Origin of the sequence: Clostridium sp. HCP1S3_C6 (assembly GCF_052066735.1) — a bacterium.
Taxonomy (GTDB): domain Bacteria; phylum Bacillota; class Clostridia; order Clostridiales; family Clostridiaceae; genus Clostridium.
The window spans coordinates 1-57,671 of the sequence record NZ_JBQHRN010000005.1; the positions used below are offsets into that span (position 1 = coordinate 1).

Below are 57,671 nucleotides of genomic sequence, written 5' to 3' on the forward strand. Positions count from 1 at the left end.
CGCTTACACTAAATCCTATATAAAACCTAATTATGCTAATGCTTTGGGTTTAGCTATATCAATTCTTAATTATCTCCTATGGAGATTGGCTTTTAAGCATAGCAAAAAAGCCACTTAATTATTAATTCTTAATTTCAGAGCTAGATTTGCAGCTTAATTAAAACTTCAACGCTTACACTAAATCCTATATAAAACCTAATTATGCTAATGCTTTGGGTTTAGCTATATCAATTCTTAATTATCTCCTATGGAGATTGGCTTTTAAGCATAGCAAAAAAGCTACTTAATTATTAATTCTTAATTTCGTAGCTAAAATTGCAGCTTAATTAAAACTTTAACGCTTACACTAAATCCTATGTAAAACCTAATTATGCTAATGCTTTGGGTTTAGCTATAGCAATTCTTAATTATCTCCTATGGAGATTGGCTTTTAAGCATAGCAAAAAAGCCACTTAATTATTAATTCTTAATTTCAGAGCTAAATTTGTAGTCTAATTAAAATATCAAAGCCAAGAATTTAATAAAAAAAGTAAAGTAAATTAAAATTAAGCCGATAATAAAATATCAAAATAATAAATAAATAATATAATTGTGGGGGATTATTGAAAATATGGAATATAAATTCCAATATTGTTAATAGTTCTTTATTTTTTGTTCAAAAAAACAAAATATTTTTTAAAAGGAGGTAATTAAGTAATAGAGCTAAAGTAAAGGTTGTCAATACAATAAGTGTTAACAAATTTTAAAAAAATATATTAAAAAACTATAAACTTTTTTAAAATGCTTCCGATAATATAAGTAAGATAGTAGAATGGAGGTAATTAATATGAAAATAAACGGTATAAATTCAATTAATGTTATAAATAATTATAAAGGAAATACAGAAAAAATAAGAAAGGCTAATAATGCAGCTGATATTAAAGATGTTATAGAAATATCAGAAGCAGGAAAAACTTTAAATACTTATGGAAGTGATCCAATTAGAGATAATTCAAAGAGAATTGAAGAATTAAAAGAACAAATAAAAAATGGCACATACAATGTAGATCCAATGGAAACTGCAAGAAGTATGGTTAAATTTATGGGAGATAATGAATTTTAATGATGACAATAAAGGAAATTATTATTAAAGAGAAAGAAGAACTTAATAATTTATTAGGACTTTTAGAGAAACAACATGCCATGGTTTTAGCAAAGGATGTTTTTGGATTAGAGGCTTTAGTAGATGAAATTAAAGCAGCTAATAAAGGTGTTGCATCCATGGAAATGGAAAGAAGAAAAATAGCAGGAACTAAAAGTATGTCTTTATTAGTTAAAGAGAGCGGTGATGAAGAAACTGATAGGGAGTTTAGAGAGGTAAAAAAACTTTTAGAAGCTATAAAGTTACAGAAGGAAACAAACGAATTATTAATTAAGCAGAGAATGAGTTATAATAACCAAATTTTAAGTATAATTAATCCTAGCAGAGAAGTAAAAACATATAATTCATATGGCAATTTAAGAAAATAAGGATTATTTAAGGTATAAAGGAGAGAGAATTATGACAGGGTTATTTGGTACATTTAATATATCAAAAAGAGGATTAAATGTTTCACAAGCAAATATCAATGTAACAGCACATAATATTTCAAATGCAAGTACAGATGGATATTCAAGACAAAGAACCAATGTAGTTGCATCAAGAGCACAAACAGTAATAGGATCTGCAGGTCAGGTTGGAACTGGTGCAGAAGTTGAAACAATATCAAGAATAAGAGATACATTTATAGATTATCAATATAGAAATGAAAATAGTGCTCTTGCTAGAAATCAGGTTAGGAGCAATTTTTTATATGAAGTAGAATCAGTATTTAATGAACCATCAGATACTGGTCTTTCTACTATGATGGGAAGTTTTTTTGACTCATTTCAAGAACTTTCAAAATATGCAAATAGTTCAAATACAAGAACTGTAGCTATTCAAAGGGCATCAACTCTTGCAGATGCTATTAATGCAACATACAAGAGCTTGAATGAATTAAAAGAAAATGCTCAAAATGAACTTCAAAGTAATGTAAAAACAATAAATACTTATTTAGATCAAATAAATGAACTTAATAAGCAAATTAGGCAAATATCAGTACAAGGGCAGGAACCTAATGATTTACTTGATAAAAGAGATTCCATTATAGATAAGTTAAGTAATCAATTTAATCTTATAGTAACAAATGATTCTTATAATGGTATAAGTATTGCACCAGCTGATTCATCTGGTATGGTATATCCTAATATGATAAATTCAGATCCAAATGATCAGGGAGCAAGACTTTCATATATATCAAGTGTTACTCAAAATGACGATGGAACATACAAGGTAACATATTATAAATATGGTGATTCTGTAGATGCAAAAAATACAACTTTTGTAAACGTAAATATGACTGCAGAACAAGCAAAAACATTAGAAGCTAATAAAGTTATATGGGCAGATGGAAATGGACAGCTTGTTGGAGCTGATGGATATCCTATAAGAGAAGGAGAAACTATTAAATTTAATCATCTTAAAACATTTGTACCAACAAAGGGTGAAATATCAGGAAATATTTCAATTCAGGCAGATATAAATAATTATATTGATCAATTAAATCAAATGGCAAGGGCTTTAGCTTATTCTGTTAACTCAGTTCACAAAGGTAGCATAGATGCTATAAATGATGAACAACCATTATTTGTAAACAAAGATTATGCTCATTATGATAATAATGATAATTTGCAACAAGAATATTGGAAAACCAAAAAAGATGTTACAAGAAAAGATAATAGTGGTAATGACATTACAGTTAAAGTTAATTTAGCAGAATCAGAAATTAATGCATCCAACATATCTGTAAATAAAGAACTTATAAAAGATCCTATGAAGCTTAATGCAAGTACAATAATAACAGATGAAAATGTACCAAATTCTGCAGCTAGTGATCCTAATTCTGGTGAAGGTGATGGTAAGAGAGCATTAGCTATAGCACAGCTTAGAGATGCACTTATGAATATTCAACTTTGTGGTGATTACACATCTAGGGAGCAGCTTATTGAGGGATTTACAGATAACACTAATTTAAGTATAAAGCAAAGCTCATCAGGTATGACAGTTACAGATTATTATAAAGATATAATTGATAAATTAGGAATACAGGCACAGGAAGCCAATAGACTTACAGCTAATCAAAAAAGTATGGTTTCTGAATATGAAAACAGCAGAGCTGGAGTATCTGGTGTATCAATAGATGAAGAAATGACCAATTTAATAGCTGCACAACATGCATATGCTGCCAATGCAAAGGTAGTATCAACAGTAGATGAACTTTTAGATGTAGTTGTAAATGGACTTAAGAAATAATTTATGAGAATAAGGAAGTGGTATAAAAATGGGATCATTTATTAGTGGAAGAGTTACAACATCAATGCTTACTAATAATTATTTAGATGGTATGAATAAGAACTTATCAAATTTGCAGACTATAAATAATCAACTAACAACAGGTAAGGAAATATCAAGACCTTCTGATAATCCTTATAAAGTTGCAAGAACTATGCAGCTTTATTCTAGTATTGATGCAAATAAACAATATAATGAAAATATAAAAGATACATTAAACTGGCTTGATACTACTGATACAGCATTAGGACAAGTTACTACAGTTTTTCAAAGAATAAGAGAACTTATGGTATCTGCAGGTAATGCGGCTTATGGAACTCAGGAAAGAGAAAGTATTAATAATGAAGTTAAGGAAAGAGTAGGGGAACTTGGTCAGATACTTAATACTACATTTGATGGAAGATACATATTTGGAGGTACAAAAGTAGCTTCAAAACCTATAAATGTTGATAAAGAGGCAGCAGATGGACAAATTTTAAAGTATTCAGATAAAAATGGTAATCCAGTAAAATATGATGATTTAAATAAGGAATTAAAATCTCAACTTGGTGCAAATCTTACAACAGAAGTATCTCAGGGAGTTACTATAGATTACAATGTTACTGCACAAGCATTAATGCAATTTCAAGACGGTAATGAAAGTATTGATGCAATGAAACTTTTAAGTAATATAGTTTCAAACTTAGGGGCTGATGAATCAACTGCAGATGGAAAGAAAAAAGTTGATGAAGTTACTACAAACAATTTATCTGATATAGATAAAGTAATTAATAATTTATTAAAAATAAGATCAGAAGTTGGTGCAAAGCAGAATAGAATGGAATCTGCCCAAAGCCAAAATGAAGATTCAAATTATAATATGACAGATATTTTGTCAAAAACAGAAGATATAGACTGGACACAAAAGACAATAGAATATTATATGGCAAGAACAGTATATCAGGCGTCACTTCAAGTAAGTGCACAAATTCTTCCAGCAACTCTTCTTGATTATTTATAAAAAATTCTAATTAATTGGGAGAAATGAAAATGAAGATATGTTTTAAAAAGGGAATTTTAGGATTTGATTATTGTAAAAATTTTGAACTTATAGATATAGATAAAGAAAGTATATTTAAATTATTAAAATCACAAGAGGAAAAGGAATTTCAATTGGTAGTTGTATCTCCTTTTGATATAGAAGAAGATTATGAAGTAGATATTCCAGATAGTGTAACTAAAGAGCTTAATATAAAATCTCATGAAGATGTACTTATATTAACTACTGTTACAGTTAATTCTGATCCTAAAAAAATAACAACAAATCTTAGGGCACCTATTATAATAAACTTGAAAAATAACAACGCAGAGCAGATAATATTATCTAGTGAGAAATATAAAATAAAACATCCAATTATGAAGGAGAGAAATTAAATGCTTGTTATTGCTAGAAAAGAAGGTCAATCATTTTTAATAGGTGATGATATAGAAGTTACAGTTATTAAACAGCTTGATGGTACAGTTAAGCTTGGAATTAATGCACCAAAAGATAAAGTTATTTTAAGAAAAGAATTAATTGATGAAGTAAAAAATGAAAATAAAATGGCACAAACTCAAACTACAGATTTAAGTGCATTAAAGGCTTTCAATGGGTTAAAAAAACATAAAAATTCATAAAAATTTACAAATTAAATATATTTTATAGAAAGTTTTAGCATTATAATAAAATTGTAAAAAATTATTATGTAGTATTAAGAGGTGATTTGTATGAAGGTTATGAGTCAGGGAGGACAGGTTAACCTAAATAATCCTGTTAAAACTTCAGAATTATTTAAAGAATCAGATAGTGTAAAAAATGTAAAAACAAATGATAACAATTTATCTGTAGACATACAAAACAAGGATGTAGAAAATGAAAAATGTAAAAGTGATGGCAATAGTATCAATAAGAAGGAACTAGAAAAAGCACTGCAAAAATTAAATGGTTTTCTTTCTGATGAAAAGGCACATGCTTCTTTATCATATCATGATAAAACCAATAGACTTATGGTAACAGTATATGATAAAGATGATAATGTTGTTATGGAAATTCCATCAAAAAAGGTACTTGACATGATAGCAAAAATGTCTGACCTTTTAGGAGTATCAGTAGATAAGAAGGCATAATATGTATAAGCTTAATTTAACAGAAGTTGAACTTAGAAAGAAAACTGTTGATGAAACTAAAGATCATGTGGTTCACACAAAAAACAATGTAGTTATTGACAATAATACAAAGGACAATAGTAAAAAAGAAAGTTATGAAAAAAGTAAAGTAGTAGAAAAGAAAAGCCAAAGATATATAACAGTTGATGCAGTGAAATCAGAAAAGATGCAAATTAAAGCTAAAAGAGACAGTGATTTTGCAGGAGAAGAAATAATAGGTACCTTCATTGATAAGCTAAAGTAGGAGGTAAATAGAATGCAAAATGGTTATAATGTATATAAAAATAATACAGTAAATTATGCTTCAAAGGAGCAGCTTTTATTAATGCTTGTAGATGGAGCAGTAAAATATGCAAAAAGAGCAGAACTTGCTATAGAAAAAAAAGATGTTAAAACAGCTCATGACAATTTAATAAGAACACAGGATATATTTACAGAGCTTATGGTAACATTAAACCAGGATGCTGGACTTTGGGCAAAACAGCTTTATAAAGTATATGATTTTATAAAAGCAAAATTAGTAGAAGCAAATTTAAAAAAAGATATAAATGTACTAAGAGAGGTATTACCACTTATAGAAAATGTAAGAGATTTATGGCATGAAACATATGATAAGGCAAAGGCGTCAGGGCATTTGAAATAAATTGTTTATAAAATTATATTAGAATTTAAGGAGAGTGATTATTATGGCAACTAGTGCAAATAGAATTACAGGTATTGCAACAGGTCTTGATATTGATTCTATAGTAAAATCATCAATGCAAGCTTATCAAAATAAAATTGATAAGCAAAAAAAACAAAAATCATTAGCTGAAATAAAACAACAACTTTATAGAGATGTAATAACAGAAGGAAGAGATTTTTATGATAAATATTGTGATTTAGCTAAATCAGGTAACCTTTTATCATCTTCATCTTATTCAACTGTTAAATTTACATCAAGTGATGAATTTTCAATTACTGCAACAGGTGGAGCTGATGCTGTTAAGGGAAATTATAAAGTCACTGTAAAGGAAGCTGGTTCTAAAGCAAAAACATCTATAAGTGATTTATCTGGAGATATTAAAATAACAGTTGGTGGTAAGGAAGTATTTATTCAAGGTAGCGAACTTACTGGTAGTAATAAAGAAAAGGCAAAGGTATTGTCAAATAAATTAAGTGCTTATGGCTTAAAAGCATATGTATCTGATTTTGATTCCAAGGAAGGTACAAAGGATGCTGGCAATATTATAATTGAAGCTAATGAAGTAGGAGCAGAATATGATTTTACAATAGAAAAAGGAACATATAAACCTGAAAAAAATCCAGAAAAATTTACTTTAGATAATTCAACTAAAAAAAGTGTTAAGGATGAATCTTTCGGTATAGATGATTTGTTGAATGATGATTCAAAATACTTGCAATTTACAAATTTTGAAAATAAAGATAGAATAATAGAATCAAGAACATTAAAGTCTTCTATAAAATCAATAGAAGATAAAATTGCAAAAGCAAATGAAGAATTAGGGAAATTAACTGATGATAGTGAAAAAGAAGCCAAAAAACAAGAAATTGAACAATTAGAAAAGGAAAAGGTTAATGAACTATCATCTACAATAAATTCATCATTAAAAGAAATTGGATTAAAAGCTGAAATATCAACAGATTCTGATGGTAAGACTAGTATTAAAATTTCAGATAAAAATAGTGTTGGAAATGACTTTAGTTATTGCTATGGAAAAATTGGACCTAATTTTGAAACAGATGATACAATAAAAAATACTGTTGATGGTAAAAAAGCAAAAGTAATAATAGAAGGTCCACATGGGACAAAAACAATTGAGGATGCAAGAAATAAAATTACATTAGATGGTGTTACCTTTGATATATCATCAGCAAAAACTGGCGATTCAGTTACTGTTTCTGGTAAAACAGACACTAAAGAAATAAAAGACAAAATTGTTAACATGGTTAATGATTACAATAAATATATGACAAAGCTTAATACACTTCTTACTGAAAAGAAATATAGAGATTACGAACCTCTTACAGATGAACAAAAGAAGGAAATGAAAGATACTGAAATTGAAGCATGGGAAAAGAAGGTTAAATCTGGTCAGTTAAGAGGTGATAGTGACCTTAGAAGAATTCAAAATAGTATGAAATTAGCTATGACAAGCTTTGTATCTGGAGCTGGAATAACTTTAAGTGATATTGGAATAACACAAGTATCAGATTATGGTTCAACAAAAGATGGTTTAATGACAATTGATGAAGATAAATTAACATCTGCTCTTGAAAATAATTCTGAAGAAGTTATGAAATTATTTACCCAAAAAGGTGATACAGATGGAACTACTGGAATTATGTACAGAATGAAGGATGTTCTTAATACAGAAGTTGTATCTACTACAAAATCAGCTCTTATTAATAAAGCTGGTATAGAAGGAACTACATCATTTACTCAAAGTACATTATCTAAGCTTATATCAGAATATGAAAAGAAAATTGATGAACTTCAAGACTGGTATGATGATAAAGAACAAGCTCTTTATACTAAATGGGCAAATATAGAAACTTTAATGAATAATTATAATTCTCAATCTTCTTACTTAACTTCAATGTTTAGTAGTGGTTCATGATTATGAATGATATAAATTTATTAAAAGAATCATTTGAAAAATATAAACAAATGACAAAAAATATGATTGAAAGTTTTAATAAGGATGTTGATATTGATGATATGTTTAAAGAAAGACAAGTTTTACTTGAAAAGATAAATAATATAAATATTCCAGGTAGTGAAAAGAAAAAAATATATGAAACTATGGAGATAGATAAATTAGACAAAAAACTTGGTGAAACTATTAAAACATCTTTAAATAAGGTAAAAGAAGATATAAAAATTAATAGGTTAAGAAGAAGTACAACTAATGCATATAATAATGTATTAAGACAACAAAATTTATTTTCAAGAAGAGTTTAATAAAAAAGCTGGCAAGTATAAAAATATATTTGCTGGCTTTTTATAATTAAAAATGTATAATATATTAATAATTTTACTAATATTAAATAAAATGAAAAGATTTTTATAATGTATTAACATATAGTTAAAAGAAAGTTAACAAATGTTATTTGGTGTTAATTTATAATATTATTATATGATAGAATAATAGAAAATGATTATATGCAATTTAGAAAGTATATGTTAGGAAAAGAAAAATGAGAATAAAAAAAATATTATTATTAGGTGGCAGTGGTTTTATAGGAAGAAATTTAAATGAATATTTAAATAAAAAATATGAAATAGATATGCCAAGTAGCAAAGAATTAGATTTAACAGATGAAAAAGAAGTTGATTTATATTTTAAAGATAAATATTATGATGTTGTAGTAAATTGTGCTGTATTTAATTATGGTAAACATAAAAATTTAGATGCAAAAAATACATTAGAAAATTCATTAAAAATGTATTTTAATGTGGAAAAAAATAATAGTCATTATGGAAAAATGCTTTATACAGGTTCTGGAGCTGAATATGATAAAAGATATGATATAAAAGGCGTTACAGAAGAACAATTTGGAATGTCTATTCCTAATGATCAATATGGTTTTGCTAAATATATAATAAATAGTCATATTGAAAAAAGTGATAAAAATTATAATTTAAGATTATTTGGTATATATGGTAAGTATGAACAATGGGAAACTAAGTTTATATCAAATGTTTGTTGCAAAGTTATAAAAGATTTGCCTATTTCAATAAGGCAAAATGTTTATTTTGATTATTTGTATATAGATGATTTTTGTAGGATTATTGAATGGTTTATTAATAATACTCCTAAGTATAAATCATATAATGTAGTCTCAGGGGAAAAGGTATCATTACAAGAAATTGCAAATAATATAGTTAAAATAGCTCATAAGAATTTACCTATTATTGTATGTAAAGAAGGTTTAGCAAAGGAATATACTGCAAGTAATGAAAGATTACTTAAAGAATTAAATCATTTTGAATTTACTGATAAATTAGAGGCTTATAGCAAATTATATAAGTGGTATAAAAACAATGAAAATATTATTGATATGTATTCTTTGTTATATCAATAAGCAAGATATGAGAAGGTGTTAAAAATGGATATGGAGGAATTCTTGATTGGCGAGGATGTGGCAATAAAAGATGTTCTATTACATATTAAGAATTGTGAAGAAAAAATGTTATTTGTTGTTAAGGATAGAAAGCTATTAGCAAGTATTGAATATAATAACGTAAAAGAATATTTAATTAATGGTGGAGATATTAATAAATCCATTTTCAATATTGCTAATTACAATCCTATATTTATAAATGAAAGAGATATAAAAAATGCTCAAAATATTATGAAAAAAGAAAAAATTAGATTATTACCTGTAATTAACTTTAATAATGAAATTACTTTGTTAATATCAAATAACCAAAAAATATATTCTTCTGGTGAAAAAATATCTATTCCAGTTGTTATAATGTCAGGTGGCTTAGGAACTAGATTATATCCATATACTAAAATTCTTCCAAAGCCATTAATACCAATTAATGATAAACCAATAATAGAGCATATTATGAATAGATTTTATAATGCTGGATGTATTCAACATTATTTAATAGTAAATCATAAAAAGAATATGATTAAAGCATATCTTGATTGTGTAGATAGAAAATATAGTGTTAATTACATTGAAGAAGAATTACCCTTAGGAACAGGTGGAGGGTTATCTTTACTTAAAAATAAAATTGAAGGAGATTTCTTTTTTAGCAATTGTGATATTATAATAGATTCTAACTATATTGATATGTACAAGTATCATAAGGAAAATAAAAATATTATTACAATAATTGCATCAAAGAAAAAAGTAACTATTCCATATGGTGTTGTTAAAACTAATAATTCTAATAATTATATAGAAATGGAGGAAAAACCTAGTTATAATTTTTTAATAAATACAGGATTGTATATAGTTAATAGTAAAGTATTAGGAGGGCTTAATGATAATGAAAAAATAGACTTTCCTACTATAATTGAAAAATGTAAAATCAATGGTGATAAAATTGGAGTATATATAATTGAAGAAAAAGCATTTTTAGATATGGGACAAATTAATGAATTAGAAAATATGAAAAAAATATTTGAGATGTAAGAAGGTAAGAAATGGAAGATATTGTTTTGTTTGGTGCAGGAGGTCATTGTATAAGTGTAATTGATACATTAAAAGAAAATGGCAAGTATAATATTAGAGGAATTATAGATAATAATATAACTAAAAATGTTAATATTGATTTTCCTATAATAGGAAGTGATAAGGATGCAAAAAAAATATTTGACATGAATATTAAATATGCATTTATATGTATAGCTGATTATAAAATAAGAATTAAATTAGCAAAGTATTTAAAAAATATAGGATTTTTATTTCCCAAAGTTATAGATAAAACAGCAGTCGTTTCTAAGGATTCTATTGTTATGGATGGAACATTTATAGGAAAATATGCAGTTATTAATAGTAAATCTATAGTAAAAAGCCAAAGTATTATTAATACATGTGCAGTAGTAGAACATGAATGTAAAATTGATGAATATGTTCATATTGCACCAGGAAGTATCATTTGTGGTGGAGTTAGTATTGGAAAGGGTACATTTGTTGGAGCAGGAACAACAATTTTACCAAATATAAATATAGGATGTAATTCTATAATAGGTGCAGGAAGTGTTGTAAATAAGAATATATTGGATAACAGGAAAGGTTATGGTATCCCATATAAGGAGGTGAATTAAAAAATGAATAAAACATTAATTATAGCTGAAGCTGGAGTAAATCATAATGGAAACATTGAAATAGCAAAAAAACTAGTTGATGTAGCAAAGGATTCAGGAGCTGATATAGTTAAATTTCAAACATTTAAGACTAATGATGTAGTTTGTAAAAATATGAAGAAAGCAGATTATCAAAAAGAAACTTCAGGAAGCAAAGAATCCCAATATGAGATGTTAAAAAAATTAGAATTAAGCTATGATATGCATATAGAACTTATTGAATATTGTAAGAAAAAAAATATTGAGCTTTTATCAACTCCTTTTGATATAAAAAGCATAGAATTTTTAGATAAATTAGGATTTAATACATTAAAAATTCCATCAGGAGAAATAACTAATTATCCATATTTGAAAAAAATAGGGGAATCACATAAGAATGTAATATTATCTACAGGTATGAGTACTTTAGAAGAAATAAGACAAGCTGTAAATATATTAAAGAAATATGGAACTAAAAATATATCAATACTTCATTGTAATACAGAATATCCTACTCCTATGAAAGATGTAAATTTAAAAGCTATAAATACTATAAAAAATGAATTTAAAGTTAAAGTAGGTTATTCTGATCATACAGAAGGAATAGAAGTACCTATAGCTGCAGTAGCAATGGGAGCTGAAATAATAGAGAAACATTTTACATTAGATAAGAATATGGAGGGACCAGATCACAAAGCGAGTTTAGAACCTTATGAATTAAAGTCAATGGTAAAATCTATAAGAAATATAGAATTAGCTATGGGAAATGGAATAAAAGAACCTTCATCTTCTGAAAAAAAGAATATTAATATTGTAAGAAAGTTTATAGTAGCCAATAAAAACATAAAAAAAGGTCAAGTATTTACAGAAGAAAATTTAACAACTAAAAGATCAGGATTTGGTATTTCACCTATGGAATGGGTAAATGTAATTGGGAAAAAAGCTAATAAAGATTATGTAGAAGATGAGGTAATTACTTTATGAAGAAAAAGATATGCGTAGTAACAGGAACAAGAGCAGAATATGGAATACTCAAACCACTTCTTAGAAAAATAAAATTAGATGATGAATTACAATTGCAATTAGTTGTTACAGGTATGCATTTATCACCAGAATTTGGTTTGACATACAAACAAATTGAAAAAGATGGATTTTATATTGATGATAAAGTGGAAATGTTGTTAAGTTCTGATACATCAGTAGGTATATCAAAATCAATGGGATTAGCAATGATAAGTTTTTCAGAAGTATTAAATAGATTAAAGCCTGATTTGTTAGTTATATTAGGTGATAGATATGAGATGTTATCTGTTGCAGCAACTGCAATGGTAGCAAGGATACCAATTGCTCATATTCATGGTGGTGAAAAAACAGAAGGATTAATAGATGAAGCTATAAGACATTCTATTACCAAAATGAGTTATCTTCATTTTACTAGTACGGAAGAATATAAAAATAGAGTTATACAGTTAGGAGAAAATCCTAATAGAGTATTTAATGTTGGTGCCATGGGAGTTGAAGAAATCCTTAATACTGATTTTTTAACTAAAGAAGAATTAGAAAAAGAATTAGATTTTAAACTTGATAAGAAAACTGCTTTAGTTACATTTCATCCTGTTACGTTGGAAGAAAATACATCTAAAAAAGAATTTGAAAATATATTAGATGCTTTAGATTATTTTGAAAATTTAAAAGTTATTTTTACAAAAGCAAATTCTGATACTGATGGAAGAATAATAAACAAGATGATTGATGAATATGTTATAAAAAATCCTAAAAAGGCTAAGGCGTTTACATCTCTTGGTCAACTTAAATATTATAGTGCTATTAAATATTCAGATTTTGTATTAGGTAATTCATCTAGTGGTATTTTAGAAGTGCCTACATTTAAAAAGCCAACTATAAATATAGGAGATAGACAAAAAGGGAGGATACAAGCTAAAACAGTTATTAATTGTAATCCACAAAAAGAAGAAATTATTAAAAGCATTAACATTGTGCTGTCTGAAAATTTCAAAAAAGAAGTTTATAATGTTATAAACCCATATGGTAATGGTGAAACTTCTAATAAAATATTAGTTGAAATTAAAAAATATTTTAACAACACAATTTTTCAAAATATAAAAAAGGAATTTTATGACTTACTATAAGGTGGTGTTTTAAATTAAAATTTTATTTATTGGATGCACTGAATCATCAAAAATATTATTAAATTCTTTGTTGAAAAAAAACAAAAATATAATAGCAGTTATTACAAAAAGAAATTCAAGTTTTAATTCTGATTTTTATGATTTAAATAATATTTGTATAAAAAAAAATATTAAATGCTTTTATACTAATGATGTTAATAATTTTGATACTATTTCATTTATAAGGGATAATAGACCTGATTTAATATATTGTTTTGGTTGGTCTCAGTTAATAAAAAAGGAACTTCTTAATATTCCTAAAATTGCTACAGTTGGATTTCATCCAGCTAAATTGCCTAGTAATAGAGGAAGGCATCCTTTAATTTGGGCACTTGTTCTTGGATTGAAAAAAACAGCTTCTACATTTTTTATAATGGATGAAGGCGCAGATAGTGGAGATATTATATCTCAGGAAGATATTGATATTGAATATGAAGATAACGCAAGAACATTATATGATAAAGTGATGAATATAGCTAAAAGACAAGTTATAGATATAACTAATAGATTTGAAACTAACAATTTAGTAAAAATTAGGCAAAGTAATAAAAAATATAATGTATGGAGAAAGAGAAATAAAATTGATGGCCAAATTGATTGGAGGATGAGTAGTTGCTCTATTTATAATTTAGTTAGGGCATTGTATAAACCATATGTTGGAGCTCATTTTGTGTATAAAGGCAAAGAATATAAAGTGTGGAAGTGTAGGATAATCGATGGAAGTAAATATAAAAATATAGAATATGGAAAGGTAATCAAAAATGATAAAGGTAGAATTATAGTAAAAACGAGCGATGATTTAATACAAATTGTTGAAGGGGATAAGATAAAAGTTAAAGAAGGTGAGTATTTATTATGAATGTATTAGTTGTTTCGCCTCATCCAGATGATGAAACTCTAGGAGCTGGTGGTACTTTATTAAAATATAAAGCTCAAAGAAAAAATATATATTGGCTTATTATTAGTAATATTGAGGAAAAATATGGTTATAGTAAGGAACAGGTAGAAAGAAGAAATAATGAAATAAAGAAAGTAAGCGAATTGTATGATTTTACTAAAGTATATAATTTAAAATTATTTCCTGCTAAATTAGATAGTTATGATGATAATGAAATAATAAGTAAGGTTTCTAATGTTATAAAAGAAGTAAAACCTGAAGAAATAATTTTGCCTTATAGAAATGATGTACATTCTGATCATAAAAAGGTCTTTGATTGTGTTTACTCGTGTACTAAGGTTTTTAGATATAACTTTATAAAAAAAATATTGGAAATGGAAATACTATCAGAAACTGATTTTGCCAATACACAATATGGATATGTTCCTGATTATTTTGTAGATATAAGCAATTATTTTGATAAAAAAGTACAAATAATTAAGGAATATAAATCTGAAATTGGCAAGCATCCTTATCCAAGAAGTGTTGAAGGCATAGAAGCATTGGCAAAAATTAGAGGAATTGCAGCTGGAGTAAAATATGCAGAAGCTTTTAAGGTGGTAAAAATAATAGAGTAGTAAGAGGAACAAAAAATGAAGAAGAGAGTTGCAGATATTATATTTAATATATTGGTAGATAATGGAATTTACGATTGTTTTGGTGTTGTAGGTGGAGGAGCAATGCATTTAGATAATGCATTAGCTTTAAACAATAAAATAAATAAATATTTTAATCATCATGAGCAAGCATCTGCTATGGCAGCAGAGAGTTATGCAAGATTAAATGGTAGAATGGCAGCAGTATGTGTTACAGCAGGACCTGGTGGTACCAATACTTTAACAGGAGTTATGGGGGCATGGCAAGATAGTATACCCATGATAGTAATATCTGGGCAAGTTAGATATGAAACAACAATAGAAAATAGTGGCTTAAAGTTAAGGTATAGGGGGTTGCAAGAATTTGACATAATAAACTCAGTTAAAAATATGACTAAATATGCTGTTATGATAAATGATCCATTAAGCATAAAAAGAGAAGTGCAAAAGGCAATTGATATTGCAATGGATGGTAGAAGAGGACCTGTTTGGATAGATGTACCTCTTGATGTACAAAGTGCAATAGTAGAAGAAAGTGAATTATATTCTACTGTAAAAATTAAGAGTTTGGAAGTTGTTCCAAACGATAATGAAATAGATGAAATAAATAATATTATAAAAAAAGCTAAGAGACCATGTATATTGGCAGGATCAGGGATAAGAAGTAGCAATTCTATGAGTGAATTTTTGAAATTCTTAGAAATTGTTAAGATTCCTATAGTAGGTGGCTCATGGGTTGCTGATATTTTATATCATGAACATGATTTATATTATGGATTATGTGGTAATGTTGGACCTAGAACAGGAAATTTTATAATACAAAATGCAGATGTAATATTAGTTCTTGGTAATAGCCTTGGATTTAGACAAACAGGATTTAATCAAAAAGCTTTTGCACCAAAGTCAAAGATTATTATGGTTGATATTGATGAAAACGAATCAAAAAAACCTGGACTTAATATTTATAGATATGTAAAATGTGATTTGAAAAAATTCTTTAAAAAGTATGAATATAGTCAATTAATAGAAGCACCTAATAAATGGATTAGTTATTGTGAAAATTTAAATAAAAGATTTTCTAGATTTGAAGGGGCAGAAGGAATTAATATGAATGATAGAGTATCATCATATTATTTTTGGAAGAAATTTATGAAATATGAACCAGATGATAGTATTTTAGCTTTAGGAAATAATACAGCTAATACAGCAAAACTTCAAATAGGAACTAATAAAAAAAATCAAAGAGTATTAACTAATTATACATGTGGATCAATGGGATATGATTTACCAGCAGCTATAGGTGCTGCAGTAGCATCTAATAAAGAAGTTTTTTGTATTACAGGTGATGGAAGTATTATGATGAATTTACAAGAACTTCAGACAATTAAATATTATGATTTGAAAATAAAAATAATAGTCTTTTCAAATGATGGATATGGAGCAATAAGACAAACATGTAAAAATTTCTTTAATGGAAAATATATAGGATGTACTAAAGATACAGGAGTTAGTTTCCCTAATTTAGAAAAAGTAGCAGATACATTTGATTTTAAATATTTAAGTTGCAATACTAATAATGAAGTTGAAGAAAGCATAAGAAAATTAATGGAAATTAATGAAAGATGTATTTTAGAAATAAAACAAAGATATGATGATCCTGTTACACCTAAAGTTATGTCAAGAATAAAAGAGGATGGAACTTTTGAAACACCTTCTTTAGAAGATATGTATCCGTTTTTAGATAAAGAAGAATTAGATAAATTAATGATAAGTAACTAGAAGGGTGAAGAGAATGAAAACTATAAATTATCCAATAAAATTTGATAAAAATAAGAAAGTTGTATGTATACAAGGACTAGGTTTTGTAGGGGCAGCTATGGCTTTAGCAGTGGCAAATGCAAAAGATTCTAATAATAATAATTTATACAATGTAATTGGTATAGATATTGATAATAAAAGTGGAAATAATAAGGTGAACTCATTAAATAGTGGCAGATTTCCTTTTGAAAATTCTGATAAAAAAATAGAAAGTGTACAGAAAGAGGTTTATAAGAGAGGTAATTTATTTGCTACTACAAATGAAAAATATTTTAATTTAGCTGATATTGTAATAATAGATATAAATTTAGATATTAATTATGATATTAATGATGAACCATTTTTAAATTTATCAGCATTTAAAGATGCTATAAAAACTATTGGAAAAAATATAAAAAATGATACATTAGTAATAGTAGAAACAACAGTACCACCTGGTACATGCGAAAAAATAGTAAAGCCTATATTAAGTAAAGAATTAAAAAAAAGAGGTATGAGTGATAATGTGTTAATTGCACATTCATATGAAAGAATTATGCCAGGAGATAAATATTTTGATTCTATTGTAAATTATTGGAGAGTATTTTCTGCAACATCAAAAGTAGCAGAAGATATGTGTGAAAATTTTTTAAAAACAATAATTAATACAGATAAATATCCTTTAACTAAATTAAAGAGCACAACTGCTTCAGAGACTGCTAAGGTATTGGAAAATTCTTATAGAGCTATGAATATTGCATTTATGGAAGAATGGGGAAGATTTGCAGAAAATGTTGGTATTGATATGTTTGAAATAGTTGAGGCCATAAGAAAAAGACCTACTCATAGCAATATAATGCAGCCAGGATTTGGAGTAGGGGGATATTGTTTGACTAAGGATCCTTATTTTGCTAAGTTAGCAAGTAAAGATATATTTAAAATAGATGGAATGGAATTTCCTTTTTGTACTGAAGCGGTAAAAGTTAATAATAATATGCCTTTAGTTACATTAGATAAAATAAAAAAGTATTTTAATGGTAATATAAAAGACAAAAAGATTTTGTTGTTAGGTGTTAGTTATAGGCAAGATGTTGGAGATACAAGACATTCACCATCTGAAATATTTGTTAGAAATGCAATAAAGCAAGGTGCAAAAGTTGAATATCAAGATCCATTAGTAAGTTATTGGAGTGAAATGGAATGTGATGTGATGCAGGAAATACCAGATGCGGACAAGTATGATGTTGTTGTTTTTGCTGTACAACATAAGATATATAAGAATTTAAATATTAGTAAGTGGTTAAAAAATAAAAACATATTAATTTTAGATTCTAATAATGTACTAACTGAAAAACAAATTGATGATATAAAAAATAATAATTTTAAATTAATGTGTATAGGTAGAGGATAAAGGAGTAAGTTATGAAGAAAAAAATATTAATAACAGGTGGAGCTGGTTTTATAGGTTATCATTTAGCAAAAAAATTAGCAAATGATGATTACAATGTTACAATATTAGATAATTTTCAAAGAGGAGTTAAAGATGAATTCTTAATTAATTTAAATCAAAAGAACAATGTAAAAATAATTAATGTTGACTTATGTAATGAAATAAATATTAAGGAAATAGGATTAGATTATGATTTAATATTTCATTTTGCAGCAATAATTGGTGTCCAAAATGTATTAAAAGTGCCATGTGAAGTTTTAACTAAAAATATAGTTATGTTAATTAATATGATTAATTTTGCTAAACATCAAAAAGCATTAAGAAGATTTGTATTTACATCAACAAGTGAGGTATATTCTGGAACATTAAAATATTTTGGAATGAAAATACCTACACCAGAATATACTCCTCTTACAGTAAATGATTTAAAGCATCCAAGAACATCATATATGCTTTCAAAGATATATGGAGAAGCAATTTTAAGACAATCTAAAATACCATTTACAATAGTAAGACCTCATAATATATATGGACCTAGAATGGGGATGTCTCATGTAATACCTGAGTTGTTAAATAAGGCTAGAAAATTAAATGATGGAGAAAATTTGGAGGTATTTTCTGTTAATCATAAAAGAACTTTTTGTTATATAGATGATGCAATAAATATGATAAAGTTATTATCAGAAAGTGATGGCGCGATTAATGAAGAATTTAATGTTGGAAATGAATATCCGGAAATAACAATTAAGGAATTGGCAGAAAATATTATAAATATTGTTGGAAAAAAACTTATAATAACACCGTTAGAAGATACAGTTAATTCCCCTAAAAGAAGATGTCCAGATATGAAAAAAACAACTGATTGTATTAACTATAAAGGAAAAATATCATTACAAGAAGGAGTTAAAAAAACTTATGAATGGTATAAGAAAAATATTTTTTTAGGAAATAAGGTGTGTGAAAAATGATTAATTTAGCTATACCCAACTTATCTGGAAATGAAAAAAAATATTTAGATGAATGTATTGATTCAACATTTGTATCTTCTGTAGGACCATTTGTAAATAAATTTGAAGAACTTGTTAGTATTAAATCTGGTGCAAAATATTCTGTTGCTACATCTGCTGGTACTACTGCATTACATGTATCATTAATTGCAGTAGGAGTAAAAACAGATGAATTGGTTATAATACCAGCTTTTACGTTTATAGCTACTGCAAATGCTGTTTCACATTGTGGTGCTAGACCTTGGTGTATGGATATAAATAAAGATACATGGACATTAGATCCTAAAATATTAGCAAAAGAATTAAAAGACAATACAGAAATAATTGATGGAAAGGTTATACATAAAAAAAGTAAAAAAAGAGTAGCAGCAATAATGCCTGTTTATACATTGGGGAATGTAGCTGATATGGATGAGATAAATAAGATTGCATCAATGTATAAATTACCTGTAGTTGCAGATGCAGCAGCTGCAATTGGAGCAAAATATAAGGGACAAGATATAGGAAAACTTGCAGATGTAACTTGCTTTTCATTTAATGGTAATAAGACCATTACATGTGGTGGTGGTGGCATGGCTGTCAGTAATAATAAAGAGTTAATAGGCAAAATAAGACATTTATCTACTACAGCTAGAGTTTCAAAAGAATATGATCATGATATGGTTGGATATAATTATAGAATGACTAATATTCAAGCAGCAGTAGGATGTGCACAAATAGAAAGATTAGATGAATTTGTGGCAAAAAAAAGAGAAATAAGGCATTATTATAATGAAGTATTTAAAAATTTAGGGAGTATAGAAACTTTTAAAGAACCTAGTTATGGAAAAAGTTCATGCTGGTTTTCTGGAATAGTATTAAAAAATGGAACTCATGAAACTATACTAAATATATGTGATAAACTTGCTCAAAATAATATAGAAGCAAGGAGTTTTTGGAAACCAGTATATATGCAAAAACCCTATAAGGAATGTTTAAAATCAGATATGAGTATAACAGATTGGATGTGGAGTAAGATAATAACATTGCCTTGTTCTACTAATATAGGTAATTATGAATTAAAGTATATAAGGGATAAATTAGTAAATATTTTGGAGGATAGTTATGAATGTGAGAGAAGAAAAAAAGAACAAAAGGCATAAATTAGCAGAAGTTGTACCATTAGAGCAACCATATGTTATTATGATAGATCCAGTAGGAGCAATTTGTAATTTTAAGTGTAATTTTTGTCCTTGTAACAATTCAACATATAAGAAAGAATTACGTCAACACATAATGTCATTAGATATGTTTGAAAAAGTAATAGAGGATATTTCTAAATTCCCAAATAAAATAAAAGCAATAGATTTATACGGTTTTGGAGAACCATTATTGAATAGAAATCTTCCAATTATGATAAAAAAACTAAAGGAAAAGAATATATGTGAAAAAATAAGAATTACTACAAATGCATCTTTATTGACGCATGAATTAAGTGAAAAGTTAGTGGAATCAGGACTTGATTATATGAAAATATCTTTAGAAGGGTTGAGAAAAGAAGATTATTTAAATCTTTGTGAATATAATATAGATTTTGATAAATTTATTGAAAATATAAAATATTTGTATTCCATTAGTAGAGAAAAGATGGAAATAGGAATTAAAATTGTTTCTACATCATTAAAAAATGAAGAAGATAAAATATTATTTTTAAATAAATTTACTCCTATATCAGATTATACTTTTATTGAAGATATTCAAGATATATGGGCTGAATTTCATGAAATTAAAGATGTAAAACGAATTCAAAATAAAAATCATATATGTTCATATCCATTTACACATATGATTATACATTCAAATGGTGATATTGGTATTTGTTGTTTTGATTGGAAGCATGGTACATCTTATATGAATGTGAATAATGTTAGTGTGGTAGATGCTTGGAATTCTAAAGAATTAAAAGAAATAAGATTAAAACATTTGAGAAAGCAGAGAAAAAAGATCAATTATTGCAATAATTGTACAAAAGTTGGTTTTGATAATATTGATGATGATGTACAAGAAATTATAAATAAAATATTATAAATTAATAATAACATTATTAAACAAAATATAGAATTTAATTTTATGCTTGTAGTAAGCAATAAGAGGCTTGTAAGCAGATTTTTGAAATTTTATTGCATATCTTTTTTTTGGAAACAATGTAATATCTTTGCGCTAATTTGAATTATTATGGAGGAATGTTATGAGAAAAGGTTTTTTGTATTGGATAACTGGTTTATCTGGATCAGGGAAAACAACAATAGGAAATATTCTGTATTATAAATTAAAACAAAAATTAATTAATACTGTAATATTGGATGGTGACATATTAAAAGGACTTAATGAAAGTAGTGTAGGATATACATATACAGATAGAAAAAATAGGGCAAGATTGTATTCGAATATATGTAAAATACTTGTAGATCAAGGAATAAATGTTATTATATGTACAATTGCTATGTTTGATGACATAAGAGATTGGAATAGAGAAAATATAGATAAGTATATTGAAGTATTTCTTGACGTTGATATGAACACTTTAAAAAAACGAAATAAAAAAGAATTATATTCTGGAAAAAATCAAAAGAATGTAGCTGGGTTAGATGTAAAGGTAGAGTTTCCTAAGAATCCTGATATAATTATAAAAAATGATGGAAGATATACAGTTGAGGAGTGTGTTGATACAATAATGAAATATCCTTGCAAAAAATCAAAGCAAGTAGTTAATGATGTTGATTATTGGAATAATTTTTATAAAAGTAATAATTATGAAATTGCAAAACAAAGTAGTTTTGCAAATTATATTTTAAAGTACACTGAAAAAAATAAAAAATTAATTGACTTAGGATGTGGCAATGGAAGAGACAGTAAGTTTTTTGCTAGTAAAGGTATAAAAGTTTATGGAGTAGATTCGTCTGAATGGACAATAAATAAGTTAAATAGTGATAATATAGGTAAAAATTGTATATTTATATGCGATGATTTCGTAAGTTCAAAAAATTTATTTTTACAAAAATACGATTATTGCTATAGTAGGTTTACTTTACATGCAATAAATGAAAAACAAGAAAATGAACTTTTATTTAATATAAAAAAAGCATTAAATAAAAATGGTTACTTTTTTGTGGAGGCTAGAACAATTAATGATGAAATATATGGAAAGGGAAGAAAAATTGGAAGGAATGAATATATTTATGAAGATCATTATCGTAGATTCATTAATGTAAAAGAATTCAAAGAAAAGATAGAATCTGTTGATGGATTAAAAATTATAGAATTAGATGAGAATAAGGGATATTCAAAATTAGGAAAATCTGATCCTACGTTAATGAGATGTATAATAAAGAGGGTGTATTAGATTAAAAAATGAAGGGAATGAGATAGTTGGATTATGATAAGGAATTAGAAAGAGCCATTAAGGAAAGCAATATAGATATATATGAAAGAAAAATACAAAAAGAATTTGATATTGATAATAATAATATTAATAAATTAATTATTGAAATATGGAAGAAAACATCTGCTAAAAAGGTTGCAATAGCCACTGCTGGATTAACAACTACTGAGGTGTTAAAAATTTTGGATGGAAATTTAGATAATTTAGTATGTATAATAGATAAATATAATAATGGATACAAGTTAAATGGATATGATGTAATTAGTTATGATGATATAGACAAGTATGATATTGAAATTGTATTCAATCCTTCTATAGGCAATACAAAAGAGATAAAAGAGGAATTAGGCAGGTTAATAAAAAATTGTAGATTTGTGACTTTAAAGGATGAATTGAAAGTTAGAGGTTGTGATTTTATAGAAAATTATATTAATGAAAGTTTAAATTATAAATATTTAAAATTGAACTATGTATATGTTAAATATAATGAATTAAAATCAGAAAAGTATTTAACCAGTTTAATTTATAATTATTTAAAAATTAGAGATATATATAATGCATTAAAATTTATTAATTTATATATAAATAAATCATATAATAACATAATTAATATTATTAATTTAAAAAAACAAATAGAAAATATAGTATATTGCATTAAGGAAGATTTTTGTAAGAAAAATAAAGAATATAATACTAAATTCATTTTTATTTGTGATTCATTAAGATATAAAGATGTATTTAAATTAGGCAAAATGGATAAATTAAAAAAAAGAGCAGAAAGAGGAATAATAATTAAAAATGCTTTCACTCATGTTCCATATACTACAGGAAGTTTGTTGACATTGTTTACAGGAAAAAAATACTTAGACGATGGTATATATAACATAAGTACTTTACCAGATAATATAGAAATATTTAAAGAAGTGGATAGGTTAAATTATGATTTTAAGTATTTAGGATGTAGAACAAGACTATTTTCTAATAAATATAGTATCAATAATACTAATACTAATATGAGTCAAATTATGTGGCTTGGTTTATGTAATGCGTTAAAAAGTCAAAAGAATACGTTATATTGTTTGCATTTTATGGAGTCTCATAGTCCATATTTTTCAGGTAAAAATAGAAAAAAATTGGTGGAAATTGCTCCATATTGGTTAACTAATGTTGATGATGCAAAAATTGAAGAAGAACAAAACATTGATTCTCTAAAGTATATGGACGAACAAATTGATTTTTTCATGAACCTTATAGGAGATGAATCACAAGTTATTTTGTTTTCAGATCATGGTAGCATAATTCAGAATGATAAAATTACCAATCAAGATAATTTTTATTGCGACGATTATATAAGAATACCTTATGTGATTTTAAATTCTCCATTAAATTATTTGTATAATAATTTTTTTAGTCATTTAGATACAAAGAATTTAATTATTAATTTTATTAGAAATAAAAATTTATTTGATGGAATAGATACAAGAAAATATATAGAAGTAAATAGAGATTTTACATATAACGATCATTTCCTAAATGTTACTAAACAAAATGGAAAATTAGATCTTGGTAGGGCATTTAAATGTTTTAGAAATCAAAACTATAAATTAATAAAATTTTATGATGGAACAAAAAAATATTATAATGTGCCAGAAGAAAAAGAATTAGAAGGTTCTTCAATTGAAAAATTTAAAGAAATAGAAAGCAAATTTAATTTGAATTTTCCAAAGTGGGATTCTGAAAAATACAAAATTGCAAAGAAATTTTATAATATTGGAGAATGATTATATTGAAAAAAAGAATGAAGAAAATAAATTGCATAATATATGGTTTAAGTACTGCAAGACAGTCAATTGAAGAAAATTTACGTGATTCAATTAATATAATAGGTTATAGTGATAGCTTTAAAAAATTGTCACAATACAATTTAAAAAATTTTATGTACCAAAAGAACTTTTGAATGTTAAATTTGATGTATTAATAATAGTTATTGATGGTGACAAAGAAAATATAGAAGTTAAAAATAAGCTAATAAATTTAGGTATTGATGAAAAAAAAATAATTACTATGTATGAATATAAGAAATATTACTTAAATATATTAAAAAAAAGTAACAATATTACTAATTTGGGTTCAAATATTAATATAAATGGGCTTGTGTTTGGAATATCATATGCACAAGCTGGAATAATACCTAAATTAATAGATAAAGATGTGTATAATTTAGCGCTTGGTTCCCAAGATCTGTTTTATAATTATCAACAATTAAACAGAGTTTTAGAACAATATAAAGAAGAAATAAAAAAATTAAAGTTTGTTATTTTAGATATGTACACATATACATACTTTAATTATGATTTGTCCTTAAGCAAGAATGCTGTTTCGTTTATTTATAGTAATGGATTTGATAATGTAACTAATAATTTAAAATATAATAAAAATTTTAGCATTGTTGAAGTTGAAGAAATAAAAAAAGAATTATCATTTAAAAAAATAGAATTACTAGAAAATATTATAGATATCAAAAAAATTATTAGAAGAGATAAAACATATTTTTTTAATGAAGATGAACGTAACAAAGTAATAAATGAAAGTGAATTATTGTTTTTTAAAAACAAAAATTGTTATGGATTAAGTAATATTGAAAAAAATATTTATAGTGAGACTGAAAAAACAAATATAAAAATATTTGAAAGTTTCATACATGATATTAAAAAAATAAATAATGATATTAAGATTTATTTAGTATTAATACCAAGATATAAGCTAGTTGAAGATGCTAATAAAGAACATAAAAAAATTTGGAAAGATAGATTTTACAATATTTTAAATCAAATTAAAAAAAATATGATTTTAAAATTATTGATTTAAAAGATTGTAATGAAATAAAAAATAATAGTAATTTCTATTTTGATTTAGAACATTTAAATTATAATGGAGCAGTAAAATTCACACAAATATTAAAAAACACTTAAATTAGAATTTTAATATAAATTTTTTTTGAAAGATAAATAATAAAAATTACTTTTTGGAGGCAATTATGAAACTTGTAATATTTGCAGGAGGGTATGGTACAAGACTTGGTGATATAGCTAAACTTACTCCAAAACCTATGGTCGAGATAGGTGGTAAGCCTATTATATGGCACATAATGAAGATATATTCTCAATATGGAATTAAAGATTTTATTATATGTTTGGGATATAAAGGAAATGTAATAAAAAATTATTTTTTAAATTATAAAACTATAGCAAATGATTTTACCATAGATTATTCAAATGACAGTATAGAATTTCTTAATAACTATGCAGAAACTGATTGGAAAGTTACTTTGGTCAATACTGGATATGAGACTTTGAAGGGCGGTAGATTAAAAAAAATTGAAAATTATTTAGATGATGATATAAATCTTCTTACATATGGGGATGGTGTATCTGATATAGATATAAAAAAACTAATTGATTTTCATAAAAGCAGTGACAAAATTGTAACAATATCTGGAGTTCATCCACCTGCAAGATTTGGTGAACTCAAATTTAATGGTAATGACTTAAAATCTTTTGAAGAAAAAACACAAGTTTCTCAAGGATATATAAATGGTGGCTTTATGGTTTTTAATAAAGAATTATTAAAATATTTAACAACAGATGATAATTGTGATCTTGAATATGGAACTTTTGAAAAATTAGCAAGTGAAGGAAAGTTAGGAGTATATAAACATGAAGGACTATGGTCTTGCATGGATACTGAAAGAGATATTAGTAGATTAAATGAACTTTGGAAGCAAGGTAAAGCTTTTTGGAAAAATTGGTAAAGAAAAATTTTTAAATTATATATTTTTCAAAAAAACTATAAAGTTATTTGTTATGTAAACGATAATAATAGTGTAAGGTTAAAGAATAATTTATAAATTGTTTATTGAATAAATAATTTATATTTTACAAAAATAATTAATAGTTTATTTACAAAAAATCTATAAAGTATAAATAAAATTATGCGATAATAAATATGTAAAGAAAAACAAATTAATTCTTAAGCTTTAAATAAGCATTATGCTTATTTTAATAAATTAAATTTTTTATCTCAAATGCCAAGGATGGCAAAATATAAGAGAGTCAGGGAGGAATTTATTATGATTATTAACCACAACATGAGAGCAATGAATGCTCAAAGAAACATGGGAATCAACGTTAACAATGCAGCAAAATCTATGGAAAAATTAAGCTCAGGTTTAAGAATAAACAGAGCTGGAGACGATGCAGCAGGTCTTTCAATTTCTGAAAAAATGAGAGCTCAAATAAGAGGTCTTGATCAAGCTTCAAGAAATTCTCAAGATGGTATCTCAATGATACAAACTGCAGAAGGCGCATTAAATGAAACTCACAGCATAATTCAAAGAATGAGAGAATTAGCTGTACAAGCATCAAGTGATACAAATGTAGCTGTTGATAGAAGTTCTATAGGTGATGAAATTAAGCAATTAGGAGCAGAACTAGAAAGAATCAAAAATAATACTGAATTTAATGAACAAAAATTATTAAGTGGTACTGCTGGTACTGGTGGTAAGGTTCAAATTCAAGTCGGAGCTAATTGCGGACAAAGAACTGAATTAGATTTTACTACAAGTGGTATAAATTTAACTTCAGTAGTTACTAATTTAAAAGATAAGGAAGCTCAAGTATATAGTTCAAATAGTGCTACAAAGTTCATTGATACAGTTGATGCTGAATTGAAGAAAGTTTCAAAAGGTAGATCTCAACTTGGAGCATATCAAAACAGACTTGAACATACAATTGCTAATTTGGATAATGCATCTGAAAATACACAAGCTGCAGAAAGTAGAGTTAGGGATGTAGATATGGCTAAGGAAATGATGTCATATTCTAAGAACAATATTTTACAACAAGCTGCACAAAGTATGCTTGCACAAGCTAATAGTTCTACATCTGGAGTACTTCAATTATTACAAGGTTAATTTTTGAATCTTAATAATTATAAAAAAGGTCTATTATCAAGAATAGTTTTGATAATAGGCTTTTTTCTTTGTTAAGAAAATGCATATTATGGTCGATAATAAATTGTTATGTAAAAATAAAATGTTAAAAAGTTTTGAGAGGTAAAAATATGAAATTAAGTGTTGCAATGATTGTAAAAAATGAAGAAAAAAATATAGAAAGATGCCTTAAAGCTATAAAAAAATTAGATAATAAAATATCTTATGAAATAATTATAGTAGATACAGGAAGCACTGATAAAACAATAGAAATATCTCAAAAATATACAGATAAAGTTTATAAACATCCTTGGAATGGAAATTTTTCTGATATGAGAAATATTAGTATAAATTATTGCAAGGGGGAATGGATACTTATTTTAGATGCAGATGAAGTACTTGAAAATCCAGAAAGGCTTGTAGAATTTCTTACATCATCTAAGGAAAAAAAATATAATGCAGCTGAAATAATAATAAAAAATCTTTTAGGTGCTGATATCAACAATTATATTACTGTAAATCTTTTTAGACTTTTTAAAAGAAATAAAGAATTTTATTATGAAGGAAGAATTCATGAGCAACCAAGGGTTTTAGTTCCCTATACTAATTCTAGGGTTTCAGTTTTGCATTATGGGTATTCAAGAGAAGATTATGAAGTTATGAAATATAAGTATGAAAGGAACAAAGCTTTACTTGAAGAAGATTTAAAAAATGGAGCAGATCCTATATATACTAGATTTCAACTAGCTCAAACATATGCTATGGCAAATGAATCACTAAAAGCATTGATGGTTATAAAAGAAGCCTATGAACTTGAAAAGAGTAGGGTGGATGGTAAAAGAAGTATTGATGTTTACCATTTTTATTCTAGAGAGCTTGTGAATTTTTCCAATTATGAAAGTGCCATAAAAGTAGCAAAAGAGGGAATTGAATATTGTAAAAGTAGTCTTGATTTTTTCTATGTGTTATCATTTTGTTACAAAGAATTAAAAAAATACGATGAGGCAATAAAAAATTTTGAAATTTATTTTAATATGTATAACAAAAAGAAAAAAGGAATACTAGTTCATGAAGATGAAAAAAAATATGGTTCATTAGTTGATTATTCATATGCTAAATATGATGAAGTATTAATTAATTATGTAACATGTTTTTATGAACAAAAAGATTATAATAGAGTTATTTTAGAGTTTAGGAAAATTAAAAACAAAAAAGCAATTAAATCCTTGGAATTGATATATATATATTCATTATTTATGTGTAAAATGTTTGGTGAGATTAAAAAACATTTTTCTTATAAATTGGAAGAAGAAGATATTGAAAAAATTATGAATATAATTGAAAAAGTTGAGACTGATAATGAAGATTTTAATATTAATGACAGTATAAAAGAATTATATGGAATTGATAAACGAATTGACATTTGTTTAAGATGCATTTATTTAGATGAAAATATTAATAAGTTGAATTTTAAATTTAATGGATTTTTTACTTGGAAAGCTAAGATATTAAGAAATCTTTTGCCGCGTAATAGAGAATTGATTAATTTAATAAAGCTTTGCAGTAATAAGGATATAGATAAATATATATCATATATAAATAATAATTATGAATGTTTAAAAATTCTTTATGATTATTCACAAAACAAATTTTTAACATTAGATTTAAATGAATTAGCATTTGTAAATATTGTGGAAAGAAATATTATATTTAATTCTTCTGTAAATGGCAAGAAGTATAAAAACCTAATAATAAGGGCAATGATTAATAATGTTAATTATATAAACTATGTTTATAATAAAGGTATTATTAAATCTTCAAATTATTACAAAATATTAGATAGTTATGGGTCCTTATGGTATGGAATGTTGTTGCTAATTAAGGATTATAATAATGACAAGGTTAAATATTTGCAAGGATTAAGAAAGCTTTTGAACATGTATCCAGAATATAAAGATATAATTAAAGAATTTATGAATGAAATTAATGATGATGTTATTTCAGATGAAATGATAAAAGAAAAAGATAATTTATTGAAAGTATGCAATGAATATATTAATAATGACAAATTATTAGAAGCTTCAGAAATACTTAATGAATTAAATGATATATTTAAATATGATGGAGACATACTTTTAACAAAAGGGGTGCTAAATTATTTAAATGGAGACAATAAAGGGGCACTGTTGAATTTATCTTTAGCTTTAGAATTAATTAATGACCAATTTGATTGTGTATATAATATTGCTTGTGTTTTAGAAGCGGATAACAATAAAGAAATTGCTAAGTATTATTATGAAGAGTCATATAGGCTATGCAATGATGAAAATTTAAAAATTGAAATTAATGATATTCTAAATTATTTAAATAAAGGATCTGATATTAAAATATGATGCCTATATGTATTATAGTAAAAAATCAAGAAAATATTAATGTTGTGCAGGCTGGACAATTGCTATAGATAAAGATACATATAAAAATATAAGTGGCAAATATAGAAATAACTGATAAAAAAATAATTGAAGAATTGGATTCATTGACTAAGATTAGCAGTGTAAAGTTAAAGTTGTCATTTGTTAAGAGACTCAGAAAAAGGCATTATTATAGTATGATATTTGAAAATTATGCTTTATGGAAAGTATGATTATTTTAATATAGTATAAAAAAGTCAGAAATAACTATTTATAAATTTGTTGAAATTTATAAAAATAGTTCAAGATATATTTGGTTACAAAAGAAAGTTCATAAGAAAATTTAATTATTATTGAATTATTTACTGTATGAGGCAAATTTAAAGTAATAAGAAACATGAGGATAAAATACAATTGACTGCAGATACATGTTTTAAAAATAAAAGGAGTTTATAATAAAGTATGGAAAAAGAAGAAGTGTTAAGAGAAATACAAGAGGTTATTTCATCAGGAGATTTTAATGACGGTCAAATTCTTATAGATGAATATAAAAAGAATTTTGGAAGTTCAGATGAAGTAGAAAGTATGGAAGCTATTATTAATATGTGTAATAAAAATTATGAAATGGCTCTTAACAGCGTAAGAGAAGGATTAAAGTATAACATATTAAATAGTGACCTTTATTATACTATGGGTAATATTTATGAATCTTTAGGTGAATGTAATAGAGCATATTTGTGCTATGAACAATCATTATATATGTGTAACAATGATTGTAATAAAAGAGAAATTATAAATTCAATAAATGAATTAAAAAATAATAATAAAGTAAATGTTAATAATATGTCTTTTGTTATTTTAACTTATAATCAATTAGAATATACAAAAGTATGTATAGAAAGCATTAGAAATTATTGTAATAAAAATACATATGAAATAATAGTTGTGGACAACCATTCTACAGATGGAACAGTGGAATGGTTAAGGGTGCAGGAAGATATAAAGGTTATTTATAATGATGATAATAAAGGTTTTCCTAAAGGATGCAATCAAGGAATTGAAATAGCAAATAAAGATAATGATATAATGCTTTTAAATAATGATACTGTACTTATGGTAAATTCTATTTTTAATTTGCGTATGGCATTATATTCAGAAGAAAATGTGGGTGCTACTGGGGCAGTAAGTAATAGTGTAAGTAATTGTCAAATGATATCAGAAAAATTTGATAATTTTGATGAATACATAAGGTTTGCAACAAAAAATAATATTACAAATGAATCATCTTATGAAGAAAGAGTAAAACTTGTAGGATTTGCAATGCTTATAAAACGTAATGTATTAAAAAAGATAGGATATTTAGATGAAAGATTTACTCCTGGAAATTTTGAAGATGATGATATTTCCTTAAGAATAATTATGTCAGGTTATAAAATATTATTAAGTAAGGATTCTTATATTCATCATTTTGGCAGTGTTTCTTTTAAAAATGTCAAAGGTGGTTATAATGAACTGTTAGAAAAAAATAATAAAAAATTTATAGATAAGTGGAGTTTTTCAGCTTATTATGCAGAAAAATTTTATAAGACTATTTTTAAGTATATAAGCAAAGATGATAAAAATATATTAGAAATTAATGCCGGTGGAGGAAGTAACTTGATTTCTATAAGAAATGAATTTAAAGATAGAAATTATTATGCTTATGAAAAAAATCCAAAGCTAGCAGAAATGAATAAAAGGTTAGGTATAAATATAATTAAAAATTTAGATGATAATAAATATGCAGGATTTTTTGATTTGATAATTTTAACAGAATATAATGCAATTGAAAATCAAGAACTAATATTAAAAATTAAAAGAATTTTAAATACTAATAGCAGAGTTATTATAGTTTTAGATGCTTATAAGGAAAATAAAGATTTCTTTTCAAATAAAGATGTGGAAGAATTTATTGAAAAATTTTCTAAAAATAATTATAAGATGATAAATTATGCTGCTATTGGAGAAGAGGATAAAATTACTCTATGTACAATATTATTTAAAAATATAACAAAAAATAATATTATAAATGAAACTGCTCAAATTTTATCAAAAGGAAAAATTACTACTGCAGCAAATTACTTAACTTTATTAGAAAATGAAAACACCTTTAGTGATATAAAATCTGTTAGAAAAGAGTTGGAAAATGAATTTCAAATACTAAATAAAGTTAAATTTTTATTTAGAAGGCTTGATGTAAAAAAAGATGAAAATATTCAAGAAGTTTTTGACATTATTGATAATTACAAATTAACTGATGATTGTATTATTGGAATAATTAATGAAAATATGATTAATAAAAATTATGTGCTAAATTACATAGCTATTGAATATTTTGCAAGAGAACAATTTGACAGGGTATTACCATATTTAAAAGTAGCGTTAGATATTGATAAAGAAGATAATGATACTATATATAATATAGCTTATGTATTAAATTGTTTTGGAGAAAAACAAAAAGCTTTAGAATATTTAAAAAGTGTTAAGAAAAAAAATAATAATATTAATGAGCTTTTAAAAAATATTAATTCAGAAATTAATAAAAAATAGTAGAACATATAATAAATGGTTAACCATTGAAAATTCAATGACAAAACATCCAATATGTGATTATTGGTGGGGAGAATGGGGAATGTTTTGGAGAGATGAAATAAAAGATAATGTAAAGAAAAAAATAGCTGATGAATTTATTAAATTATCAGACAAATATGATAATAGTGAGTTTTACTCTAAACAAGGCAATATAATATATGGTGTTGATTGCAATGTCCATAGAATAGATGGGTATTTCGTTGCAAAACATCCAGGTGATAAAGGAATGGAAGTTATTGCAAGTGAAATATTGAAGTTATTGTATTTTTAGAATATTTGTTGATAAAATTTAAAAGGAGAAAAATATGAATGAGAAGAAGTTTTGTTTTATAAGTTGTGTTAACAACAATCAATATTATGAAGAATGTTTATATTATATAGAAAGACTTAATGTTCCAGAAGGTTATGAAATAGAAGTATTATCAGTTGAAGATTCAAAAAGTATGGCAGGTGGATATAATGAAGCTATGAATGTAAGTGATGCTAAATATAAGGTATATTTGCATCAAGACACTTTCATAATTAATGAAAATTTTTTATATGATATATTGTACACATTTGAAAATAACAGTGATATTGGAATGATTGGTGTAATAGGAAGTAAAGTTATTCCTACAAGTGCTATATGGTATGAAGCTAATAATAAGTATGGAAAAGTATATGAAAGTTCTTCAGGTAACTTAAGAAAATTTAAATTAAAAGATGTTAAAAGACGTTATGAAGAAGCAAAAATTATTGATGGACTTATAATGATAACTCAATATGATTTACCTTGGAGAGATGATGTATTTGATGGGTATCATTTTTATGATGCATCACAAAGTACAGAATTTATAAAAAAGGGTTACAAGGTTGTAGTGCCTAATCAAGATAAGCCTTGGGTAATACATGATTGTGGAATGGCAAGGATAAGTGATTATGAAAAATATAGGCAAAAATTTATTAATGAATATTATAAAGATATATTTCCGCTTGTTAGTATTTTAATACCTACATATAATAGACCAGAATATTTTAAGTTAGCTTTGGAATCTGCTATTAATCAAACATATAAAAATATAGAAATAATAGTAGGAGATGATAGTACAAATAATGAAACTGAAAAATTAATTAAGGATTACTTAAATAAGTATGACAATATAAGATATTATCACAATAAAAATAATTTAGGTCAATTTGATAATGATTTAAAACTTATGGATATGTCTAAAGGAAGATATGTTAATTTTCTTATGGATGATGATTTATTTGAAAAAGATAAGATTGAAAAAATGATTAATGTTTTTATAGAAGATGATAAAAATGAAATTAGTTTGGTATCTTCAAATAGAAAGTTGATTGATGATGAGGGGATTTTTAAAATTAATTATATTTTGGATGAAACTGTAAGAGTAATGTGTGATAAAATATTGAATGGTAAAGAAATTACAGAAGTAATGTTAAGTCAAAATAAGAATATACTTGGTGAGCCGACTACTGTTTTATTTGATAAAACAAAAATGACTGAAAAGTTTGGTTATTATAATAATAGGAGATTTATTTGTAATGTAGATCAGGCTACTTGGTTTAATTTACTTAGAAATAGCAATTGTGTAATTTTATCAGAAGCTTTAAGCTCTTTTAGAATACATAGTAATCAACAATTGACGTTTAAAGAAAATATTATTGGAGGAGTTAAAGATTATTCATATTTAATTATGAATGCATCCTCAAATAATTTGTTCCTAGATAATGAACAATATTTAATAGCAATAGATAACTGTTTGATATATGCAAAAACAGTAAGTTTAACATGTGAAAATGATAGTGTTGAAGAAGCAGTAAAAAGTCTTACAGATTTAAAAAAGGAAATAAGTAATAGAATCCCATTATTAACAGTAGTAGTTAATTGTAAAGATAAAAATATTGATGCTATTAATATTTTTGATAAAGTTAAGACTAATGTATATAGCAACGTAGAAATGATTTTTATAAAAAATAAAAATCAAAAAATTGATATTAAAAATTCAGAATATTTTAGTATTTATAATTATCTTGAAGAATTAAATGAAAATGAAAATATAAATAGAGCTATGCATGATATTTCTGGACAATATATTATGTATATTGATGATTCAAATATAGATCTAATTAATGAAAATTCTTTAGATATGATGAAATTCCACACAAATAATGATATTGCAATTGTAATTAAGGGAATATGCTTAGAAAATAATAATGTAATCTTAGGAAAGGATTTACTTAATTATTTTGTATATAACATTTCAAAGATCATAAATACAAAAATGTTATGTATAATAAATAAAAAATATTACATAAATAATATAGGAACATATTTTGACAAGACATTTACTTACAATATAAATTTAGCAACCATATGTAGTGCATTGAGATTTGGTAATGCTATATGCTTAGGTAACGAAAAGCATAATTTAATTAGCGACAGTAATTTAATATCAATGTATTTAGAAGGCCTAGCTTTAATAAAAGCAATAAAGATGGATAAATGTTTAAACAATATACTAGACTATCAAAATTCAATTAAATTAATTTTTAAAGAGATCAATTTAATTATTAATAAGAATAAATGGGATTATTTAAATGATGAGATAAAGAAATTTAAAGAACAATATGAAGTTAATACAAAAAATATTAAATTTTATGATTATGGATACAATACTTTAATACGTGATGGTGCGGAGATAATATGTGAAGAGGCTATAAGTATAGGAAATAATACATTAATTAAAGAAGATTCTACACTTATGGTACCTTATTATAATTTTAAAGGAAAACCAAGAATAATTATTGGTGATAATTGTGACATAGGAAAAAGAATATTTATATCATCTGTAAATAAAGTAGAAATTGAAGATGAAGTAATAATAGCATCTAATGTTCATATAGCAGATCATAATCATGAGTATAAAGAAATAGGAATTCCTATTAGAAGACAGGGAGTAGATTCTTTTAAAAATGAAGTTAAAATTGGATTCGGAACTTGGATTGGTAATAACGTTGTAATAATTGGCAATGTTAAAATTGGAAGAGGTTGTACAATTGGGGCTAATAGTATAGTTAATTCTAATATTCCAGATTATTGCGTGGCGGTAGGCCAACCTGCTAAAGTTATAAAATATTATGATAGTGAAATAGGAAAATGGGTAAATGTATCAAATGAACATAAAGTAAAAAGAAATATTGAAAATATTACAAATAAGAAACCAATATTTACCATAGGAATACCTACATATAACAGATCATTTTATTTAAATAAATGTTTAGAAACTATATATAAACAAGTTGGAAATGATAATTTAATAGAAATACTAGTTGTTGATAATGCATCTACAGATGCAACATATAATGTTGTACAAAAATATAAAAATAAATATTCAAACTTTACATACATAAAAAGAAAAGAAACAATAAATGGTAATGAAAATATATCAAGTATATATAAATTAGGAAAGGGAGAATTTATAAGTTGTATAGGAGATGATGATTATTATAGTGATGGTGTAATATATAAAGCATTAAACATTATATTAAAAAATAGAAATATATCTACAATGTTTGTATTGCCTAATAATTGTGAATTTACTTCATATATAGGACAAGGTATAGATGATTATATTGAAAAAGTATCATATATGTGCACACTGATTTCTGGAATTATTATAAAAAAATCATTGATTGATAAGGTCTATAAATATAAAGTAGATAAATTCTGTTTTAATCAAGTAATTTATCAATTAGAATCATTAAAACTTAATAATAAATTTGCTATTTTATTTGGGCATATATTTAGAAATGATTCTGGAGCCCATAAGCCATCAGGATATAGTTTGGCAGATGTTTTTATCCATAAGTATTTAGACACTATATGCAAATACAAAGAATTTGGATTATCAGATGAAACTTATAAAAGAGAAAAGAAGAAACTAATTGATAATATGATAATACCATGGGTTTATAAGATAAAAAAAGAGCATGTAGGATTGCTAGTAGATGATTTGATAGATGTATATACGAAGTATTATAAGAATGAAACATATTATAAAGAGAAATTATCTATAATAGAAAAATTATTACAAGAGTAATAAATTTGTATTTTACAAAAGGAGTAAAGTATGTGTTTTAATATATATAGGAATAAAAAAGTATTAATAACAGGACATACAGGATTTAAAGGAACATGGCTTACACTTATTTTAAAAAAGTTAGGCGCAGAAGTGCTTGGATATTCTCTAGAACCAAATACCAATCCTAGTTTATTTAATATATGTAATTTACATAATGAAATAAAAAATGTTTATGGAGATATAAGAAATAGTGCATTTTTGGAAGAAATAGTTAAGAAATTTAATCCAGATATTATATTTCACTTAGCGGCACAACCTTTAGTAAGGCTTTCATATAGGAATCCTAAACTTACATATGATACTAATGTTATTGGAACACTTAACCTTTATGAAGCAGCAAGAAAGTGTAATAATTTAAAAGGAATTGTATCAATAACTACTGATAAATGCTACGAAAATAGAGAATGGGTTTATGGTTATAGAGAAAATGATCCAATGGGAGGCTATGATCCCTATAGTTCAAGTAAAGGTTGTGTTGAAATTTTATCAAATTCTTATAGGAGAAGCTTTTTCGAAAATGAAGGAATACTGCTTGCTACATGTAGAGCTGGCAATGTAATTGGCGGAGGAGATTGGGCCGAAGATAGGCTTATACCTGATTTTGTACGAGCAGTATCAAAAAATGAAAAAATTATTATTAGAAATCCATTAGCCACAAGACCGTGGCAACATGTATTAGAACCATTAAGAGGTTATTTAATGATAGGAGAAAAATTGTTAGAAGGTAAAAAGGAATTCGCTGAAGGATGGAATTTTGGGCCTAATGATAGTGACATATTAAGCGTTAAGAATGTTTTAGATGAATCAATAAGTGTTTGGAAAAAAGGAAGTTATGAATTAGATAAAAATGAAAATCCTCATGAAGCTATGAGTCTGAAACTTGATATAAGCAAAGCAAGGTGTATTTTGAAATGGAATCCTATATATGATGTTCATAAATCAATTAGAGAAACAATAAATTGGTATAAAAATTATTATGATGGAAATACAAACATGAGAAAATATACTGAGAATCAAATAGATTATTATTTAAATAGTTTAAAATAGATATTTATAAAATGTTAAAAAGGATGAGAAGACAATGGAAGAAAATAGAAGAAAAATTATTGATTTGTCAAAAGAATATTACAAGGAAAATAAAAAAACAATAATTCCTGGCAAGGATTATATACCAGCATCAGGAAAGTGCATGGATGAAGAGGATTTAGCAAATTTAATAGATGCATCTCTTGATATGTGGCTTACTACAGGACGATATGGAGATAAATTTGAAAAAGATTTTGCAGAATTTTTAGGAATTAAGCACTGTGCTCTTGTAAATTCAGGATCTTCTGCAAACCTTATTGCAATGACAGCACTTACATCACATAAGCTTGGTGATAAGAGACTTAAACCTGGGGATGAAGTTATTACAGTTGCAGCAGGTTTTCCTACTACAGTTGCACCAATTATACAAAATGGTTTAGTTCCAGTATTTATTGATACAAAATTAAGTACATATGGATATGAAGAAAATGTGATAGAAAAGGCTATTTCACCAAAAACTAAAGCTATTTTTATGGCTCATACTCTTGGCAATCCATTTAATTTAAATAAAGTAATGGAATTAGCTCAAAAATATAATTTGTGGTTAATAGAAGATAATTGTGATGCTCTAGGGGCAAAATATAATGGTAAACTTACAGGAAGTTTTGGTCATATTTCTACATATAGTTTTTATCCAGCACATCATATAACTATGGGAGAGGGTGGTGCTGTGCTTACAAATGATCCTATTATTTATAATATTATAAGATCAATAAGAGACTGGGGAAGAGATTGTATATGTCCACCAGGTCATGATAATGTATGCAAACATAGATTTTCTCAAAAACATGGTAATTTGCCATTTGGATATGATCATAAATATGTATATTCTCATTTAGGATATAATCTTAAAGTTACAGATATGCAGGCAGCTCTTGGAGTATCACAACTTAAAAAGTTACCAACATTTATAGAAAAAAGAAAAGAAAATTATAAAAAATTATATGATGGATTAAAAGTGTTAGATGATTATTTAATATTACCAGAACCAGAAGAAAATAGTGAACCAAGTTGGTTTGGATTTCCTATCACAATTAAAGAAAATTCTAAATTTACAAGAGATGATATAACAAAATATTTAGAAGAAAATAAAATTGGTACAAGGCTTCTTTTTGGAGGAAATTTATTAAAACAGCCTATTTTTACAGAAAATGATTATAATTATAGAGTTGTTGGTGATTTAAAAAATACAGATATAATTATGCATAATACTTTTTGGATAGGTGTATGGCCTGGTATTAATGATGAATGTATAGAATATATTGTCAATTCTGTCTTGAAGTATATAAAAGTATAAAAATAGAAGAGGTAAATAATTATATGAATTATAAAGTAACAGTAATTATTCCAGTATATAATGCAGAAAATCATATAAATAATATAGCAGAATGTTTATTTAATCAAACATTAAGAGATATACAATTTATTTTTGTAAATGATGCATCTTGCGACAATACTTTAGAAAAATTATATGAAATTGAAAAAAAGGATCCTGATAGAGTTTTGATTATTAATTTAAATGAGAATCAGGGCCCAGGAGGAGCAAGAAATGTAGCTCTCGAATATGTATTAGGAGAATATGTAGGATTTGTAGATAGTGATGATTTAATAAAAAAAGATATGTTTGAATGTATGTATAATAAAGCCATAAGCGGCAATTATGATATTGTTGAATGTGGATATTATAATGAACGAAAGAATAAAGAATTAATGTTGTGGGATAGCAATATGGAGGGAATTGTAACCTTTGATAAAAGAGTTAAAATGTTCTTAACTTGTGGTTTTATTTTTACAAAAATTTTCAAAAGAGAAATAATAATTGATAATAATATTAAGTTTATCCCTAAAATACCTTTAGAAGATGTGGATTTTTTATGTAGGATATATTCTAAAGTAAAAACTGTAGGAATAGTTAATAAATGTTTTTATCATTATATAGATAATAAAAGTTCTTTTTCACATACGAGAAATAGTATGGGATTTTTAGAAGTTAATAATATATTTTGTGAAAATTATCTTAGTCATATGAAAAATGAAAAAATATATTTAGAAATGAAAGAAGTAATTGAATATGTTGTAATAGATGCATGGTTTGATTTATTTAAAGCATTAGTATTAGGTAATAAAATGATTAATGAAAGTTCTTTTAAAATTATAGATGATAATCTAAAAAAATATATTTTAAATTATGATGAAAATGTATTTTTGGTAGAAAAGGCTAAAAATGATTATATAGCAAAGGCTTTTTGTGTTAATTCAAAAAATAGAAAAAAGGCAGTTGAAATATTGAAAAGTATAGTGATAGAAAGAAATAATATATAAAGCTTTCCCCAATATTAACGATAAATAAATAATGTTAAAACTTTATAGAAAAATATAAGGAGTGAAATTTATGAGATTATGCCATAATATGAATTCTTTAAAGGCTTATAATGCCTATTCTAAAAATCTTTCTGCAAGCAGTGCTGCTAGTAAGAAAGTTAGTACAGGTCTTAAAATTAATTCAGCTAAAGATAATCCTTCTAAAATTGGTCAATTAAACCAAATGGACATTAAGCTTAAAAGTATGCAATCAGCAGAAAGAAATGTTCAGGATGGTGCATCAATGCTTCAAGTGTCAGATGGAGCTCTTCAAGAAGTAAATAATATTTTAGCTAGAATGAAGGAGCTTACTGTAAGTGCAAATGATGGTACGAAAACAGATTCAGATATTAAAGTAATTCAAGATGAGATAAATGAATTAAAAAACAATTTAAATTATATATCAAGAGACACTGAATTTAATGGAGTTAAACTTTTAGGTGCTGATGGTATTAAAGATCCAACTGAAAAATATGTAGTTATAAGTTCAGAAGCAGGAAATAGGGATGAGGTGAAATTTTACAATACATCTTGTAATAATATAGGTATATTAGATAGCGATGGTAACGTAATAAGTGGTAAATCCATCAATGATATTGATTTTACAGACTCTTCTAAGGATAAAGGAGAGTTTATAAACATTGTTGATAACGCAATTGACCAAATTGGCAAAATAAGAAGTGAAGTTGGTGCAAAATCAAATGTATATAATAATATGGTAGAAACTTTACAAGAAAATCAAATGTTAATTACATCTTCAATAAGTAGAATAGGAGATGCTGATATGGCAGAACAGGCATTAGAAATTTCAAGAACTGATATTTTAATTAATGCAGGACTTGGTCTTATATCTCAATGTAATCAATTGCCTCTTAATTGCCTTCAAATAATTCAAGGCTCAAGAAGATAATTAAATATAAGCATTATAAGTAAAAAATTAAAGTAAGCTTTGAACTTTTCTAAATATTCAAAGCTTATTTTAATTTCAACATAAAGTTAACAATTAGTGAATTTTTCAACTATATTCAAAATAAATATTAAACATTTGATATAATATCAATGAAATAATATACGTTGAGAATAAGAAAGGTAAATAATTATGGTGAAATATGAACGTGTCAGATATTATAAAAGAAATAAATATTCTTGTTAGCATGTCAAAATATGATGAAGCATTACAAAAAATTCAAATGCTTAAAGATGAAAATGAAATAAATGAAGACATTTATTATGAGGAAGCTCTTATTTATGTAAATTTAAAGGAATACAATAAGGCTTTGGAGATTTGCAGACTAGGTCTTCAGTATAATCCTGAAAGTTCAAGATTTTATTCTCTTTTAGGAATTATATTTGATAGAAAACAAAATAAAAATATGGCATGTATATGTTATGAGGAGGCAGAAAAGCTATGCAAAAGAAACAATGACAACATAGGTGCTCTTAAAAATATTGAGTCAATTAATCTTTTAAATGCTGATGTAAAAAAGCTTTCTATAATTATTTTTGCAGACAATAATTATGAAATAACAAAAATATGTTTAGATAGTATTAATAAATATAGCTATGATATTCCCCAAATAATTATTATTGATTACAATTCAAGTGATGGAAGGTTTGTTTCTTTTGAATGTCAAGAAAACGTTTCAGTAATTTCTGTATCTAAGAAAGGTATTCTTTCAGCATGTAATGATGCATTAATGAAAATAGGCTATGATAGGGATGTTGTAATTATTGACAGTAGAACTATACTTATGCCTAACACACTTTTTACATTAAGAATGGCTTTATATGAAGATGCTTCAAATATAGCTGCATCTGCTGTAAGCAATAATGGTGATGATAGCCAGTTTGTAGATATAAGTTGTACAAATTTTAATAAGTATGCTGATTTTGCATCTAAAAATAACATAATTAATTATGAACTGCATTATGAAGTATCAAAGGCTGAAATATTTTGCACAATATTTAAATGTGACTTTTTATTAAGTATTGGTCTTTTTAATGAAAAATACATAGAAATAAATAATAATAAAGTATATTTTAAATCAAATAGTGAAGACGAAAAGAACATAATCTGTAAAGACAGCTTTGTATATAGAATTTTATAAATAAGGAGAGATGTATATATCAATGACAATGAGTCAAACAAAGGTTCAGGAATCTGCTAGCCTTTCTGTTTTGAAAATGAGTATGAATGATAGTAAGGAAACTGCTGAGGCTATGACAAAAATGATGGATAACATTGCTGTAGATGAAAATTTAGGAAACAAAATAGATGTATATGTTTAAATTAAGAAGTTAACAATTAATAATTAAGTGGCTTTTTACGCTACGCTTAAAAGCCAATCTCCACAGGAGATAATTAATAATTAATTCTTAATCATTAATTATTAATTAACCGAAGTTAAAAAACAATAAAGAATAAAAACATTAATGAAGCAAATATTTGAGATCAATAAATAATTTCAACAAATTTCATTGTTGAAATTATTTATTTTTGTACTAAAATTCAAAAGAAAAATACAAAAAAAGTAAAAAATATTGATAAAATGTGAATAAATTGTAATAATAAAAAATATAAAAAACTGTTTAAAAGCTACTAAAATAGCCAATTTATACGCAAACAAAATGTATATAAATTGTTAATTTTAAAAACTAATAGAAAATATAAATTAATTTTAATTTATAATATAATATATAGAATAAAATAATAGGCATATTTACAATTATTATGTAAAAAAATGTTAAGTAAAAATAAGGTATAAGGGAGTGGGGATGATGCCAGTACAAAGTATAATAGATTCGTCTGGTACATACGATTTGTTAAAAGAAGGGATAAAGGCTTCTACAGTTAGAGCAAAGGCTATATCAAATAATATAGCTAATGTTAATACAAAAAATTACAAAGCATTTAATGTAGTTTTTGAAGATAACATTAATGGCAAAAATTCTAAAGGTTTAAGTATGAGAAAAACTAATGAAAAACATATAGATAACAGCAATGGTTTAAGTGGTGATATAACTGTTGAAAGAGATGAAAGCACAAGTATGAGAAATGATGGTAATAATGTTGATTTAGATATTGAAAAAGTAAATCAGGCTGCAAATACTATGAAATATAATGCTTTAGTGCAACAGGCAAGTAATAAAATTAGCATGACTAAATATGTAATTAGTGGAGGTAATTAAAAATGAATGCTTTTTCATCAATGAGAATTAGTGCAAGTGGTATGTCTGCAGAAAGATTAAGAATGGATACAATAACTTCAAATATGGCAAATGCTGAAACAACTAGAACAGATGAAGGTGGTCCATACAAAAGAAAAGTAGCAGTTTTTAAAGAAAGTTACGATGAAGCAAGAAATCCTAATGGAGTTAAAGCTGTAGCAATAGAAGATGATAATTCTGAATTTAGAAAGGTTTATGATCCTGCAAATCCAGATGCTGATGAAAATGGATATGTTACATATCCTAATGTAAATGTATTAAATGAAATGGCAGATATGATAGTTTCAACTAGAGCTTATGAAGCAAATGTAGATACTTTAAATGCTAATAAGAGTATGTTTACAAAGGCTTTAGAAATAGGAAAATAAAAAATGTTTAATAGTTATTAAATTTTACAAAATACGTTAAAGAATTAACAAATAGATAGGAGTTGAAAAAAATGAAAGTAAATCCATACGCTCCAAGCGAAAAGGTTTTTGAAAATGCATTTGGAAGTGTTTTAGATACTTCAAATGCAAAAAGTATCAATAATATAAATGGTACTAATGAAAATGATAATAGTGTAAAAAATACATCCTTTGCAGATGTTTTAAAAAGTTCTTTAGATGATATTAATAGTCAACAGATTAAAGCAGATAACTTAAATGATAGTTTTACAAAGGGAGAAGAGGGTGTTGACATAACTGATGTTATGCTTGCAACAGCAGAAGCTAACACATCACTTCAATATGCAGTTCAAATAAGAAATAAACTTGTTGATGCATATCAAGAAATAATAAAGATGCAGATATAATTTAAGTAGGGAGTGCAATAGAAAATGAATAAACTTTCAGAAAGTTTAAAGAAAATTTGGGATAAGTTTAAGAGTTTTGGTAAAGCTATCAAAATTGCAATAATCGTTGCAATAATTGCAATTATAGCTGCTATAGTAAGTGTTATAGTGTTGAAAAATTCCAATAAATATGAAGTTCTATTTTCAGACTTAGAAGCAACAGATGCACAAAGTGTTATTGCACAGCTAAATGCTGATAAGGTTGATATGAAAATACAAGGAAATTCTATATTAGTAGATAAAAGTAAAGTTGATGAACTTAGAATGGAACTGGCACCTACACTTAATTCAGGTAGCACAGGCTATGAGCTTATGGATAGTGGAAGTTCTTTTGGTATGACCGATGATGAATTTAACATAAAAAAATTAAGAATGCTTCAAGGAGAACTTGAAAAATCTATAAAATCATTAGAACCAGTAGAAACTTGTAAGGTTTTAATATCACCATCAGAGGATTCTGTTTTCATGAAAGAATCTAAAGAAGGTTCTGCAACAGTAACATTAAAGGTAAAAACAGGATATAATGTTTCTGATGATCAGGTAAAGGCTATTGTAGCATTAGTTTCTAGAAGTACTTCAAATATTCCAGAAAAGAATGTAGAAGTAATTGATACAAATATGAATTTACTTACAAGTAAGCTTAATCTAGGAGATAGCGATAATGGCTCAGTAAGTTCTGAAAGTGTTAAAGATCACAAAGATGCAGAAAGTTCGTATGAAAGTAAACTTCAAGAAAATATAGTAAATCTTTTAGAACCTATAGTAGGAAAAGGAAAGGTTACAGCAAAAGTTAATGTGGATCTTGATTATGATTCCAAAAAAGTTACAGATACTCAAATTGATCCAACAAAAGCATTAATAAGTCAAGACATAAAAAAAGAATACAATAAAGATAATGGCAATAGTACAAGTGAAAGTCCTGTGGATAATAATATGAGTAATACTATTGAAGGAGATTCCCAAGGTGCTACTTCAGGTAGTGAAGAACAAACTTCAAATTATGACCACAGTAAAACTATAACAGAAGTGATACCTGCTGCAGGAGAAGTAAGAAGACTTACTGCTTCAGTTATGGTAGATGGTAATTTAGATTCAGATACTCAGGAAGCTTTTGAAAATGCTATTAAAGCTGCTATTGGTTTTGATAGTAATAGAAATGATGAACTTTCAGTAATTGGAATGAATTATGATACAGCATTAGATGAACAAAAGCAAGAACAGGTTAAAGCTTTAAATGATCAAATAGCTGCAGAAAAAAGAAATCAAATAATTAAATATGCAATAATAGGTGGAATTATTTTAGCTGCTATTATTGCAATAGTAATAGTTCTTGTAAAACGTAAGAAAAGAGAAGAAGAAAAACTTCTTGATGTTATGATAAATGATAATTTACCTGAAGTTGAACCAGTAAATTATGATCCTATAGATTTTTCTGTAAATGAAGAAAAAACTATGAAAGAAGAAGAAATTAAGAAGTATGCTAAGGATAAGCCTGAACAGGTTGCAGAAATTGTAAAATCTTGGTTAAGTGAAAATGAGGGGTGATGAATTTGGCTAAAGATAGTGGAAAACAAAAATTAACTGGAGTTCAAAAGGCTGCAATATTATTTATAACCCTTGGGCCAGAAGCATCAGCTGGAATACTTAAAAAGCTTCCAGAAAGTGAGATTCAAAAAATAACATATGAAATAGCTAATATAAATTCAGTTAATTCAGAACAAAGAGATGGAATACTAGAAGAATTCCTTCAAATGAATAAAGCAAAGGATTTTATAATAGAAGGAGGCATGGATTATGCTCAGGAGCTTTTATCAAAAGCTTTAGGAAGCCAAAGAGCTAAAGAGATAATGGAAAAGGTTACTGAAGCTACTCAGCAGTATAGACCTTTTGCCATAGCAAGAAAAGCTGATCCAAGCCAGCTTTTAAATGTTATTACATATGAGCAACCTCAAACTATAGCATTAATTCTTTGTTATCTTCAGCCTGATAAGGCTGCTCAGGTAATGGCAGAACTTAGTGAAGAGGTTCAAAGTGAAGTTGCATATAGAATTGCCACAATGAACAATACATCTCCAATGGTTATAAAAGAAATAGAAAAAGTTTTAGAAAGTAAACTTTCTTCAGTAGTAAGAACTGAAATGACACAAATTGGTGGTGTTGAAACACTTGTTGGAATATTAAACCAAGTTGATAGAACAACTGAGAAAAATATTACAGAAAGTCTTGAAAGAGAAAATGCAGATCTTGCAGATAAGGTTAAAAGCTCTATGTTCGTATTTGAAGATATTATCACTCTTGATGATGTATCTATTCAAAGAGTTCTTAGAGAAGTTGATGCAAAAGAACTTGCTCTTGCACTTAAGGGATGTTCTGAAGAGGTTGCTGAATCTATTTACAGAAACCAATCAAAGAGAGCTGCTGCTTCATTAAAGGAAGATATGGAGTTCTTAGGACCAGTAAGATTAATGGATGTAGAAAAATCTCAACAAAAGATTGTTGGTATCATAAGAAGACTAGACGAAGCTGGAGAAATTATAATTTCAAGAGGTGGAGAAGATGCAATCATCGTTTAGTGTTATTAAAGAAAACAGAGCTCAAAAAGGCAGCGTAAAAGAAATATCTACTAATTATGAAGTAAAGATAGATAATAAGGATACTAAAAAAGTTATATCAGAAGAAACTGGAGTTACTTATGAAGAGGCAAAAAGATACATTGAAAGTTATGAAAAAATAGGAAAATCAATTATAGAAGATGCTTCAAGAAAGAAAGACAAATGTATACAGGAAGCTTATGAAAAAGCTTCTCTTATTGAAAAAGAAGCCTATGAAAAAGGATATAGCCAGGGACAAAAAAATGGTTATGATGATGGAAAAAAAGAAGCATTAGATGAAGCTAGAGAAGAAGCAGACAAAATTATTAATGATGCAGAAAATGTTTTGTTAAATGCTAAAAAAGATTATTCTGATTATTTAGATAGGAAAAGTGAAGATATATTAAATCTTGTAATTGAAGTTGCAAGACAAGTTTTAAAACGTGATATAAGTGAAAATATAGATATATCTAAAATGGTGGAAGAAGCATTAAAACTTTCAAAAGATGAAGAAAATTTAATAATAAAATGTAATCCAGTTTATGTGGATGAACTTAAAAAGAATATAGACATTTGGAAACCATCTTATAATATTAAAGAATCAATTTTTGTTCTTCCAGTGGACAGCATGGAAAAAGGAGAAGCTATTATAGAAAAAGATAGTGGAGTAATTAAAGTTTCAATAGATACAGGACTTGAAAAAATAAAAAATGCATTATTTAATTAATTTTTAATGAATAAAAGGGGTGGGGTTTTTGAATTTAGATTTTAATGCTCTTACAGAAAAAGTAAGAAGAACCTCTACAATTTATTCAGAAGGTGTAGTAAAAAAGGTAATAGGATTAACAGTAGAGGTAAAGGGAATTAAAGCCTTTGTTGGTGAACTTTGCATTATTTATACAAAAGATTATAAAGAAGTTAAATGTGAAGTGGTAGGCTTTAGAGATGATTATGTAATTTTAATGCCTCTTGGACCCCTTCAAGGTATATCTTGTGGTTGCAGAGTTGTAGCACAAAATAAGCCTCTTGTTGTAAAGTGTTCAGATAAACTTTTAGGTAAAGTTTTAGATGGTCTTGGAAATGAACTTTCAAAGGATAATGTGGAGGAAGATGATGATTCTGTAGAACTTGCAAGTAAAAATTATCCTCTTGAAAGTTCACCACCAGATCCATTAAAAAGAAGGCGAATAGATACTATAATGCCAACTGGAGTAAGATCTATAGATGGTTTTATAACAGTAGGTGAAGGACAAAGAATTGGTATATTTGCAGGTAGTGGTGTTGGTAAAAGTACTACTCTTGGAATGATTGCAAGAGAAGCAAAGGCTGATGTTAACGTAATTGGTCTTATTGGAGAAAGAGGAAGAGAGGTTCTTGAATTTATTGAAAAGGATTTAGGACCGGAAGGTATGAAAAAATCTGTTGTTGTTTGTGCAACTTCTGATAAACCAGCCCTTATAAGACTTAAAGGAGCACTTACTGCTACAGCTATTGCTGAATATTTTAGAGATCAAGGAAAAAAAGTAATACTTATGATGGATTCTGTAACAAGATTTGCCATGGCTCAAAGAGAAATTGGACTTGCAATAGGTGAACCACCAGCAACAAAAGGTTATACTCCTTCTGTTTATGCAAAGCTTCCAGAACTTATGGAAAGGTCAGGAACATCAGATAAGGGATCAATTACAGCTTTTTATACTGTTTTAGTTGATGGCGATGATTTTAATGAACCAATAGCAGATGCTGTAAGAGGTATACTTGATGGACATATAGTTTTATCAAGATCTCTTGCTCATAAAAATCATTATCCTGCAGTAGATGTTTTAAATAGTGTCAGCAGGCTTATGTCTGGTATTGCATCACCTGAACATAAAAAGGCAGCTTCAATAGCTAGAGATCTTATGGCTACATATAAAGATTCAGAAGATCTTATAAATATAGGTGCTTATGTTAAAGGAAGTAGCAAAAAAATAGATTTATCTATTAAATATCATGATTCTATAGACGCATTTTTAAAACAGGGTATAGATGAAAAATGCGATTTTGATACTAGTATTAATTCATTAATTCAAATGTTTAAAAGTTAGCAAAGAATAAAAGAATATATATTCTTAAATGTAAATATTCTTAAAAAAATGACGATAAATTAGTATAAAGTAAGCCTCATTGAAAGGAGGTGAAATAAATGGCAAAAGGGTATAAATTTAGTCTTGAAAAGTTACTGGAAATAAGGCAAGACAAAGAAGAAGAAAGCAAGAGAGAATTTACTGAGAGCAAAAAAGCTAAGGTTAACACAGAAAATGAACTTAACAATTTAAATGAGTGTTATGAAAAGTACAAAGGTATAAAACCTGGAGAAGATGTAATTTATCAAAAGGTTAAGCGTTCCTATCTTGCAGCATTAAATGTTGGTATAAAGCAAAAAACAAAAGAACTTAAAATTAAAGAAAAAGAGCTTGAAATAAAAAGACAAGAGCTTGCTAAAAGGCAGGTGGAAAGAAAAACAGTTTCAAGACTTAAAGAAAAAGGGTATGCAAGCTTTATAAAAGAGCAGGATAGAATAGAACAGCTTAATAATGATGAATTTGCATTATATGCTTATATGCGTAAATCTAAGGGAGGTGAGGTTTAGTGAGAGTAGATGGCAGCATGCCAAGTGGTGCTCCAAAAACAAGTAGTACTACTGTAAAAGAAAGTGTTTCATCAAATGGACAAAGTAGTGATTTTAATAAAGTATTAAAATCATCAGTAAAATCAAACAATAATTTTGATAAAGCTAGTAAAAGTAGCACAGAAAAAAATAGTACATATTCTCAAAATAATATAAAGAGCAAAAATAGTGATGATACTAAAAATTTAGTAAAAAATGAAGTATCAAAAAGTAAGGATATTTCCTTAGACAATGGTAAAAAATCTAATAAGATTGCAGATAAAACAAAGAAAAATACTGATGACAATTTAGCTTTAAAAAATACTTCTAATGTTAAAGATAATAATAAAGATACTGTAGTGGTAAATTACGATTTACTTAAGGATTTAAATGAAATTAAAATTGCAACTTCTGATGAAAATAATAGCAAATTAACTTCAGCTGTAGAAAATGTTATTAGTAATGTAAAAGAAAAGTCTGAGAAATTAGATGTTAATTCTATATTAGCTGTTTTAAATCAAATTACAGAAATAATAAATAGTAAAGTAGAAAACACAGATAATACTAATAATTTGTTAAAAGAAATTAACAGTATATTAGATAATAAAATATCTGAATCAAAAGATAGTATTCTTAGTTTTTTTCAAAGTATAGATAATAACAATAATTCCATGGAAGATGTTTTAAGTACCTTAGAAAATGTATTAAAAAATAGTGATGATACTTTAGTGCAAGATGATAAAAAAGGTATTTTAGCAGTGCTTGAATCATTAGAAAATAAAATTGTAAATAACAAAGAAAACAATAATATTGATAAAGCTTTTTCAGAAAATGAAAGCAAAGCATCTAATGATATCTTAGGTGAAAAAATTGATAGTAACAATTTTAGTGAAGTTAAAAATGATATACAAATTAATACAGAAGGTAATAATATTACTGAAGTTAAAACTACAGAAAGCAATAGTAATTTAAATACTGATAATATTAAGAATATCAATGCACATGAAAGTAAAATTGCTTATGAAAAAGAAAATATAAATTCTTCAAATGCAGAAATTTTACAGTCAGAGGTTAAAGAAAACAATAAAGAATTAATTACTCAAATTAAAAATTTACTTAATGAAAATGAACAGGTATCTAATTTAAGTGAAGTTTCTAACAATGATAATAAACAAATATTTAATAATAAGATGCAAAATATTATAAGCAAAAATGTAGAAAGTAAAGAAGAAAACATTGATGTTAAAAATTATACTTCATCAGATAGTAATAATAGTAGTAACAATTTTGAAGAAAGCAAAGATGAAAAAATATTAAAATCTATTTTAAATGACAAGGATTTATCATCAACTACTATAAATAGAAATGTAACTTTTGCTGGAACATTTAATAATGTTAATGCACTTGATGGACTTAAGGAAGCAGCTAAGCTTGTAAAGGCAGAACACTTAGCAGAAGATATAATACAATCAGTTAAATACATGGAAGCAAACAATATAAAAGAATTAACTGTAAAGATAAATCCAAGAAATTTAGGAGAACTTTCTATAAAGGTTATACAAGAAGATGGAGTTTTAAAAGCACAAATTAAGGCAACTACAAAAGAAGGATATGATCTTTTATCACGTAATGCTTCAATAATAAATAAGGAATTATCTAATCAAAATTTAAAAATTCAAAATGTTAATATAAGCTTAAATAATGATACTACATTTTTTAAAGGAAGCAGTTTTGAAGGTAATGCAAATAATTTCAGCCAAAATGAAGCTTCAAATAAAAATGCAAAAAATAATGTAAATGGTGTATTAGATGAAGATGAAGTATTAGAAGATAATGAAGCTGAAATAATAAATAACATTAATATGCTTGCATAAAAGCAAATAAAATTGAGGGGATGGGAAAATGGCAAATACACTTGTAAATCAAACTGTTACATCAAAGTATGCAAATACATCTGCAACAGATAGAGGTACAAAGATTCTTACAAGCAATGGTCAAATGTCAAAGGATTCATTTTTAACAATTCTTTGTGCTCAACTTAAAAACCAAGATCCATCAAAGGATCAGGATGCAAGTGAATATGTATCACAGCTTGCACAATTTGCATCACTTGAACAAATGCAAAATTTAAACACTTCAATGACAAAATCATCATATTACAGTTTAATAGGTAAAGGTGTTACAGTAAGTGATACAAATTCAAAGGGAGTTCAATATACAGGTATTGTAAAAGCAATTAAAATGAATGGAACAAATGCTACATTATCAATGCTTGTTAATGAAGATGGCAAAAATGTTTTAAAGGATTTTAATGCCAATAATATAGTTACTACACTTGATGTAGAAGATTATTCATTAGATGCTTTAAATAGTTTAGATTATAATATGGCATTTTTAATGGCAGCAAATTTTACAGGTAAATATGTTGAAGCACAGGAAACAGATGAAAATGGAAAAGCTACTAATTATAGTGGAACAGTTCTTGGTGCATCAAAAGAAAATGGTACTATAAAAGTTAAGGTAAAACTTGATAATGGTGAAATAAAATCTTTTGCATATTCAGCAATTACTAAGGTTCAAGATAAAAAGGACGATAATATAAATGCTGACAATAATAAAAAAGAATAATTATATCCTTAAGTAAGAGGTGATTGCATATGGGATATAGGATGATAAATGGCAGAGCATATCCTGTAGGTGCTATAGGAGATATAAATAAAAACAATCTGCCAAATGTAAAAAAATCAAACAATACAAGCTTTAAGGATTTATTAGATTCTAAAATTAAAAATAAAAGTTTTACTGTATCAAAACATGCAGCAGAAAGGCTAAAGGATATAAATTTTTCTGAAAATGATATGAATAACATTGAAAAAGGGTTTAAACTTGCAGAAGATAAAGGGTCTAAAAATTCACTATTTTTATACAAGGATGTAGCTCTTGTTACTAGTGTAGAAAATAAAACAGTAATAACAGCAGTGGATAAATCCAGAGCTAAGGACAATGTTTTTACTAACATTGACAGTGTAGTGATAATTTAAAAAATAGCTGGACCAAGGATGGAGGCTATGTTCTATTGAATGACGGAAATAGAACGTTAGGTATTAAGAATTATTTTTTTAAAAATCGGAGGTTATAAATATGTCAAGATTAATGTATTCAGGAATAAGTGGAATGAAGGTAAACCAAACAAAATTAGATGTTGTAGGTAATAATATAGCAAACTCAAGTACAACAGCTTTTAAATATTCAAATACTAAATTTGCAGATATGTTATCACAAAATTCTTCAAGTGCAACAGCACCATCTACTAAAACAGGTGGTACTAATGCAAGTCAGGTAGGACTTGGTGTTCAGCTTGCAAGTATAGATACTATTATGACTCAAGGAAATTTACAATCTACATCAAGAGCTTTAGATGTGGCTATTGACCAATCAGGATTTTTTATAGTATCACAAGGACCTGCAGTAACAGGTGATAATACAATACAAGTATCACAGGCAGCAGGAGCTCACTCTATAGATTCTACTTCCCTTGCATCATCTGGATCAAAGCTTATGTATACAAGAGATGGTTCATTTACATTAGATAGAGATGGAAATCTTTTAACTAGTTCAGGATATAGAGTTATGGGTTATTCTTTAACAAATGATAGTAACTCAGAAGTAGCAACTTCTCAAAAGCCTGACGATGTTACATTAACTTCAATTGGATTAAGTTTTTCTTTTGGACCTGGTACTCAACTTAATGGATATACAATTGAACTTGGAAACATAGGACCTGATACACCAGCATCAGCATCAGTAGATACAGATAATAAAAAAATAATAATAAATGCTGATTTCACAAACTCTAATCTTCAAACTGCACAAGTACAATCAGCTATAGATAAAGCTCTTACAGCAAAAGGTATATCACAACAAGTTGTAGCTTCTGGAGAAATTAAAACAGATTTTAAAATCCCCTTATCAGTAGACCTTTTACCAGAAAAAGTTAGTGGTGATAATGTAACTGCATCACTTAGTGATCTTTCATTAACATTACCTAAGGAAATGGTTGGATATAGTGTTAAAATTGGAACAGTAACAGAAGGTACTAAGGAATCTGCAAGTGTTGATACTGATGCTAAAACAATAACTTTAAATGGTGATTTTGCAAATGGAGCGGCAGATATAACTAAATTAGCTGCAGCATTAAAAAATGCTGTTGGGTTAAAAGGTTTTGTAAATACAAATGTTGCAATAACAGGTACTGTTCCAAAAATAAAAGATACTGCATCACATAAAGTTGATGGTGGTACATCAGTTCAAAGTTTAGGAAGAGATGGAAGTGTATATTTTGTAGATGGAACTGGTAAAGTAAGTGCTTATGATGAATCACTTAAGAGTTTAAAAATTCCAGACAAAGTAAAAATGGCTGGTACTGGTGATGAATTAAGAGTTACATCATATACAATTTCTGAAGAAGGTGTTGTATATGGAAACCTTGAAAATGGTAAAATGGCTGCACTTGGACAAATAGCTATGGCAAACTTTAAGAATCCAGAAGGTCTTGAAAAGAGTGGAGGAAACCTTTATACTACATCAGCTAACTCTGGTGATGCTATAATAAAATCTGGTCTTAATACAACTGGTGATGATAATAGTAAAGCTTACGGAGATACAATTCAAGGTATGCTTGAAATGTCTAATGTTGACTTGGCAGAACAATTTACAGATATGATCATTGCAACTAGAGCATTCCAGGCAAGTAGTAAAGCTATAAATACTGGTGATGAAATATTACAAGATATTATAAACCTTAAGAGATAGGGTTATTAATTAAGAATTAATAATTAAGAATTAAGGATTAAGAATTAAGGATTAAGAATTAAGAATTAATAATTAAATGAAGGTAATTAGGCTTTTACATATAGTAAATTAAGTTTAGTTATAGCAAAGAACAAATTAAGTATAAGCTTAATTACCTTTTCCTTTGATAAAAAATTGTATTTATATAAATTCATTTATATAAAATGAAGGGGGAAGAGCTATGATTGATTTAACAGCTATGAATAATAAGCCGTTTACGTTAAATGCCGATCATATTGAGAAGATTGAAGAGGTTCCTGAAACACTTATTACATTAACTAATGGGAAGAAGTACATTGTACTTGAAAGTATAGATGAAGTTAAAGATAAAGTATTAAGATATAAAAATAAAATCTTTACTTATAAGTTGTAGGAGGAAGAAAAATGAAAAAATCAGATTTGTTAACACCCATTGGTCTAATAGGTGGTATTATCCTTATAATATGGGGTATGAAAAATGATGCTGGATATGGAATGTTCTGGGATTTACCCTCTGTACTTATAACAGTTGGAGGTTCATTTGCAGCACTTGCTATTACTGTAAGAATGGATGATATGAAAAAGTTTGTAAAAATATTAATGCAAGCTTTTAAAGAAAATAAATCATCAAGTTCAGAAGTTATTTCTCAATTTTCAGAACTTTCAAAAAGAGCTAGAAGAGAAGGTCTTTTATCATTAGAAGATGAAATATCAAAAATTGATGATGATTTTTTAAAGAAAGGTCTTCAAATGGTTGTAGATGGTATAGAGCCTGAAACAATTAAAGAAATATTAGAACTTGAAATTACTGAAATGGATGAAAGACATTTTAGTAATGCATCAATGTTTGCAACATGGGGTGGTTATTGCCCAGCTTTTGGTATGCTTGGTACACTTATAGGACTTATTCAAATGCTTGCAAGTAACTTTTCCGATGCTAGTGCTATAGCAAGTGGTATGGGTAAAGCATTAATTACAACATTTTATGGTTCGCTTTTATCAAATTTATTCTGTAACCCAGTTGCAGCAAATCTTCAAAGAAAAAGTGCATTAGAAGTTAAAGAAAGAGAAATGAAACTTGAAGGAATATTAGCAATTCAATCAGGAGTAAATCCAAGAATTGTTGAAGAAAAGTTAATTACATATTTAGATCCTAAAGAAAGAGAAGAATATTTAAATAGTAATACTGAAAATGCTGAAGGAGTTGCATAAGCATGGCGAAAGAAAGAAGAGAAATAGATGTACCAGATTGGTTAGGTACATATTCAGATACAGTTACACTTCTTTTAACATTCTTTGTTTTGCTTTACTCACTATCATCTGTTGATTCTGAGAAATTAAAAGCAGTATCTCAGGCTTTAAATACTGTTATGACTGGGCAAGCTGCTGATTCAATGCTTGAATTTGACAAGTATCAAGGTAAAGTTCCACTTATAGGTGGAGAATCAGAAGATGTTGCAGTAGAGGATTCAGAAGGTAAAGGTGTTAAGACTTATGAGGATCTTCAACAATATATAAATGCAAATAATTTATCAGATCAAGTTTCAATTACTCAAAACGAAAGAGGAGTTATGATACAGCTTAAGGATACTGTATTATTTGAAAAAGGAAGTGCAGACATAAAGCTAGATGCACAAAATGTTTTAGATACTATAAATAATATAATATCTACAATGCCTAATTCAATAATAGTAGAAGGTCATACAGACAATGATCCAATTAGTACATTTGAATTTCAATCCAATTGGGAATTATCATCAGCAAGAGCTTCAAGAGTTGTTAGATATTTTATTGAAATAAAGGGACAAGCTCCTTCAAGATTTAGTGCAGCAGCATATGGTGATACACGACCAATATATCCTAATGTATCTGAAGAAAATAAAACTAAAAATAGAAGGGTAAATATTTTAATAGCTGGAGATAGTAAGGAGGGAGTTAATGATGGCAGATAAAGAAGAAAAAAAAGATGTAGGAGCAAAAGAAGAAAAAAAAGGAAAGGGTGGCATAATAAAAATACTTGTTATTGTAGTATTATTATTAGCAGTAGGTGGAGGCGGGGCCTTTGCTGGATATAGTATGTATAAATCAAGTCAAGAACCTAAACCAATTACTGAAATTAAAGTTGAAGCATTAAAGGATTTAACAGTAAATTTAAGTGATGAAGGTACTCCAAGATATGTAAAAACTTCTGTTACAATTTCATATGATGAAAAAGATTCAAAGGCTGCAGAAGAAATAACTGCTAAGACTCCTGAAATTAATGATAAAATTACATTCTTTTTAAAGTCAAGAAAAGCAGCAGATTTTGATGCATCAAATGAAGAAAATTTAAAAAGAGAATTAGTTGAGGAATTAAATAAAATAATGGTTAAAGGGAAAATTGTAAATGTATATTTCCCAAGTGGAATATTAGTACAATAGTTAAAAACTATGTTGAAAATTTTTAAAATATGTTAAAATATGTTTAGGAAAAAGTAAAATGAAAATAAAAAATATAAGGATGAGATAAATGGATTTTCTATTTATGTTTATTAAACTAATTTTTGCACTTGTAGTAGTTATTTTTCTTATGATGCTTTCACTAAGGCTTGGTAACAAAAGCATTGATAAGATTAATGGAAAAAGGTACATGAAGGTTGTAGATAAAGTGCAACTTGGTAAGGATTCTTTTATTGCAATTGTAAAAATAGGGGACAAGGGTTTAATAATGTCTGTTTCTCAAAACAAAACAGAAGTTTTAGAAGAAATAACATTAGAAGAAGTTTTAAAAATTGAGAAGGAAAAGAGAGAATCTATAGAGGATATGACAAAAACTGTAGATAAAGTTATGGAAACAGTAAAGGATAAAACTAGAGATTTTAAGAAAAATGTAGATAAAAAAAGAAAGTTAAAGGAAGATAAGTATGAAAAAATATAAAAAGAAAATTGGACTGGTACTCTTATTAACTTTATTTTTAGTAGGTTTATTTGGAATAATTGCCTTTGCAGATGATATACAAATCCCAAATGTAAATGTTCAGGTTGGTTCAAATACTGATGGATCACCACAAAGTTATGTATCAAATATTAAGCTTTTAATATTGTTAACAATTTTAACATTATTACCTTCAATATTA

Annotated in this window: 57 protein-coding genes (1 of these 57 running past the window's edge); all 57 read left to right on the forward strand. The window is 26.4% G+C overall.

Features of this window, described 5'->3' with window-relative positions:
* Positions 1-826: 826 nt before the first annotated feature.
* The gene (flgM, locus tag ACTNAO_RS02865; RefSeq protein ID WP_441025721.1) at positions 827-1,102 is read left to right on the forward strand and encodes a flagellar biosynthesis anti-sigma factor FlgM; all 276 of its coding nucleotides are present in this window, start codon (positions 827-829) and stop codon (positions 1,100-1,102) included.
* Positions 1,102-1,509 (forward strand): flagellar export chaperone FlgN, encoded by a 408-nt coding sequence (gene flgN, locus ACTNAO_RS02870; protein ID WP_441025723.1) that lies wholly within the window; start codon positions 1,102-1,104, stop codon positions 1,507-1,509. The genes flgM and flgN overlap by 1 nt, the downstream gene beginning before the upstream one ends.
* 31 nt (positions 1,510-1,540) lie before the next feature.
* Positions 1,541-3,373, forward strand: a complete 1,833-nt coding sequence (gene flgK / locus ACTNAO_RS02875) for a flagellar hook-associated protein FlgK (RefSeq protein ID WP_441025725.1) — start codon at positions 1,541-1,543, stop codon at positions 3,371-3,373.
* Positions 3,374-3,401: 28 nt separating this feature from the next.
* The gene (gene flgL / locus ACTNAO_RS02880) at positions 3,402-4,412 is read left to right on the forward strand and encodes a flagellar hook-associated protein FlgL (protein WP_441025726.1); all 1,011 of its coding nucleotides are present in this window, start codon (positions 3,402-3,404) and stop codon (positions 4,410-4,412) included.
* A 23-nt stretch (positions 4,413-4,435) separates the two neighbouring features.
* The gene (gene fliW / locus ACTNAO_RS02885; protein WP_441025728.1) at positions 4,436-4,825 is read left to right on the forward strand and encodes a flagellar assembly protein FliW; all 390 of its coding nucleotides are present in this window, start codon (positions 4,436-4,438) and stop codon (positions 4,823-4,825) included.
* On the forward strand, positions 4,826-5,068 hold the full coding sequence (locus ACTNAO_RS02890) for a carbon storage regulator (protein ID WP_441025730.1): 243 nt from the start codon (positions 4,826-4,828) through the stop codon (positions 5,066-5,068).
* Positions 5,069-5,158: 90 nt separating this feature from the next.
* Positions 5,159-5,557 carry a flagellar protein FlaG gene (locus tag ACTNAO_RS02895; RefSeq protein ID WP_441025732.1) on the forward strand — a complete coding sequence of 133 codons (399 nt, stop codon included), beginning with the start codon at positions 5,159-5,161 and terminating at the stop codon, positions 5,555-5,557.
* A 1-nt stretch (position 5,558) separates the two neighbouring features.
* Positions 5,559-5,840: a hypothetical protein gene (locus ACTNAO_RS02900; protein ID WP_441025734.1), complete on the forward strand. Its 282-nt coding sequence runs from the start codon at positions 5,559-5,561 to the stop codon at positions 5,838-5,840.
* Between the two features lie 12 nt (positions 5,841-5,852).
* Positions 5,853-6,239, forward strand: a complete 387-nt coding sequence (gene fliS, locus ACTNAO_RS02905) for a flagellar export chaperone FliS (RefSeq protein ID WP_441025736.1) — start codon at positions 5,853-5,855, stop codon at positions 6,237-6,239.
* A gap of 43 nt (positions 6,240-6,282) precedes the next feature.
* The gene (fliD, locus tag ACTNAO_RS02910; RefSeq protein ID WP_441025738.1) at positions 6,283-8,217 is read left to right on the forward strand and encodes a flagellar filament capping protein FliD; all 1,935 of its coding nucleotides are present in this window, start codon (positions 6,283-6,285) and stop codon (positions 8,215-8,217) included.
* Positions 8,218-8,219: 2 nt separating this feature from the next.
* Complete coding sequence (locus ACTNAO_RS02915) at positions 8,220-8,561, forward strand: hypothetical protein (RefSeq protein ID WP_441025739.1); 342 nt, start codon at positions 8,220-8,222, stop codon at positions 8,559-8,561.
* Positions 8,562-8,797: 236 nt separating this feature from the next.
* Positions 8,798-9,685, forward strand: coding sequence for an NAD-dependent epimerase/dehydratase family protein (locus ACTNAO_RS02920; protein WP_441025741.1), 888 nt, complete (start codon positions 8,798-8,800; stop codon positions 9,683-9,685).
* 24 nt (positions 9,686-9,709) lie between these two features.
* A complete protein-coding gene (locus tag ACTNAO_RS02925; protein ID WP_441025743.1) occupies positions 9,710-10,750 on the forward strand; it encodes a sugar phosphate nucleotidyltransferase in 1,041 nt (346 codons plus the stop codon).
* A gap of 11 nt (positions 10,751-10,761) precedes the next feature.
* The gene (locus tag ACTNAO_RS02930) at positions 10,762-11,385 is read left to right on the forward strand and encodes an acetyltransferase (protein WP_441025745.1); all 624 of its coding nucleotides are present in this window, start codon (positions 10,762-10,764) and stop codon (positions 11,383-11,385) included.
* A 3-nt stretch (positions 11,386-11,388) separates the two neighbouring features.
* The gene (gene neuB, locus ACTNAO_RS02935) at positions 11,389-12,387 is read left to right on the forward strand and encodes an N-acetylneuraminate synthase (protein WP_441025747.1); all 999 of its coding nucleotides are present in this window, start codon (positions 11,389-11,391) and stop codon (positions 12,385-12,387) included.
* The gene (neuC, locus tag ACTNAO_RS02940; protein ID WP_441025749.1) at positions 12,384-13,553 is read left to right on the forward strand and encodes a UDP-N-acetylglucosamine 2-epimerase; all 1,170 of its coding nucleotides are present in this window, start codon (positions 12,384-12,386) and stop codon (positions 13,551-13,553) included. Before neuB ends, neuC begins: the two co-directional genes overlap by 4 nt.
* A 28-nt stretch (positions 13,554-13,581) precedes the next feature.
* Positions 13,582-14,451 (forward strand): formyltransferase family protein, encoded by an 870-nt coding sequence (locus tag ACTNAO_RS02945; protein ID WP_441025961.1) that lies wholly within the window; start codon positions 13,582-13,584, stop codon positions 14,449-14,451.
* Positions 14,448-15,107, forward strand: a complete 660-nt coding sequence (locus tag ACTNAO_RS02950; RefSeq protein WP_441025751.1) for a PIG-L deacetylase family protein — start codon at positions 14,448-14,450, stop codon at positions 15,105-15,107. The genes ACTNAO_RS02945 and ACTNAO_RS02950 overlap by 4 nt, the downstream gene beginning before the upstream one ends.
* A gap of 15 nt (positions 15,108-15,122) precedes the next feature.
* Positions 15,123-16,904 carry a thiamine pyrophosphate-binding protein gene (locus ACTNAO_RS02955; protein WP_441025753.1) on the forward strand — a complete coding sequence of 594 codons (1,782 nt, stop codon included), beginning with the start codon at positions 15,123-15,125 and terminating at the stop codon, positions 16,902-16,904.
* Positions 16,905-16,917: 13 nt separating this feature from the next.
* The gene (locus ACTNAO_RS02960) at positions 16,918-18,333 is read left to right on the forward strand and encodes a nucleotide sugar dehydrogenase (protein ID WP_441025755.1); all 1,416 of its coding nucleotides are present in this window, start codon (positions 16,918-16,920) and stop codon (positions 18,331-18,333) included.
* An 11-nt stretch (positions 18,334-18,344) separates the two neighbouring features.
* A complete protein-coding gene (locus ACTNAO_RS02965) occupies positions 18,345-19,340 on the forward strand; it encodes an NAD-dependent epimerase/dehydratase family protein (protein WP_441025757.1) in 996 nt (331 codons plus the stop codon).
* Positions 19,337-20,521: a LegC family aminotransferase gene (locus ACTNAO_RS02970; RefSeq protein WP_441025759.1), complete on the forward strand. Its 1,185-nt coding sequence runs from the start codon at positions 19,337-19,339 to the stop codon at positions 20,519-20,521. The genes ACTNAO_RS02965 and ACTNAO_RS02970 overlap by 4 nt, the downstream gene beginning before the upstream one ends.
* Positions 20,484-21,446, forward strand: coding sequence for a radical SAM/SPASM domain-containing protein (locus tag ACTNAO_RS02975; protein ID WP_441025761.1), 963 nt, complete (start codon positions 20,484-20,486; stop codon positions 21,444-21,446). Before ACTNAO_RS02970 ends, ACTNAO_RS02975 begins: the two co-directional genes overlap by 38 nt.
* 160 nt (positions 21,447-21,606) lie before the next feature.
* Entirely contained in the window at positions 21,607-22,761 is a 1,155-nt protein-coding gene (locus ACTNAO_RS02980; RefSeq protein ID WP_441025763.1) for an adenylyl-sulfate kinase, read from the forward strand.
* Between the two features lie 26 nt (positions 22,762-22,787).
* Entirely contained in the window at positions 22,788-24,581 is a 1,794-nt protein-coding gene (locus ACTNAO_RS02985; protein WP_441025765.1) for a hypothetical protein, read from the forward strand.
* Between the two features lie 5 nt (positions 24,582-24,586).
* Positions 24,587-24,757: a hypothetical protein gene (locus ACTNAO_RS02990; protein ID WP_441025767.1), complete on the forward strand. Its 171-nt coding sequence runs from the start codon at positions 24,587-24,589 to the stop codon at positions 24,755-24,757.
* Positions 24,754-25,668 (forward strand): hypothetical protein, encoded by a 915-nt coding sequence (locus ACTNAO_RS02995; protein ID WP_441025769.1) that lies wholly within the window; start codon positions 24,754-24,756, stop codon positions 25,666-25,668. The genes ACTNAO_RS02990 and ACTNAO_RS02995 overlap by 4 nt, the downstream gene beginning before the upstream one ends.
* Positions 25,669-25,837: 169 nt before the next feature.
* Entirely contained in the window at positions 25,838-26,611 is a 774-nt protein-coding gene (gene rfbF, locus ACTNAO_RS03000; protein ID WP_441025771.1) for a glucose-1-phosphate cytidylyltransferase, read from the forward strand.
* 318 nt (positions 26,612-26,929) lie between these two features.
* Positions 26,930-27,772 carry a flagellin N-terminal helical domain-containing protein gene (locus ACTNAO_RS03005; RefSeq protein ID WP_441025773.1) on the forward strand — a complete coding sequence of 281 codons (843 nt, stop codon included), beginning with the start codon at positions 26,930-26,932 and terminating at the stop codon, positions 27,770-27,772.
* Positions 27,773-27,921: 149 nt separating this feature from the next.
* Complete coding sequence (locus tag ACTNAO_RS03010; protein ID WP_441025775.1) at positions 27,922-30,183, forward strand: glycosyltransferase; 2,262 nt, start codon at positions 27,922-27,924, stop codon at positions 30,181-30,183.
* Between the two features lie 480 nt (positions 30,184-30,663).
* Positions 30,664-32,790, forward strand: coding sequence for a glycosyltransferase (locus tag ACTNAO_RS03015; RefSeq protein WP_441025777.1), 2,127 nt, complete (start codon positions 30,664-30,666; stop codon positions 32,788-32,790).
* Positions 32,791-32,872: 82 nt separating this feature from the next.
* Positions 32,873-33,103 carry a hypothetical protein gene (locus ACTNAO_RS03020; protein WP_441046159.1) on the forward strand — a complete coding sequence of 77 codons (231 nt, stop codon included), beginning with the start codon at positions 32,873-32,875 and terminating at the stop codon, positions 33,101-33,103.
* A 34-nt stretch (positions 33,104-33,137) separates the two neighbouring features.
* The gene (locus ACTNAO_RS03025; RefSeq protein ID WP_441025781.1) at positions 33,138-36,935 is read left to right on the forward strand and encodes a glycosyltransferase; all 3,798 of its coding nucleotides are present in this window, start codon (positions 33,138-33,140) and stop codon (positions 36,933-36,935) included.
* A 30-nt stretch (positions 36,936-36,965) separates the two neighbouring features.
* Positions 36,966-38,024, forward strand: a complete 1,059-nt coding sequence (gene rfbG, locus ACTNAO_RS03030; protein ID WP_441025783.1) for a CDP-glucose 4,6-dehydratase — start codon at positions 36,966-36,968, stop codon at positions 38,022-38,024.
* A 34-nt stretch (positions 38,025-38,058) separates the two neighbouring features.
* Positions 38,059-39,360 (forward strand): lipopolysaccharide biosynthesis protein RfbH, encoded by a 1,302-nt coding sequence (gene rfbH / locus ACTNAO_RS03035; RefSeq protein WP_441025785.1) that lies wholly within the window; start codon positions 38,059-38,061, stop codon positions 39,358-39,360.
* A gap of 23 nt (positions 39,361-39,383) precedes the next feature.
* A complete protein-coding gene (locus tag ACTNAO_RS03040; protein ID WP_441025787.1) occupies positions 39,384-40,385 on the forward strand; it encodes a glycosyltransferase family 2 protein in 1,002 nt (333 codons plus the stop codon).
* Positions 40,386-40,455: 70 nt separating this feature from the next.
* Positions 40,456-41,334 (forward strand): flagellin N-terminal helical domain-containing protein, encoded by an 879-nt coding sequence (locus ACTNAO_RS03045; protein WP_441025789.1) that lies wholly within the window; start codon positions 40,456-40,458, stop codon positions 41,332-41,334.
* Positions 41,335-41,533: 199 nt separating this feature from the next.
* On the forward strand, positions 41,534-42,532 hold the full coding sequence (locus tag ACTNAO_RS03050) for a hypothetical protein (protein WP_441025791.1): 999 nt from the start codon (positions 41,534-41,536) through the stop codon (positions 42,530-42,532).
* A 10-nt stretch (positions 42,533-42,542) separates the two neighbouring features.
* The gene (locus ACTNAO_RS03055) at positions 42,543-42,713 is read left to right on the forward strand and encodes a YjfB family protein (protein WP_441025793.1); all 171 of its coding nucleotides are present in this window, start codon (positions 42,543-42,545) and stop codon (positions 42,711-42,713) included.
* Positions 42,714-43,202: 489 nt separating this feature from the next.
* Entirely contained in the window at positions 43,203-43,613 is a 411-nt protein-coding gene (flgB, locus tag ACTNAO_RS03060) for a flagellar basal body rod protein FlgB (protein ID WP_441025795.1), read from the forward strand.
* A 2-nt stretch (positions 43,614-43,615) separates the two neighbouring features.
* Positions 43,616-44,020 (forward strand): flagellar basal body rod protein FlgC, encoded by a 405-nt coding sequence (gene flgC, locus ACTNAO_RS03065; protein WP_441025797.1) that lies wholly within the window; start codon positions 43,616-43,618, stop codon positions 44,018-44,020.
* A 71-nt stretch (positions 44,021-44,091) separates the two neighbouring features.
* Positions 44,092-44,445: a flagellar hook-basal body complex protein FliE gene (gene fliE, locus ACTNAO_RS03070; RefSeq protein ID WP_441025799.1), complete on the forward strand. Its 354-nt coding sequence runs from the start codon at positions 44,092-44,094 to the stop codon at positions 44,443-44,445.
* A 24-nt stretch (positions 44,446-44,469) separates the two neighbouring features.
* Positions 44,470-46,029, forward strand: coding sequence for a flagellar basal-body MS-ring/collar protein FliF (gene fliF / locus ACTNAO_RS03075; protein ID WP_441025801.1), 1,560 nt, complete (start codon positions 44,470-44,472; stop codon positions 46,027-46,029).
* On the forward strand, positions 46,029-47,057 hold the full coding sequence (gene fliG / locus ACTNAO_RS03080) for a flagellar motor switch protein FliG (RefSeq protein ID WP_441025803.1): 1,029 nt from the start codon (positions 46,029-46,031) through the stop codon (positions 47,055-47,057). The genes fliF and fliG overlap by 1 nt, the downstream gene beginning before the upstream one ends.
* Positions 47,041-47,802: a FliH/SctL family protein gene (locus tag ACTNAO_RS03085; RefSeq protein WP_441025805.1), complete on the forward strand. Its 762-nt coding sequence runs from the start codon at positions 47,041-47,043 to the stop codon at positions 47,800-47,802. The genes fliG and ACTNAO_RS03085 overlap by 17 nt, the downstream gene beginning before the upstream one ends.
* A 28-nt stretch (positions 47,803-47,830) precedes the next feature.
* Positions 47,831-49,162, forward strand: coding sequence for a flagellar protein export ATPase FliI (gene fliI, locus ACTNAO_RS03090; protein WP_441025807.1), 1,332 nt, complete (start codon positions 47,831-47,833; stop codon positions 49,160-49,162).
* 98 nt (positions 49,163-49,260) lie between these two features.
* Complete coding sequence (gene fliJ, locus ACTNAO_RS03095) at positions 49,261-49,707, forward strand: flagellar export protein FliJ (protein WP_441025809.1); 447 nt, start codon at positions 49,261-49,263, stop codon at positions 49,705-49,707.
* The gene (locus ACTNAO_RS03100; protein ID WP_441025811.1) at positions 49,707-51,599 is read left to right on the forward strand and encodes a flagellar hook-length control protein FliK; all 1,893 of its coding nucleotides are present in this window, start codon (positions 49,707-49,709) and stop codon (positions 51,597-51,599) included. Before fliJ ends, ACTNAO_RS03100 begins: the two co-directional genes overlap by 1 nt.
* Before the next feature lie 28 nt (positions 51,600-51,627).
* Entirely contained in the window at positions 51,628-52,353 is a 726-nt protein-coding gene (locus ACTNAO_RS03105) for a flagellar hook assembly protein FlgD (protein WP_441025813.1), read from the forward strand.
* Between the two features lie 29 nt (positions 52,354-52,382).
* Positions 52,383-52,766, forward strand: coding sequence for a TIGR02530 family flagellar biosynthesis protein (locus ACTNAO_RS03110; protein WP_441025815.1), 384 nt, complete (start codon positions 52,383-52,385; stop codon positions 52,764-52,766).
* A 100-nt stretch (positions 52,767-52,866) separates the two neighbouring features.
* Complete coding sequence (locus tag ACTNAO_RS03115; protein WP_441025817.1) at positions 52,867-54,537, forward strand: flagellar hook protein FlgE; 1,671 nt, start codon at positions 52,867-52,869, stop codon at positions 54,535-54,537.
* 220 nt (positions 54,538-54,757) lie between these two features.
* Positions 54,758-54,949: a flagellar FlbD family protein gene (locus ACTNAO_RS03120; protein ID WP_441025819.1), complete on the forward strand. Its 192-nt coding sequence runs from the start codon at positions 54,758-54,760 to the stop codon at positions 54,947-54,949.
* Between the two features lie 11 nt (positions 54,950-54,960).
* Positions 54,961-55,767: a motility protein A gene (locus tag ACTNAO_RS03125; RefSeq protein WP_441025821.1), complete on the forward strand. Its 807-nt coding sequence runs from the start codon at positions 54,961-54,963 to the stop codon at positions 55,765-55,767.
* 2 nt (positions 55,768-55,769) lie between these two features.
* Positions 55,770-56,507: an OmpA family protein gene (locus ACTNAO_RS03130; protein ID WP_441025823.1), complete on the forward strand. Its 738-nt coding sequence runs from the start codon at positions 55,770-55,772 to the stop codon at positions 56,505-56,507.
* Positions 56,494-56,976 carry a flagellar basal body-associated FliL family protein gene (locus ACTNAO_RS03135; RefSeq protein WP_441025825.1) on the forward strand — a complete coding sequence of 161 codons (483 nt, stop codon included), beginning with the start codon at positions 56,494-56,496 and terminating at the stop codon, positions 56,974-56,976. The genes ACTNAO_RS03130 and ACTNAO_RS03135 overlap by 14 nt, the downstream gene beginning before the upstream one ends.
* A 103-nt stretch (positions 56,977-57,079) precedes the next feature.
* Complete coding sequence (locus ACTNAO_RS03140; protein ID WP_441048045.1) at positions 57,080-57,472, forward strand: flagellar biosynthetic protein FliO; 393 nt, start codon at positions 57,080-57,082, stop codon at positions 57,470-57,472.
* On the forward strand, positions 57,459-57,671 hold the beginning of the coding sequence (gene fliP / locus ACTNAO_RS03145) for a flagellar type III secretion system pore protein FliP (RefSeq protein WP_441025829.1). It continues 564 nt past the right edge of the window; only the first 213 of its 777 coding nucleotides appear in the window; its start codon is at positions 57,459-57,461; its stop codon lies beyond the right edge, outside the window. Before ACTNAO_RS03140 ends, fliP begins: the two co-directional genes overlap by 14 nt.

Coding starts and splice junctions, on each gene's coding strand:
- fliS (WP_441025736.1), top strand. CDS start 5,853: ATGCAAAATGGTTATAATGTATATAAAAATAATACAGTAAATTATGCT.
- neuB (WP_441025747.1), top strand. CDS start 11,389: ATGAATAAAACATTAATTATAGCTGAAGCTGGAGTAAATCATAATGGA.
- flgK (WP_441025725.1), top strand. CDS start 1,541: ATGACAGGGTTATTTGGTACATTTAATATATCAAAAAGAGGATTAAAT.
- ACTNAO_RS02895 (WP_441025732.1), top strand. CDS start 5,159: ATGAAGGTTATGAGTCAGGGAGGACAGGTTAACCTAAATAATCCTGTT.
- ACTNAO_RS02955 (WP_441025753.1), top strand. CDS start 15,123: ATGAAGAAGAGAGTTGCAGATATTATATTTAATATATTGGTAGATAAT.
- rfbF (WP_441025771.1), top strand. CDS start 25,838: ATGAAACTTGTAATATTTGCAGGAGGGTATGGTACAAGACTTGGTGAT.
- rfbH (WP_441025785.1), top strand. CDS start 38,059: ATGGAAGAAAATAGAAGAAAAATTATTGATTTGTCAAAAGAATATTAC.
- ACTNAO_RS02970 (WP_441025759.1), top strand. CDS start 19,337: ATGATTAATTTAGCTATACCCAACTTATCTGGAAATGAAAAAAAATAT.
- neuC (WP_441025749.1), top strand. CDS start 12,384: ATGAAGAAAAAGATATGCGTAGTAACAGGAACAAGAGCAGAATATGGA.
- ACTNAO_RS03025 (WP_441025781.1), top strand. CDS start 33,138: ATGAATGAGAAGAAGTTTTGTTTTATAAGTTGTGTTAACAACAATCAA.
- ACTNAO_RS02930 (WP_441025745.1), top strand. CDS start 10,762: ATGGAAGATATTGTTTTGTTTGGTGCAGGAGGTCATTGTATAAGTGTA.
- ACTNAO_RS03125 (WP_441025821.1), top strand. CDS start 54,961: ATGAAAAAATCAGATTTGTTAACACCCATTGGTCTAATAGGTGGTATT.
- ACTNAO_RS03015 (WP_441025777.1), top strand. CDS start 30,664: ATGGAAAAAGAAGAAGTGTTAAGAGAAATACAAGAGGTTATTTCATCA.
- ACTNAO_RS02915 (WP_441025739.1), top strand. CDS start 8,220: ATGAATGATATAAATTTATTAAAAGAATCATTTGAAAAATATAAACAA.
- ACTNAO_RS03130 (WP_441025823.1), top strand. CDS start 55,770: ATGGCGAAAGAAAGAAGAGAAATAGATGTACCAGATTGGTTAGGTACA.
- ACTNAO_RS03045 (WP_441025789.1), top strand. CDS start 40,456: ATGAGATTATGCCATAATATGAATTCTTTAAAGGCTTATAATGCCTAT.
- rfbG (WP_441025783.1), top strand. CDS start 36,966: ATGTGTTTTAATATATATAGGAATAAAAAAGTATTAATAACAGGACAT.
- ACTNAO_RS03110 (WP_441025815.1), top strand. CDS start 52,383: ATGGGATATAGGATGATAAATGGCAGAGCATATCCTGTAGGTGCTATA.
- ACTNAO_RS03050 (WP_441025791.1), top strand. CDS start 41,534: ATGAACGTGTCAGATATTATAAAAGAAATAAATATTCTTGTTAGCATG.
- ACTNAO_RS03005 (WP_441025773.1), top strand. CDS start 26,930: ATGATTATTAACCACAACATGAGAGCAATGAATGCTCAAAGAAACATG.
- ACTNAO_RS03055 (WP_441025793.1), top strand. CDS start 42,543: ATGTATATATCAATGACAATGAGTCAAACAAAGGTTCAGGAATCTGCT.
- flgN (WP_441025723.1), top strand. CDS start 1,102: ATGATGACAATAAAGGAAATTATTATTAAAGAGAAAGAAGAACTTAAT.
- fliJ (WP_441025809.1), top strand. CDS start 49,261: ATGGCAAAAGGGTATAAATTTAGTCTTGAAAAGTTACTGGAAATAAGG.
- ACTNAO_RS03140 (WP_441048045.1), top strand. CDS start 57,080: ATGTTTATTAAACTAATTTTTGCACTTGTAGTAGTTATTTTTCTTATG.
- ACTNAO_RS03085 (WP_441025805.1), top strand. CDS start 47,041: ATGCAATCATCGTTTAGTGTTATTAAAGAAAACAGAGCTCAAAAAGGC.
- flgC (WP_441025797.1), top strand. CDS start 43,616: ATGAATGCTTTTTCATCAATGAGAATTAGTGCAAGTGGTATGTCTGCA.
- fliD (WP_441025738.1), top strand. CDS start 6,283: ATGGCAACTAGTGCAAATAGAATTACAGGTATTGCAACAGGTCTTGAT.
- fliE (WP_441025799.1), top strand. CDS start 44,092: ATGAAAGTAAATCCATACGCTCCAAGCGAAAAGGTTTTTGAAAATGCA.
- ACTNAO_RS02950 (WP_441025751.1), top strand. CDS start 14,448: ATGAATGTATTAGTTGTTTCGCCTCATCCAGATGATGAAACTCTAGGA.
- fliW (WP_441025728.1), top strand. CDS start 4,436: ATGAAAATGAAGATATGTTTTAAAAAGGGAATTTTAGGATTTGATTAT.
- ACTNAO_RS03020 (WP_441046159.1), top strand. CDS start 32,873: ATGTTTTGGAGAGATGAAATAAAAGATAATGTAAAGAAAAAAATAGCT.
- flgB (WP_441025795.1), top strand. CDS start 43,203: ATGCCAGTACAAAGTATAATAGATTCGTCTGGTACATACGATTTGTTA.
- ACTNAO_RS03105 (WP_441025813.1), top strand. CDS start 51,628: ATGGCAAATACACTTGTAAATCAAACTGTTACATCAAAGTATGCAAAT.
- ACTNAO_RS02925 (WP_441025743.1), top strand. CDS start 9,710: ATGGATATGGAGGAATTCTTGATTGGCGAGGATGTGGCAATAAAAGAT.
- ACTNAO_RS03115 (WP_441025817.1), top strand. CDS start 52,867: ATGTCAAGATTAATGTATTCAGGAATAAGTGGAATGAAGGTAAACCAA.
- fliF (WP_441025801.1), top strand. CDS start 44,470: ATGAATAAACTTTCAGAAAGTTTAAAGAAAATTTGGGATAAGTTTAAG.
- ACTNAO_RS03010 (WP_441025775.1), top strand. CDS start 27,922: ATGAAATTAAGTGTTGCAATGATTGTAAAAAATGAAGAAAAAAATATA.
- ACTNAO_RS03040 (WP_441025787.1), top strand. CDS start 39,384: ATGAATTATAAAGTAACAGTAATTATTCCAGTATATAATGCAGAAAAT.
- ACTNAO_RS02965 (WP_441025757.1), top strand. CDS start 18,345: ATGAAGAAAAAAATATTAATAACAGGTGGAGCTGGTTTTATAGGTTAT.
- flgL (WP_441025726.1), top strand. CDS start 3,402: ATGGGATCATTTATTAGTGGAAGAGTTACAACATCAATGCTTACTAAT.
- ACTNAO_RS02975 (WP_441025761.1), top strand. CDS start 20,484: ATGAATGTGAGAGAAGAAAAAAAGAACAAAAGGCATAAATTAGCAGAA.
- ACTNAO_RS02900 (WP_441025734.1), top strand. CDS start 5,559: ATGTATAAGCTTAATTTAACAGAAGTTGAACTTAGAAAGAAAACTGTT.
- ACTNAO_RS02960 (WP_441025755.1), top strand. CDS start 16,918: ATGAAAACTATAAATTATCCAATAAAATTTGATAAAAATAAGAAAGTT.
- ACTNAO_RS02920 (WP_441025741.1), top strand. CDS start 8,798: ATGAGAATAAAAAAAATATTATTATTAGGTGGCAGTGGTTTTATAGGA.
- ACTNAO_RS03120 (WP_441025819.1), top strand. CDS start 54,758: ATGATTGATTTAACAGCTATGAATAATAAGCCGTTTACGTTAAATGCC.
- ACTNAO_RS03135 (WP_441025825.1), top strand. CDS start 56,494: ATGATGGCAGATAAAGAAGAAAAAAAAGATGTAGGAGCAAAAGAAGAA.
- ACTNAO_RS02980 (WP_441025763.1), top strand. CDS start 21,607: ATGAGAAAAGGTTTTTTGTATTGGATAACTGGTTTATCTGGATCAGGG.
- ACTNAO_RS02890 (WP_441025730.1), top strand. CDS start 4,826: ATGCTTGTTATTGCTAGAAAAGAAGGTCAATCATTTTTAATAGGTGAT.
- flgM (WP_441025721.1), top strand. CDS start 827: ATGAAAATAAACGGTATAAATTCAATTAATGTTATAAATAATTATAAA.
- fliG (WP_441025803.1), top strand. CDS start 46,029: ATGAATTTGGCTAAAGATAGTGGAAAACAAAAATTAACTGGAGTTCAA.